Origin of the sequence: Escherichia sp. MOD1-EC5950 (assembly GCF_002965345.1) — a bacterium.
Taxonomy (GTDB): domain Bacteria; phylum Pseudomonadota; class Gammaproteobacteria; order Enterobacterales; family Enterobacteriaceae; genus Escherichia; species Escherichia marmotae.
Map to the genome: position 1 here is coordinate 57,672 of NZ_PTSR01000013.1, position 57,671 is coordinate 115,342.

Annotated in this window: 54 protein-coding genes and 1 tRNA gene (2 of these 55 cut by a window edge); 22 read left to right on the forward strand and 33 right to left on the reverse strand. The window is 51.5% G+C overall.

The features are described from left to right. The 3 genes from galS to folE all read right to left on the reverse strand — a co-directional run. Window positions 1-760 carry the 5' portion of an HTH-type transcriptional regulator GalS gene (gene galS / locus BEA93_RS14195; protein WP_000628623.1) on the reverse strand. It extends 281 nt beyond the left edge of the window, so the window shows 760 of its 1,041 coding nt (coding positions 1-760); it begins with the start codon at window positions 758-760; its stop codon lies off the left edge, out of view. A 141-nt stretch (window positions 761-901) separates the two neighbouring features. Beyond that, window positions 902-2,059 carry a DUF418 domain-containing protein YeiB gene (gene yeiB / locus BEA93_RS14205; RefSeq protein WP_000440941.1) on the reverse strand — a complete coding sequence of 386 codons (1,158 nt, stop codon included), beginning with the start codon at window positions 2,057-2,059 and terminating at the stop codon, window positions 902-904. A gap of 16 nt (window positions 2,060-2,075) precedes the next feature. Continuing rightward, entirely contained in the window at window positions 2,076-2,744 is a 669-nt protein-coding gene (gene folE / locus BEA93_RS14210) for a GTP cyclohydrolase I FolE (RefSeq protein WP_001139613.1), read from the reverse strand. 257 nt (window positions 2,745-3,001) lie between these two features. On the opposite strand from folE, the gene yeiG reads away from it, so the two are divergent. Next, complete coding sequence (yeiG, locus tag BEA93_RS14225) at window positions 3,002-3,838, forward strand: S-formylglutathione hydrolase (RefSeq protein WP_000425472.1); 837 nt, start codon at window positions 3,002-3,004, stop codon at window positions 3,836-3,838. A gap of 31 nt (window positions 3,839-3,869) precedes the next feature. Here the strand turns inward: yeiG and cirA are convergent, their stop codons facing one another. The 3 genes from cirA to yieE form a co-directional block, all read right to left on the reverse strand. Beyond that, complete coding sequence (gene cirA / locus BEA93_RS14230; RefSeq protein WP_000489220.1) at window positions 3,870-5,861, reverse strand: catecholate siderophore receptor CirA; 1,992 nt, start codon at window positions 5,859-5,861, stop codon at window positions 3,870-3,872. Between the two features lie 291 nt (window positions 5,862-6,152). Beyond that, the gene (gene lysP / locus BEA93_RS14240; RefSeq protein ID WP_000253267.1) at window positions 6,153-7,622 is read right to left on the reverse strand and encodes a lysine-specific permease; all 1,470 of its coding nucleotides are present in this window, start codon (window positions 7,620-7,622) and stop codon (window positions 6,153-6,155) included. A gap of 205 nt (window positions 7,623-7,827) precedes the next feature. After that, window positions 7,828-8,709 carry a DNA-binding transcriptional regulator YeiE gene (yieE, locus tag BEA93_RS14250; RefSeq protein ID WP_000548304.1) on the reverse strand — a complete coding sequence of 294 codons (882 nt, stop codon included), beginning with the start codon at window positions 8,707-8,709 and terminating at the stop codon, window positions 7,828-7,830. Window positions 8,710-8,807: 98 nt separating this feature from the next. On the opposite strand from yieE, the gene BEA93_RS14255 reads away from it, so the two are divergent. From BEA93_RS14255 to BEA93_RS14265, 3 genes are all read left to right on the forward strand, one after another. Then, entirely contained in the window at window positions 8,808-9,857 is a 1,050-nt protein-coding gene (locus BEA93_RS14255; protein WP_000182053.1) for a YeiH family protein, read from the forward strand. A gap of 73 nt (window positions 9,858-9,930) precedes the next feature. After that, window positions 9,931-10,788, forward strand: coding sequence for a deoxyribonuclease IV (gene nfo / locus BEA93_RS14260; RefSeq protein ID WP_000873880.1), 858 nt, complete (start codon window positions 9,931-9,933; stop codon window positions 10,786-10,788). Window positions 10,789-10,790: 2 nt separating this feature from the next. Further along, on the forward strand, window positions 10,791-11,879 hold the full coding sequence (locus BEA93_RS14265) for a sugar kinase (RefSeq protein WP_105224900.1): 1,089 nt from the start codon (window positions 10,791-10,793) through the stop codon (window positions 11,877-11,879). A gap of 106 nt (window positions 11,880-11,985) precedes the next feature. Here the strand turns inward: BEA93_RS14265 and BEA93_RS14270 are convergent, their stop codons facing one another. Together BEA93_RS14270 and rihB are read right to left on the reverse strand one after the other, a co-directional pair. Then, window positions 11,986-13,236 (reverse strand): NupC/NupG family nucleoside CNT transporter, encoded by a 1,251-nt coding sequence (locus BEA93_RS14270; protein ID WP_001516712.1) that lies wholly within the window; start codon window positions 13,234-13,236, stop codon window positions 11,986-11,988. Window positions 13,237-13,335: 99 nt separating this feature from the next. After that, a complete protein-coding gene (gene rihB / locus BEA93_RS14275) occupies window positions 13,336-14,277 on the reverse strand; it encodes a ribosylpyrimidine nucleosidase (protein WP_000415437.1) in 942 nt (313 codons plus the stop codon). Between the two features lie 129 nt (window positions 14,278-14,406). Between rihB and BEA93_RS14280 the strand changes: the two genes are divergently transcribed. Next, entirely contained in the window at window positions 14,407-15,105 is a 699-nt protein-coding gene (locus BEA93_RS14280) for a transcriptional regulator YeiL (protein WP_001516714.1), read from the forward strand. Between the two features lie 71 nt (window positions 15,106-15,176). Here the strand turns inward: BEA93_RS14280 and BEA93_RS14285 are convergent, their stop codons facing one another. The 6 genes from BEA93_RS14285 to fruB all read right to left on the reverse strand — a co-directional run bounded on the left by BEA93_RS14285 (window position 15,177) and on the right by fruB (window position 22,587). Continuing rightward, a complete protein-coding gene (locus BEA93_RS14285) occupies window positions 15,177-16,427 on the reverse strand; it encodes a NupC/NupG family nucleoside CNT transporter (protein WP_016248968.1) in 1,251 nt (416 codons plus the stop codon). 92 nt (window positions 16,428-16,519) lie between these two features. Continuing rightward, complete coding sequence (gene psuG, locus BEA93_RS14290; protein WP_001516716.1) at window positions 16,520-17,458, reverse strand: pseudouridine-5'-phosphate glycosidase; 939 nt, start codon at window positions 17,456-17,458, stop codon at window positions 16,520-16,522. After that, window positions 17,446-18,387: a pseudouridine kinase gene (locus tag BEA93_RS14295; protein WP_061090409.1), complete on the reverse strand. Its 942-nt coding sequence runs from the start codon at window positions 18,385-18,387 to the stop codon at window positions 17,446-17,448. The genes psuG and BEA93_RS14295 overlap by 13 nt, the downstream gene beginning before the upstream one ends. 423 nt (window positions 18,388-18,810) lie before the next feature. After that, a complete protein-coding gene (gene fruA, locus BEA93_RS14300; protein ID WP_001516718.1) occupies window positions 18,811-20,502 on the reverse strand; it encodes a PTS fructose transporter subunit IIBC in 1,692 nt (563 codons plus the stop codon). Window positions 20,503-20,518: 16 nt separating this feature from the next. Then, entirely contained in the window at window positions 20,519-21,457 is a 939-nt protein-coding gene (gene fruK / locus BEA93_RS14305) for a 1-phosphofructokinase (RefSeq protein ID WP_001516719.1), read from the reverse strand. Next, window positions 21,457-22,587: a fused PTS fructose transporter subunit IIA/HPr protein gene (gene fruB, locus BEA93_RS14310; protein ID WP_000487268.1), complete on the reverse strand. Its 1,131-nt coding sequence runs from the start codon at window positions 22,585-22,587 to the stop codon at window positions 21,457-21,459. The genes fruK and fruB overlap by 1 nt, the downstream gene beginning before the upstream one ends. A gap of 367 nt (window positions 22,588-22,954) precedes the next feature. On the opposite strand from fruB, the gene setB reads away from it, so the two are divergent. Continuing rightward, a complete protein-coding gene (gene setB / locus BEA93_RS14315) occupies window positions 22,955-24,136 on the forward strand; it encodes a sugar efflux transporter SetB (protein ID WP_105224901.1) in 1,182 nt (393 codons plus the stop codon). Here setB and BEA93_RS14320 read toward each other — a convergent pair. Beyond that, the gene (locus tag BEA93_RS14320) at window positions 24,133-24,387 is read right to left on the reverse strand and encodes a YkgJ family cysteine cluster protein (RefSeq protein WP_105224902.1); all 255 of its coding nucleotides are present in this window, start codon (window positions 24,385-24,387) and stop codon (window positions 24,133-24,135) included. The genes setB and BEA93_RS14320 overlap by 4 nt on opposite strands. A gap of 154 nt (window positions 24,388-24,541) precedes the next feature. Between BEA93_RS14320 and yeiP the strand changes: the two genes are divergently transcribed. From yeiP to yejF, 10 genes are all read left to right on the forward strand, one after another. Then, window positions 24,542-25,114: an elongation factor P-like protein YeiP gene (gene yeiP, locus BEA93_RS14325; RefSeq protein WP_097501094.1), complete on the forward strand. Its 573-nt coding sequence runs from the start codon at window positions 24,542-24,544 to the stop codon at window positions 25,112-25,114. 221 nt (window positions 25,115-25,335) lie between these two features. After that, window positions 25,336-26,802 carry a mannitol dehydrogenase family protein gene (locus BEA93_RS14330; RefSeq protein ID WP_105224903.1) on the forward strand — a complete coding sequence of 489 codons (1,467 nt, stop codon included), beginning with the start codon at window positions 25,336-25,338 and terminating at the stop codon, window positions 26,800-26,802. Between the two features lie 118 nt (window positions 26,803-26,920). Then, complete coding sequence (gene yeiR, locus BEA93_RS14335; protein ID WP_000198840.1) at window positions 26,921-27,907, forward strand: zinc-binding GTPase YeiR; 987 nt, start codon at window positions 26,921-26,923, stop codon at window positions 27,905-27,907. A gap of 38 nt (window positions 27,908-27,945) precedes the next feature. Next, window positions 27,946-28,650 carry a Kdo(2)-lipid A phosphotransferase gene (lpxT, locus tag BEA93_RS14340; RefSeq protein WP_001516724.1) on the forward strand — a complete coding sequence of 235 codons (705 nt, stop codon included), beginning with the start codon at window positions 27,946-27,948 and terminating at the stop codon, window positions 28,648-28,650. 421 nt (window positions 28,651-29,071) lie between these two features. Continuing rightward, window positions 29,072-29,638 (forward strand): bifunctional murein DD-endopeptidase/murein LD-carboxypeptidase, encoded by a 567-nt coding sequence (gene mepS, locus BEA93_RS14345; protein WP_000241011.1) that lies wholly within the window; start codon window positions 29,072-29,074, stop codon window positions 29,636-29,638. A gap of 182 nt (window positions 29,639-29,820) precedes the next feature. Beyond that, window positions 29,821-31,377: a cyclic di-GMP phosphodiesterase gene (locus BEA93_RS14350; RefSeq protein WP_000470617.1), complete on the forward strand. Its 1,557-nt coding sequence runs from the start codon at window positions 29,821-29,823 to the stop codon at window positions 31,375-31,377. An 81-nt stretch (window positions 31,378-31,458) separates the two neighbouring features. After that, complete coding sequence (locus BEA93_RS14355; protein ID WP_105224904.1) at window positions 31,459-33,273, forward strand: extracellular solute-binding protein; 1,815 nt, start codon at window positions 31,459-31,461, stop codon at window positions 33,271-33,273. Next, window positions 33,274-34,368, forward strand: a complete 1,095-nt coding sequence (locus BEA93_RS14360; protein WP_000501591.1) for a microcin C ABC transporter permease YejB — start codon at window positions 33,274-33,276, stop codon at window positions 34,366-34,368. Further along, the gene (locus tag BEA93_RS14365) at window positions 34,368-35,393 is read left to right on the forward strand and encodes an ABC transporter permease (RefSeq protein WP_001135897.1); all 1,026 of its coding nucleotides are present in this window, start codon (window positions 34,368-34,370) and stop codon (window positions 35,391-35,393) included. The genes BEA93_RS14360 and BEA93_RS14365 overlap by 1 nt, the downstream gene beginning before the upstream one ends. A 1-nt stretch (window position 35,394) precedes the next feature. Then, window positions 35,395-36,984 carry a microcin C ABC transporter ATP-binding protein YejF gene (yejF, locus tag BEA93_RS14370; RefSeq protein WP_105224905.1) on the forward strand — a complete coding sequence of 530 codons (1,590 nt, stop codon included), beginning with the start codon at window positions 35,395-35,397 and terminating at the stop codon, window positions 36,982-36,984. 3 nt (window positions 36,985-36,987) lie between these two features. On the opposite strand, the gene BEA93_RS14375 is transcribed toward yejF, so the two are convergent. The 3 genes from BEA93_RS14375 to rsuA form a co-directional block, all read right to left on the reverse strand. Continuing rightward, window positions 36,988-37,332 (reverse strand): YejG family protein, encoded by a 345-nt coding sequence (locus BEA93_RS14375; protein ID WP_000202798.1) that lies wholly within the window; start codon window positions 37,330-37,332, stop codon window positions 36,988-36,990. Between the two features lie 332 nt (window positions 37,333-37,664). Then, window positions 37,665-38,855, reverse strand: coding sequence for a multidrug efflux MFS transporter Bcr (gene bcr / locus BEA93_RS14385; RefSeq protein WP_105224906.1), 1,191 nt, complete (start codon window positions 38,853-38,855; stop codon window positions 37,665-37,667). A gap of 27 nt (window positions 38,856-38,882) precedes the next feature. After that, on the reverse strand, window positions 38,883-39,578 hold the full coding sequence (gene rsuA, locus BEA93_RS14390; protein ID WP_001234858.1) for a 16S rRNA pseudouridine(516) synthase RsuA: 696 nt from the start codon (window positions 39,576-39,578) through the stop codon (window positions 38,883-38,885). A gap of 148 nt (window positions 39,579-39,726) precedes the next feature. Between rsuA and BEA93_RS14400 the strand changes: the two genes are divergently transcribed. Together BEA93_RS14400 and rplY are read left to right on the forward strand one after the other, a co-directional pair. Further along, on the forward strand, window positions 39,727-41,487 hold the full coding sequence (locus BEA93_RS14400; protein WP_000578097.1) for a DEAD/DEAH box helicase: 1,761 nt from the start codon (window positions 39,727-39,729) through the stop codon (window positions 41,485-41,487). Window positions 41,488-41,611: 124 nt separating this feature from the next. Beyond that, window positions 41,612-41,896 (forward strand): 50S ribosomal protein L25, encoded by a 285-nt coding sequence (gene rplY, locus BEA93_RS14405; protein ID WP_000494188.1) that lies wholly within the window; start codon window positions 41,612-41,614, stop codon window positions 41,894-41,896. Between the two features lie 163 nt (window positions 41,897-42,059). On the opposite strand, the gene yejK is transcribed toward rplY, so the two are convergent. Then, window positions 42,060-43,067: a nucleoid-associated protein YejK gene (yejK, locus tag BEA93_RS14410; protein ID WP_000050774.1), complete on the reverse strand. Its 1,008-nt coding sequence runs from the start codon at window positions 43,065-43,067 to the stop codon at window positions 42,060-42,062. A 181-nt stretch (window positions 43,068-43,248) separates the two neighbouring features. On the opposite strand from yejK, the gene BEA93_RS14415 reads away from it, so the two are divergent. From BEA93_RS14415 to narP, 4 genes are all read left to right on the forward strand, one after another. After that, a complete protein-coding gene (locus BEA93_RS14415; protein WP_001135667.1) occupies window positions 43,249-43,476 on the forward strand; it encodes a YejL family protein in 228 nt (75 codons plus the stop codon). Between the two features lie 19 nt (window positions 43,477-43,495). Next, a complete protein-coding gene (gene yejM / locus BEA93_RS14420) occupies window positions 43,496-45,256 on the forward strand; it encodes an LPS biosynthesis-modulating metalloenzyme YejM (protein WP_000256124.1) in 1,761 nt (586 codons plus the stop codon). A gap of 74 nt (window positions 45,257-45,330) precedes the next feature. Continuing rightward, a tRNA-Pro gene (locus BEA93_RS14425) sits at window positions 45,331-45,407 on the forward strand. Window positions 45,408-45,589: 182 nt separating this feature from the next. Further along, window positions 45,590-46,237: a nitrate/nitrite response regulator protein NarP gene (gene narP, locus BEA93_RS14430; protein ID WP_001516729.1), complete on the forward strand. Its 648-nt coding sequence runs from the start codon at window positions 45,590-45,592 to the stop codon at window positions 46,235-46,237. 34 nt (window positions 46,238-46,271) lie between these two features. On the opposite strand, the gene ccmH is transcribed toward narP, so the two are convergent. The 14 genes in view from ccmH to napD are tightly spaced (at most 41 nt apart) and all read right to left on the reverse strand, a layout consistent with a single transcriptional unit that may run on beyond the window. Further along, on the reverse strand, window positions 46,272-47,324 hold the full coding sequence (gene ccmH / locus BEA93_RS14435; protein ID WP_105224907.1) for a cytochrome c-type biogenesis thiol:disulfide oxidoreductase CcmH: 1,053 nt from the start codon (window positions 47,322-47,324) through the stop codon (window positions 46,272-46,274). Then, a complete protein-coding gene (dsbE, locus tag BEA93_RS14440) occupies window positions 47,321-47,878 on the reverse strand; it encodes a thiol:disulfide interchange protein DsbE (protein ID WP_000824445.1) in 558 nt (185 codons plus the stop codon). Before dsbE ends, ccmH begins: the two co-directional genes overlap by 4 nt. Further along, on the reverse strand, window positions 47,875-49,818 hold the full coding sequence (gene ccmF, locus BEA93_RS14445) for a cytochrome c-type biogenesis heme lyase CcmF (protein ID WP_000982437.1): 1,944 nt from the start codon (window positions 49,816-49,818) through the stop codon (window positions 47,875-47,877). Before ccmF ends, dsbE begins: the two co-directional genes overlap by 4 nt. Then, window positions 49,815-50,294, reverse strand: a complete 480-nt coding sequence (ccmE, locus tag BEA93_RS14450) for a cytochrome c maturation protein CcmE (protein ID WP_001026411.1) — start codon at window positions 50,292-50,294, stop codon at window positions 49,815-49,817. Before ccmE ends, ccmF begins: the two co-directional genes overlap by 4 nt. Further along, window positions 50,291-50,500, reverse strand: coding sequence for a heme exporter protein CcmD (ccmD, locus tag BEA93_RS14455; RefSeq protein WP_000186540.1), 210 nt, complete (start codon window positions 50,498-50,500; stop codon window positions 50,291-50,293). Before ccmD ends, ccmE begins: the two co-directional genes overlap by 4 nt. Continuing rightward, window positions 50,497-51,234, reverse strand: coding sequence for a heme exporter protein CcmC (gene ccmC / locus BEA93_RS14460; protein WP_001295447.1), 738 nt, complete (start codon window positions 51,232-51,234; stop codon window positions 50,497-50,499). Before ccmC ends, ccmD begins: the two co-directional genes overlap by 4 nt. 41 nt (window positions 51,235-51,275) lie before the next feature. After that, on the reverse strand, window positions 51,276-51,938 hold the full coding sequence (gene ccmB, locus BEA93_RS14465) for a heme exporter protein CcmB (RefSeq protein WP_000971724.1): 663 nt from the start codon (window positions 51,936-51,938) through the stop codon (window positions 51,276-51,278). Then, window positions 51,935-52,558, reverse strand: coding sequence for a cytochrome c biogenesis heme-transporting ATPase CcmA (gene ccmA / locus BEA93_RS14470; RefSeq protein ID WP_077633357.1), 624 nt, complete (start codon window positions 52,556-52,558; stop codon window positions 51,935-51,937). Before ccmA ends, ccmB begins: the two co-directional genes overlap by 4 nt. Window positions 52,559-52,570: 12 nt before the next feature. Further along, window positions 52,571-53,173 (reverse strand): cytochrome c-type protein NapC, encoded by a 603-nt coding sequence (gene napC / locus BEA93_RS14475; RefSeq protein ID WP_000528371.1) that lies wholly within the window; start codon window positions 53,171-53,173, stop codon window positions 52,571-52,573. 9 nt (window positions 53,174-53,182) lie between these two features. After that, window positions 53,183-53,632 (reverse strand): nitrate reductase cytochrome c-type subunit, encoded by a 450-nt coding sequence (gene napB / locus BEA93_RS14480; RefSeq protein WP_105224908.1) that lies wholly within the window; start codon window positions 53,630-53,632, stop codon window positions 53,183-53,185. Continuing rightward, window positions 53,629-54,492 carry a quinol dehydrogenase ferredoxin subunit NapH gene (gene napH / locus BEA93_RS14485; RefSeq protein ID WP_000013486.1) on the reverse strand — a complete coding sequence of 288 codons (864 nt, stop codon included), beginning with the start codon at window positions 54,490-54,492 and terminating at the stop codon, window positions 53,629-53,631. The genes napB and napH overlap by 4 nt, the downstream gene beginning before the upstream one ends. Continuing rightward, complete coding sequence (gene napG / locus BEA93_RS14490; protein WP_105224909.1) at window positions 54,479-55,174, reverse strand: ferredoxin-type protein NapG; 696 nt, start codon at window positions 55,172-55,174, stop codon at window positions 54,479-54,481. Before napG ends, napH begins: the two co-directional genes overlap by 14 nt. A 6-nt stretch (window positions 55,175-55,180) precedes the next feature. Then, complete coding sequence (gene napA, locus BEA93_RS14495; protein WP_016248974.1) at window positions 55,181-57,667, reverse strand: periplasmic nitrate reductase subunit alpha; 2,487 nt, start codon at window positions 57,665-57,667, stop codon at window positions 55,181-55,183. Next, a protein-coding gene (gene napD, locus BEA93_RS14500) for a chaperone NapD (RefSeq protein ID WP_000557372.1) crosses the window boundary here: on the reverse strand, window positions 57,664-57,671 show its end. 256 nt of this gene lie beyond the right edge of the window; 8 of the gene's 264 nt are visible here — the last part of the coding sequence; the start codon falls outside the window, past its right edge; the stop codon is at window positions 57,664-57,666. Before napD ends, napA begins: the two co-directional genes overlap by 4 nt.

Here is a 57,671-nt window from a genome sequence, read left to right on the forward strand (position 1 = left end):
TCAGTGCGCCAGCGGCCATATTGTCGTTATAGGCGAACACCGCGGTGAGTTGCAGATTACGCCCCAGCAGTTCAACCATCGCAGCTTCGCCGCCGGGCATATCTGGTGTACCGGTGCCGATCCAACTCTCTGGCGGAACAATATCCTGCTCTTTCAGCGCGCTCATCCAACCGGCTTTGCGCATCGCGTCATCTTCAATACCGTGGCTGGAAGAAAGATAACCAATACGCTGATGACCGTTATTCAGTAACATGCGCGTCGCCATTCGGGCACCGCTGATATTATCCAGGCAGACGCAGCGATGGGCGTAACCCGGCACAACGCGATTGATTAACACCATGCCGGGAATGTTGTCCATAAACTGCACCAGTTCGTCGTCACTTAACGCTTTTGAGTGAACGATCAACGCATTACAACGCTGGCGGATTAGCACCTCAATGGCGTGCCGCTCTTTTTCCGCTTCATGATAGCTATTGCCGATTAGCACATATTTCTGGTGTTGCTGGGCGACAAGATCAACGGCTTTCACCAGCGCACCGAAAAAGGCGTCGGAGACATCCATCACTACCACGCCAATAGTCTCGCTCACCTGAGTTGCCAGCGCCTGGGCATTGGCGTTTGGTCGGTAGTCCAACTCGCTCACTGCTTTCATAACCGCTTCACGCGTGTCCGCACTTACCAGAGCGCTGTTATTTAGCACCCGGGAAACCGTTGCCACAGAGACGCCAGCCTGACGCGCTACATCACGAATGGTGATCATATTCACTACCTGTTGTGAGATTGCAGTAAGTTACTGCTTGCTGGCGGCTATTTTGTCAGCACTGAATACAGGACTTCGTGAATCGAGTCACAGCAATGGAAACGGTTACAACCATTTTGTTAATGAATGTGATCCAGATCGTTATCTGGATGTTTTGGATAATGCAGGTCCGGCAGCGCGCAAGGTTAACTGACGCCATAACCATTCTACCGGCCCCTGGCGGAAGTAACGCAACCAGATAACAGAGAAGAGAATATTCGCCAGCCATACTGGAATAACAAACACCAGCAGTTCCAGACGGTCAAACTGCATAAACAAACCGAGGTGGTAAAACAGTGTGGTACAAATCAGCGTTTGCAGCAGGTAGTTGGTCAGCGCCATCCGCCCAACGCAAGCAATCGCCAGCACCAGCTTAAAGCGGCTTAATTGCGGCCAAAAGCCGAACAGTAACGAGGCATAGCCAATCGCCTGAAATGGCGCACTCAGTTCTCGTGGCATCTGGAGTAAGAAGGCGCACCAGCGATATGCCCAGTCCAGCCGCCATTGTAGTGCGATAGCAGGAAGGTTAATCATCACCCCAATAGCCACCAGCACAAAACCGGTACGGCGATAGTGGCGCAGGCTGTACTGCCCTTTCAACCAACCACTACGCATCAATGCCGCGCCAATCAACATCATCCCCGCCAGTTGCCAGCCATACTGCGCTCCCAGGGCCAGCAAACTGTTCCCTACCCCGTCGGCGCGGTTACTGATGGCTTCAACGCCGCCGTGAAGTTTCCAGTATTTTTCATACAAAATGGCGGATGCATCCGGTGTCCAGGCACGGCTGGTCTGGCTATCGGAAATCACCCCCAACAACAGCAAAACACCAAGCCCTATCAGATAAAGCATGACGCCGGTGTTAAACAGGCTTTTTACCGATGGCGCATCGCGCACCAGTCGCCAACTGATTAAGCCCACCAACCCGTAAGCCAGCAGGATATCGCCGTCCCAGAATAATAAACCGTGAATAAAGCCCAGCAAGACCAGCAGTGTTAGACGTGACTGGATCCAACGTCTGCCACGCGGCAGCAACATTTGCAGACCGGCACCAAACAGCAACGCAAAAAGCGTGAGGAATTTCACCTGGCCGATAAGATCGAGAAAAGCCCAGCTCCAGGCATCCTGCGGTGTAATGGTGCCGTACCAGGCGGGATTGAGATAAGCCGCCTTTGGGAGTCCAAAGGCGCTGATGTTGAGAAGCAGGATCCCCAGAATGGCGACGCCGCGAACAAAATCGAGCGTGACGTTGCGCTCCATGGTTCCTGCCTTTTAATCAGTTGTGATGACGCACAGCGCGCAAAAATTCGTGGCGCGTATTCTGACTGGATTTGAACAAACCACCGAGGGAAGTCGTTGTCGTGGCGCTGGTCGCGTCGCGAATACCACGCGCTTTTACGCAGTAATGCACCGCGTCGATAGAGACCGCCACGTTATTGGTGCCCAGCAGCGTTTGTAGCGCAATGAGAATTTGCTGGGTCAGACGTTCCTGTACCTGCGGACGCTGGGCAAAGAACTGCACAATGCGGTTAATTTTCGACAGGCCGATGACCGAATCTTTCGGGATGTAGGCCACCGTCGCTTTGCCATCAATAGTGACAAAATGGTGTTCACAAGTGCTGGTCAGGGTGATATCGCGCACGGTGACCATTTCATCGACCTTCATTTTATTTTCAATGAGGGTGATTTTCGGGAAGTTGGCGTAATCCAGACCGGAGAAAATTTCATCGACATACATTTTGGCGATGCGATGCGGCGTTTCCATCAAACTGTCATCAGCCAGGTCGAGATTCAATAACTGCATGATTTCGGTCATATGACCGGCAATAAGGCTTTTGCGCGTTTCGTTATCCATTTCATGCACGGGCGGGCGTAGCGGTGTTTCAAGTCCTCGCGCAACCAACGCTTCATGAACCAGGGCCGCTTCTTTACTGAGTGATGGCATTTATGATTTCTCCTGCAGGTGTGACGCCTCCGCCCTGCGTGGGGGCAAAGTTATTAAGCTGATTCGCAGCCTGATTATTGTGCGTGAGGTGGCGCACATAATCCAGTATTCACAGCGATAATTATTGTAATTGCCGCTGCCTTTCAGCCGTAGATGTTAAAACATCGTTATGCATATGCGGAAGTGAAAGTTACTCACAACACACTGAATAAACGGTATGATGAAAAAATTGCAAACAACATAACAAGGAGCCACGCATGGAAATGCTCGAAGAGCATCGCTGTTTTGAAGGCTGGCAGCAACGCTGGCGACATGACTCCAGTACCTTAAACTGCCCGATGACGTTCAGTATCTTTCTCCCACCCCCCCGCGATAACGCCCCGCCGCCGGTGCTGTACTGGCTTTCAGGCTTAACCTGTAATGATGAAAACTTCGCCACCAAAGCAGGTGCCCAGCGCGTGGCGGCAGAACTGGGGATTGTACTGGTAATGCCAGACACCAGCCCGCGTGGCGAACATGTTGCCAATGACGACGGCTATGATTTAGGCCAGGGTGCCGGGTTTTATCTTAACGCCACGCAACCGCCGTGGGCGGCACATTACCGGATGTATGATTATCTGCGTGATGAATTACCAGCACTGATTCAGTCGCAATTTAACGTCAGCAATCGCTGCGCCATCAGCGGCCATTCGATGGGAGGTCATGGTGCTCTGATTATGGCGCTGAAAAATCCGGGCAAATATACCAGCGTTTCCGCCTTTGCGCCGATTGTGAATCCGTGCAGCGTTCCGTGGGGAATCAAAGCATTTAGCACCTATCTGGGTGAGGATAAAAATGACTGGGTGGCATGGGACAGTTGTGCGCTGATGTACGCCAGCAATGCGCAGGATGCGATCCCGACGCTGATTGATCAGGGTGATAACGATCAGTTTCTTGCCGACCAGTTACAACCCGCCGTGTTGGCAGAAGCCGCGCGCCAGAAAGCGTGGCCGATGACGCTGCGTATTCAGCCGGGTTATGATCACAGCTATTACTTCATTGCTTCTTTTATAGAGGATCATCTGCGCTTCCATGCGCAGTATTTACTGAAGTGACAGTCCGCCCGGTTCGCCGGGCATCTTCTCATCAGAAGCGATAATCCACCGCCATAAAGTAACGACGTCCGTCTTCGTTATAGCTGTAGTCATCACGGCTGAGATCTTTATCTGTCAGGTTCAGCACGCCCGCGCGCAGTTTGACGTCTTTGGTCACCTGCCATGCCGCACCGGTATTCCAGATCGTATAGCCACCCGGCGTTTTAGCCGTATCGCTATCGGCACGTTTCTGCCCGGTATAATGAGCAGAAACATAGAATGACCAGTCTTCCAGCACCAGTGGTTTCCAGTCCAGCGTACCGTTGGCGGTATGGAACGGCAGATCGGAAAGCGGTTTGTTTTCACCATTGCTGACATCACGACCATCGTTATAGGTGTAGTTGAGTGACAGTTTCCATTCGTCACTGAACGGGATTTTCAACTCGGTTTCCACGCCCTGAATGCGCGCTTTGTTAACGTTGTAGTAGCTGAATACCGGTACACGTCGACCATTAGCCCCGGTTTCAAAACCTACAAAGTTCTGGTAGCCCGGTGCAGCGTTGACGTCGGACGTGCGGCTGATACTGATGCGATCTTTCACATCGTTACGGAAAACAGTCACGCTGGATTCAACGCCTTCCAGCCAGCCTTCTTCCCCCATGTAGTAAAGCCCCAGCTCCCAACTTTCGCTGGTTTCTGGCTTCAGATCCGGGCTACCAACAATCTTACATGCGCCACGGCAGGAATTAGTCGTCCAGTCAGGGCTAAGTTGCAGTAAAGAAGGTGCTTTAAAAGCCGTCGCCCAGCCGCCTTTCACCGTTACGGTATCGGTGGCGTTATAGACCAGATAGGCACGCGGGCTCCAGTGATCGCCGTAGGTTTCGTGATCGTCCATACGCACGCCGGTCGTCAGCGCCAGCGGCTCGAAGATCCGCCATTCGTCTTCCACAAACAGTGCATACTGGCTGGCAGATGTTTTGGTGCTGGTGCCGCCGGTCAGGTTTACCGCATCGCTAAGTTTGTCGTGACGCCATTCACCGCCGACCGTGACAAACTGATTAATCGCCGTCAGCGGTAACGTGTATTTGCCATCAACAGTATTACTTTCTGAGGTAATCGGGCTGCTGTTACCAGGGTTTTTGTTTTCGACTTTCTCGCCATAGTATTTCAGCTCACTGGTGCCATAATCCCAGCGACCATTATGGCTGACAGAGTAGTTCTGGCGTTCCAGGCGGTTTTTGTCCAGCGAGTCGGAATCACGATCCTGACGGTCGAAACCGTAACCAGCGGTAAAATCGTGATTTTGATTCGGCGTCCAGGCAAATTCGACATTGCCATCGCGGCTGGAGAATCCTTCAATGCGCGGCGTTTCTCCGCTATCGGTGGTGGTTGAGTTCTGCGGGTCATCCTTTTCACGTTTCGCCAGGCTGCCGTAGGCTTTCATTCCCAGCACGCCGTCAATTAGTGGCCCACTGGTAAAAAACTGACCGTTGTAGGTGTCGCCGCGATCGCGATGTTCCTGAATGGTGGTATCGACCGTAACGGTTCCTGACCATTTCTGGCCAATTTTTTTGGTGATAATGTTGACCACGCCGCCGAGCGCATCAGAACCATATAACGAGGACATCGGGCCACGTACCACTTCAATACGTTCGATGGAATCAACCGGGATCCAATTCAGATCGAAGTCATTATGACGGAAGACAGCATTGCGGGAGTTCACGCGTTTACCATCGACAAGAATCAGGGTATAGCTGCTGTCCAGACCACGAATGCTGACGCCCTTGCGATTGTCCCCTTCGTTAGTCAGTTGTACGCCTGGCACTTCTTTGAGGACATCTTTCAGGTTCTGTACCGGTTTACGCTGCAAGTCTTCCTGGGTAATGACGCTGATACTGGCAGGTGCGTCTTTGAGGTTTTGTTCAACGGAAGAGGCGGTGACAACCATCGTTTCGCCATCATCATCAACCGCTAACACAGGCCATGCACAAGAAATCGCGGACAAACACAGCCCGACCCGTACGAAGGGGTTCAACCTAAACATTCCATATCTCCATGAGGTAACTACGAAAATAAAATGGGTTATCGCTCACATCTTCTTCACGTCCTCTTGCGCACGGCAGCATCGCAGTGGACTTTTTTTGTATGCAGGTGATCATCCCAGAGCGCCTGAACAGCCTCTGATTTGTCAGCCTTTTTCATTTCGCGTAACAATAATGCAAACGATAACAATTATCAATTCAATTGTTAAATTTTATATACGTATGATTTATATGGGAAATAGAATTGAAAAAGCCCTCTCAGGTGAGAGGGCTTAATAAGGAAGAGATAACGCTTATTTATTGTCGTTCTGTGGGAACTTCATTTCGCTGTAACGCACGAAGTGAGTTCCTTTAATCAACTTGTAACCAAACCAGATGGCCAGGAACAGCGGGATACCGATATACGTTGCCGCTACGCCGCCCCAGTCGATGGTATCTTTCAGGAACGCTTCGTAGTTCTGGCCCAGAGTGATAATCAGGCACAGCACAAAGGCGAAGATCGGTCCCAGCGGGAAGAAGCCCGAACGATACGGCAGGTCGTTAATATCGTGTCCCTGCAATACATAGCCGCGACGGAAACGATAGTGACTGATAGCAATCCCCAGCCAGGCGATAAAGCCGGTCATCCCGGAGGTATTCAGCAGCCACAGATACACCGTCTGGTTACCAAACATGGAGGTCAGGAAGCACAGACCGGCAATCACCGTCGTGGCATATAGCGCATTACGTGGTACACCGCCGCGCGACAGTTTAGAGAAAATACGCGGCGCTTTGCCATCGCACGCCAGGGTGTACAGCATACGGGTAGACGCGTACATACCGGAGTTACCCGCTGACAGTACTGCTGTCAGAATAACCGCGTTCATCACCGCCGCCGCAGAAAGCAGTCCTGCGTGCTGGAACACCAGCGTGAACGGGCTGACGCTGATGTCTTTCACATCATTGCGTAACAGACTTGGATCGGTGTACGGAATGATCAAGCTGATGATCAGGATCGCGAATACATAGAACAGCAGAATTCGCCAGAACACCTGACGTACCGCACGCGGAATATTTTTCCCCGGCTCTTCAGATTCACCCGCCGCAATACCAATCAGTTCGGTTCCCTGGAAGGAGAAGCCGACAATCATCGCCACACCGATCATCGCCGCAAAACCACCGGCAAACGGTGCCTCGCCTATCGTCCAGTTACTCCAGCCAGCAGGCTGTGCACCTTTGAAGATACCGAAAATCATCATCACGCCAACGGCGATAAAGATAATCACGGTCGTAACTTTGATCAGTGAGAACCAGTACTCCGCTTCACCAAAGCCTCTGACCGAAATGTAATTCAGCAGGAAGATAACGCCGAGGAACAGCGCACTCCAGATCCAACCAGGGACATCCGGGAACCACCAGCTCATTACCAACTGCGCGGCCACCAGATCAACAGCGATAGTTACCGCCCAGTTGTACCAGTAGTTCCAGCCCAGCGCGAAGCCAAAGCCCTCTTCTACATAGTTCTGACCGTAAGTCGCAAACGAACCAGAAACTGGCATATACGCCGCCAGTTCGCCAAGACTGGTCATCAGGAAGTAGACCATCAGGCCAATCAAAATATACGAGAGCAGCGCCCCGCCCGGACCTGCCTGAGAAATCGTTGCGCCAGAGGCAACAAAAAGACCCGTACCGATGGAGCCACCAATGGCAATCATCGTCAGGTGACGCGCCTTTAATTCACGGCGTAAGCCCGGCGCTTCTGTGGTTTTAGTTTCGGAAACCATACGAAAATGCTATCCATCATTAAAAATGAGGCGCGATTGTAGCAGACGATTTGCAATCCTTCCGATAGAAATGCGCTTTTATAAGAGACCTTCATGATCGCCCTGGAATTATAAGTAAAGCAGCCAATCTCTTTTCTGGCGAATACCTGACGCTGGCGCTGCGTCACGAAATCGACACAGCGCCAGCATGTTCCTGTACAGCAACTTAACGCGGTAAATTGGCAGGATTGCAGTAGTCCAGAAAGCGCATTAACGCGTTGGAAAGGTGTTTTTGCCGATGATGAATACGCCACAGCGTGCGCATCAGGCGCGGCAGCGGGACAGCAACTTCACGTAAAGAGCCAGCCTGTAATTGCTCTTCAATCACCCGTCGCGACAGGCAGCTAATCCCCAGTCCGTGACGCACAGCATGTTTGATGGCCTCGGAGTTTCCCAACTCCATCGCCATCTCAAACTTCGGCAGATGCGACAGTAACAGATAGTCGACAATCTCCCGCGTACCAGAACCGCGTTCACGCAGGATCCACGGTGCGGCAGCAAGCTGTTCTAAGGTGACCGGACCATGAGCAAGCGGCGAGGTTGGCGAAGCGAAAACCACCAGTTCGTCTTCCAGCCAGGGTTCAGAAATGATTTCAGTGCTGTGGCACGGCCCTTCAATAAAGCCAATATCAACGCGGAAATCCAGCACCGCCTGCATCACGTCCTGGCTGTTACCAACGCTAAGTTCAATCGGCAACTGCGGGTAATCATGGCGATAACGGGCGATAACAGCGGGTAAAATGTAATTGCCGATGGTGCTACTGGCATAGACACGAATCGCGCCGTTGTCTTCGCGAAACAGTTGTTCAATTTCAACAGCCTGTTCCAGCAGCGCCAGCGCGCGCGGATAAAGCAGCCGTCCGTGTTCATTAACAACCAGTCTTTTCCCCACGCGATCAAACAGTTGCACGCCAAGCTGCCCTTCCAGGTCGGTCAAGGCTGCGCTCACTGCTGATTGCGACAACGCCAGCATCACCGACGCCTGGGTGGTGGATCCACTTTTCAATACTTCTGCAAAAACTTCCAACTGTCGGAGGGTGATGTGCATAGTCGCTTACCACTTATAAAGATTAATTATAAATATATAATCAATTTTATTTTTAAACCAGTTAGACGTAACCTTATGCCCGGTTAAAGGAGAGGGTTATGACGAATATCACCTTACAGAAACAACATCGTACACTGTGGCATTTTATTCCGGGGTTAGCCCTGAGTGCAGTTATCACCGGGGTCGCCCTGTGGGGTGGTTCCATTCCCGCCGTTGCGGGTGCCGGGTTTAGTGCCCTCACCCTCGCAATCTTGTTGGGGATGGTTTTAGGCAACACCATCTATCCGCACATCTGGAAAAGCTGTGACGGTGGCGTGCTGTTTGCCAAGCAATATTTATTACGTCTGGGTATCATTCTTTATGGCTTCCGTCTGACGTTCTCGCAAATTGCCGATGTCGGTATCAGTGGGATCATCATTGACGTGCTGACGCTGTCCAGTACCTTCCTGCTGGCTTGCTTCCTGGGGCAGAAAGTGTTTGGCCTGGATAAGCACACCAGTTGGTTGATTGGTGCCGGTAGCAGTATTTGTGGTGCCGCTGCGGTACTGGCAACTGAGCCGGTAGTGAAAGCGGAAGCCAGTAAAGTAACCGTGGCTGTTGCAACCGTTGTTATCTTCGGGACCGTCGCGATTTTCCTCTACCCGGCGATATATCCGCTGATGTCTCAATGGTTTAGCCCGGAAACTTTCGGTATCTACATTGGTTCTACTGTGCACGAAGTGGCGCAGGTGGTGGCGGCAGGTCATGCCATCAGCCCGGATGCAGAAAACGCAGCAGTTATTTCCAAAATGCTGCGCGTGATGATGCTGGCTCCGTTCCTTATTCTGCTGGCTGCACGTGTTAAACAGCTATCTGGGGCGAACAGCGGCGAGAAAAGCAAAATCACCATTCCGTGGTTTGCCATCTTGTTCATCGTAGTTGCCATCTTTAACTCGTTCCACCTGTTACCGCAGAGCGTGGTGAACATGCTGGTAACGCTGGATACCTTCCTGCTGGCAATGGCGATGGCGGCGCTGGGTCTGACCACTCACGTCAGCGCGCTGAAAAAAGCCGGGGCGAAACCTCTGCTGATGGCACTGGTACTGTTTGCCTGGCTGATTGTTGGTGGTGGTGCAATTAACTATGTGATTCAAAGCGTCATCGCATAAACCACTACATCTTGCTCCTGTTAACCCGCTATGATTACCGTTTTCCTCCAGCGGGTTTAACAGGAGTCCTCGCATGAAATACATTGGAGCGCACGTTAGTGCTGCTGGCGGTCTGGCAAATGCCGCAATTCGCGCCGCCGAAATCGACGCAACCGCGTTTGCCTTGTTCACCAAAAATCAACGTCAGTGGCGTGCTGCACCGCTCACGACGCAAACCATCGATGAATTCAAAGCCGCCTGCGAAAAGTATCACTACACGTCGGCGCAAATTCTTCCCCACGACAGTTATCTGATTAACCTTGGCCATCCGGTCGCAGAAGCCCTGGAAAAGTCGCGCGATGCGTTTATAGATGAAATGCAGCGTTGCGAACAACTGGGTCTCTCTTTGCTCAACTTCCACCCCGGTAGTCACCTGATGCAAATTTCAGAAGAGGATTGCCTGGCGCGCATTGCCGAATCCATCAACATTGCGCTGGATAAAACACAAGGTGTGACGGCGGTGATTGAAAATACTGCCGGTCAGGGCAGCAACTTAGGATTTAAGTTCGAACATCTCGCGGCGATTATCGACGGCGTGGAAGATAAATCCCGCGTCGGCGTTTGCATTGATACCTGCCATGCTTTTGCTGCCGGATATGATTTGCGTACCCCTGCCGAATGCGAGAAAACGTTCGCAGATTTTGCCCGTATTGTCGGCTTTAAGTATCTGCGCGGGATGCACCTCAACGATGCGAAAAGCACCTTTGGTAGCCGCGTCGACCGCCATCACAGTCTTGGTGAAGGCAATATTGGCCATGATGCTTTCCGCTGGATCATGCAGGATGATCGCTTCGACGGTATTCCGCTGATCCTCGAAACCATTAACCCGGATATCTGGGCGGAAGAAATCGCCTGGCTGAAAGCGCAACAAACTGAAAAAGCGGTAGCCTGAAAATGAATAACCGGGAGAAGGAGATCCTTGCAATTTTGCGGCGTAACCCGCTGATCCAGCAGAATGAAATTGCTGATATGCTGCAAATCAGCCGTTCGCGCGTAGCGGCGCATATTATGGATTTAATGCGCAAAGGCCTGATTAAAGGCAAAGGTTACATTCTCACCGAGCAGGAATACTGTGTGGTGGTGGGGACAATCAATATGGATATTCGCGGGATGGCGGATATCCGTTATCCGCAAGCGGCCTCTAATCCCGGTACAATTCATTGCTCGGCTGGCGGCGTCGGGCGCAATATCGCCCACAATCTGGCACTACTGGGCCGTGACGTGCATTTACTCTCGGTGATTGGCGATGACTTTTATGGCGAAATGCTCTTAGAAGAGACGCGCCGTGCCGGAGTGAATGTCTCAGGCTGCGTTCGTTTACACGGTCAAAGTACGTCAACGTATCTCGCGATTGCCAATCAAGACGATGAAACCGTGCTGGCGATAAACGATACCCATCTTCTGGAGCAATTGACGCCGCAATTACTGAACGGGTCGCGTGATTTACTTCGCCATGCGGGCGTGGTACTGGCTGATTGTAACCTGACTGCTGAGGCGCTGGAGTGGGTCTTTACCCTTGCCGATGAAATTCCGGTGTTTGTCGATACCGTTTCGGAATTTAAAGCAGGAAAAATCAAACACTGGCTGGCACATATTCACACCCTGAAACCGACTTTGCAGGAACTGGAAATTTTATGGGGACAGGCGATCACCAGCGATGCTGACCGTAATGCCGCAGTGAATGCGTTGCATCAGCAAGGTGTTCAGAAACTGTTTGTTTATTTGCCCGATGAGTCAGTTTATTGCAGCGAAAAGGATGGCGAGCAATTTTTACTGACTGCACCAAAACATACGACGGTAGACAGTTTTGGCGCCGACGATGGTTTTATGGCGGGACTGGTGTATAGCTTTCTGGAAGGAAGCAGTTTTCGCGATAGCGCCCGTTTTGCGATGGCCTGCGCGGCAATTTCGCGCGCCAGCGGCAGCATAAACAACCCTACTCTGTCTGCCGATAACGCGCTTTCATTAGTGCCAATGGTGTAACAATGTTGCCGGATGCGACGCTTGACGCGTCTTATCCGGCCTACAAATCAGGCAATTTCAGCAAGTAAATGTAGGCCTGATAAGCTTGCGCATCAGGCAATGACACTCAAGCTAAACCAATAAAGAACCCGGCAATGGTCGCACTCATCAGGTTGGAGAGCGTCGCCGCCGCCAGCGCCCGTAAACCAAGTTGGGCGATTTCCGGCGCACGATGCGGCGCAACCGCAGAAAATGCCCCAACCACCACGCCGATAGAACCAAAGTTAGCGAAACCGCACAGCGCAAAAGAAATAATCGCTACGGTTTTAGCATCCAGAGTGCCTGCGGTTTGCAAATACGGTGAGAAACTCAGATAAGCGACAAATTCGTTAATCGCCAGTTTCTGCCCAATCAAACTTCCCGCAAGGTTGGCATCACTCCAGTCAACCCCCATCACCCACGCCAGCGGAGCCAGCAGGTAACCTAAAATGGACTCCAGCGAGGCATTTTCAAAACCAAACCAACCGCTAACACCGCCGATAATACCGTTAATCAACGCAATGATGGCGACAAATGCCATCACCACAGTCGCTACACCTGCGGCGATTTTCAGCCCGGTCATTGCCCCTGTAGCAGCGGCTTCAATAATGCTTTTTGGCGGTGTTTCGGTGAAAGAGAGGTTATTAAAGGAAACTTGTGAAGATTCCGTAGCCGGGCTTAACAAGCGAGCAAACAAGATCCCGCCGGGGATCGCCATTAACGATGCCGCCAGCAGATATTCCACTGGCACGCCCAGTGCAGCGTACCCAATCATCGTCGAACCGGCAATTGAGGCCATGCCACTACAAATCGCCGTAAATAATTCATTGCGATTCAGACGATCAATAAATGGCTTCACGATCGCCGGAATTTCGTTTTGCCCGAGGAAAATGGTGGTGACAGCAACAAATGACTCAATCTTGCTGATATGTAAAGCTTTCTGGAATATACCGCCAAGAATACGAATTAAGATCCCCATCACGCCAATGTAGTAAAGAATACTCACCAGTGCAGTAACGAAGATAATTGCCGGTAATACCCTGAAACCAAAGATAAATCCTGCGCCATCAAACAGGGTGTCCATTTTCGGCCCAACCAGAGAACCGAAGATGAAGGCACTACCCGCATCGCTGTACGCCATCACTTTATGGACACCAAAAGCGACCTTTTCTGCAACCCAACGTCCAGGCGGAAGCCAAAGCATAATACCGCCAATCACAACCTGTAATACCAGCGCCGCGCCGACGGTTCTCAGGCTGATCTTCTTCTTATTCACCGACAGCAAAAACGCAATCGTCAGCAATACCACCATTCCCAGAACACTTCTCATGACATCCATAGTTATTATCTCTTCATGTCATTTTGGGCGACGGCTTTCTGCCCATTATAAATAGCCGGGCTTGCACCTTGCGATACAGGCCCGACTTGCTATCAACACTTAATGGGTTTTGATGTAGCCGCGAACGCATTCTTCGACTAATCCCCAGAACCAGTCGGTATCAATTGTGATGCCGACTTTGGTATTAGCGGGCTTGCCGAGAACACCCAGTTCGTCGCAGACGGTACGCCCGTAACAAGGGCCGCTGTTGACGTCTACTTCGACATACATTTCCTGGGTTTTAATGCCATCAGGGTTAATCAGATAGCCAATGCAGGTGGCGTCATGCACCGGGCCACCAGCCAGACCATAATTTTCGAACTGAGTTTTGAGGGTGAAATTCATGATGTCACTGAACAGTTCACCGGCAGGGCCACCTGCCCTTTCCATCCGCGCAATCACATCCGGGGTGCAAACGGTCTGGTTAGTGAGATCGAGGCCCATCATCACCAACGGAACGCCGGAGGTGAACACTACGCGTGCGGCTTCCGGATCAGCAAAGATGTTGAACTCGGCAGACGGCGTAAAGTTACCTGTACCGTAAGCGCCGCCCATTAGCACAATTTCACGGATTTTCGGCAGAATTGCAGGCTGCATCCGCATTGCCACCGCGATGTTTGAAAGTGGACCAACCGGCACCAGAGTGATATCGCCATCGCTTGCCATCAGGGTATCGATGATGTATTTCACCGCATGGGTGCTTTCAGCTTTACGGGTCAGCGGCTCGAATACCGGGCCATCCAGTCCGGTTTCACCGTGAATATTATCGGCAACGATTTGTTTGCGCATAATCGGCTGCGGCATCCCCGCATAAACCGGAACATTAATCTCCAGTTTCTGACAAACATTCAGACCATTAATTAATGTCTTATTGAGGGTTTGATTACCGGCCACAATGGTAATACCTAATAAATCAATCGCCGGATGTTTCGCTGCCATCATTATTGCAATAGCGTCATCATGACCCGGATCACAATCCAGGATAATTTTTCTTTTTTCCATTGTTTATTCCCTCTGTTTCAAGTTGCGTTATTTTTTCTACAGCAAAGAAAATTCAATCGGGCCGATAATTGAATCTTAACAACAGCGTACGTATGCTAAATATGAGAAATCTCATAGCGGGTAAACATCGTGAAAGAAATCCACAATAATGATCTTAAGCAGCAATTAATTGACGAATCCGCATTTAAGGTGTGCTTTGCAACGGATGTTTCAGTGGACACGCGGCTGTTTCATTTTTTAGCGCGTGACTACATTGTGCAGGAAGGACAACAGCCGTCATGGCTGTTTTACCTGACGCGAGGCCGCGCCAGACTCTACGCCACGCTTGCTAATGGTCGGGTGTCGCTGATCGATTTCTTTGCCGCACCCTGTTTTATTGGCGAGATTGAGTTAATCGATAAAGACCATAAACCGCGCGCGGTGCAGGCTATTGAAGAGTGTTGGTGTATTGCGCTTCCCATGAAAAATTACCGTCCGCTGTTATTAAACGACACACTATTTTTACGAAAACTCTGCGTCAGCTTAAGCCATAAAAATTATCGCAATATTGTTTCTTTAACGCAGAATCAATCATTTCCGTTAGTGAATCGCCTGGCCGCATTTATATTACTCTCGCAGGAAGGTGATCTTTATCACGAAAAGCATACCCAGGCGGCAGAGTATCTGGGTGTTTCTTATCGACACCTGTTATATGTTCTCGCACAATTCATTCACGATGGTTTATTAATTAAAAATAAGAAAGGATATTTAATTAAAAACAGAAAGCAGTTGTTAGAGCTGGCGCGGGAGATGGACCCGGAGAATAAACTCTCCGGGATGATGCAGTAAAAATTATTTGAATGCTGCGTGATTGCCGGATGCGACGCTTGATGCGTATTATCCGGCCTACGAATCGAGCATTACGCCAGACCAATAAAGAACCCGGCAATTGTCGCACTCATCAGGTTGGAGAGCGTCGCGGCTGCCAGCGCCCGTAAACCAAGCTGAGCGATTTCGGGCGCACGTTTTGGCGAAATAGCCGAGAACGCCCCAACGACAACACCGATAGAGCCGAAGTTAGCAAAACCACAAAGCGCAAAGGAGATAATCGCCACGGTCTTCACGTCCAGCGTGCCGCCCGTTTGCAGATAGGGCGAGAAACTCAGGTAAGCGACAAATTCATTAATCGCCAGTTTCTGCCCAATCAAACTCCCCGCAAGGTTGGCATCACTCCAGTCAACCCCCATGATCCACGCCAGCGGTGCCAGCACATAGCCAAAAATACTTTCCAGAGAGGCATTGGCAAAACCAAACCAGCCGCCAATACCGCCGATAATGCCATTGATCAGCGCAATAATTGCGACAAATGCCATTACTACCGTCGCCACACCTGCGGCGATTTTCAACCCGGTCATCGCACCGTTCGCCGCCGCTTCGATAAAGCTTTTTGGCGGCGTCTCGCTGAATGACAGGTTTTCAAATGTCACCTGCGAAGATTCCGTCGCCGGGCTAAGAATACGCGCAAACAAGATCCCGCCAGGGATAGCCATCAGCGATGCTGCTAACAGATAGTCAATCGGCACGCCCATCCCGGCATAACCAATCATCATCGAACCGGCAATAGATGCCATGCCGCTACAAATTGCGGTAAACAACTCGTTGCGATTCATGCGATCAATAAACGGTTTAACGATCGCCGGGATCTCATTTTGCCCGAGGAAAATAGTGGTAACCGCAACAAAAGATTCGATTTTGCTGATGTTGAGGGCTTTCTGAAAAATACTGCCAAGAATGCGGATCAGCAGTCCCATCACACCAATGTAGTACAGCAAACTGATGAGTGCGGTAACGAAAATAATCGCCGGAAGTACGCGAAAGGCGAAAATAAAGCCTGCGCCATCAAACAGGACATCCATTTTCGGCCCCACCAGCGAGCCAAAAATGAAGGCGCTGCCGGCGTCACTGTAGGACATGACTTTATGTACGCCTAACGCCGCCTGCTCTACCGCCCATTTTCCCGGCGGAAAATAGAGCATAACGCCGCCAATGGCGATTTGCAGCAGCAGCGCGGCACCTACGGTGCGTAAACTGATGCTTTTTTTATTCACTGACAACAAAAACGCGATTGCCAGCAATACCACCATCCCCACAACACTTCTCATTATATCCATAATGATTTCCCTTCATGCCAGTAAACCCGGCGTCAACGCCAGGTTTCGGTATGTATGATAAGTACGGGCGACGGCTTTCTGCCCGTCAGAAATTAACCCACGAGACGTTGATATTCTTTGGCAATTTCGCTCGCCAGAATGGCATTGTTAAACACCAACTGGATGTTAGATTTCAGGCTATCGCCGCCGGTCAGTTCAGCAACTCGCGCCAGCAGGAACGGCGTACTCTCTTTACCGATTACACCTTGCTCTTCAGCTTCGGCAACGGCCTGATCAATTGCAGCGTTAATACTTTCTTCCGGCATCGCAAACTGTTCCGGGATCGGGTTCGCCACCACCAGGCCACCGTTCAAACCACTTTGCCATTTCACCGCCATCGCACGGGCAATTTCGCTGGCGCTGTCGAGACGGATGCTGACCTCAAACGGACTGGTGCGGCAGAAAAATGCCGGTAATGCTTTGGTCTGATAACCAATTAACGGCACACCGAAGGTTTCTAAATATTCGGTGGTTAAACCTAAATCGAGAATAGATTTCGCTCCGGCACAAACCACGGTAACATTGGTATGCGCCAATTCCTGTAAATCGGCAGAAATATCGAATGTCTGTTCCGCGCCACGATGTACCCCACCAATACCGCCGGTGGCAAATACCTTAATTCCGGCAAGCGCCGCAATAATCATGGTTGAAGCAACAGTAGTAGCGCCATTTTTTCCGGCCGCAACAACAAAAGGTAAATCGCGACGGCTAACTTTGGTTACGTTATGTCCTTCACGCCCCAGTAATTCAATTTCTTCTTTGCTTAAGCCTACTTTCATCACACCGCCAATAATAGCGATAGTGGCTGGTACGGCTCCCTGTTGACGAATAGTTTCTTCTACTTCAATTGCAGTCTGGGCATTTTGTGGAAACGGCATACCGTGAGAAATAATGGTCGACTCCAGCGCCACAACCGGTTTTTTGTTTTTTAAAGCATCCTGCACTTCCGGGGAAATCTGTAATAACTCCGGGGAAATTTTTAATTCAGACATTCTGCGTTCTCCACTAACGATATAACGTTGGCAACCGATAAATCAGGGTTATTGGTGTATTCACAGGAGAGCGCCATTGACGAACATCCCTGTGCAAAACGAACGGATTCGGCAAACGGCATCCCGTCTACCCAGCACGAAGCAAGTCCCGCCATCATGGCATCGCCCGCTCCGGTAACATTGACGACATTGGTTTTAATCGGCGCAGACCAGCCGCTTTCACCGCGGATTTCGCTGTAATAAACACCGTCACCGCCCATGCTCAGAACCAGTCGGTTCAGGCCATTTTGATGGAACCAGGCGGCAACTTTCGCCACATCTTCACGCCCCGAAAGGGCAATACCGCTCAGGGTTTCCGCTTCCAGACGGTTTGGCTTCAGTGTATGGATCTGCTTTAACCGTTCGCGTACTTTGACGCATTTCCATGCTGAAACAGGATCGACAAATACAGGTGCGTCGGCGGCGTTATCCAGGAGCCAGATCAGCGCCTCTTCACTGATATTACAGTCTGCGACAATGACCTTTGCCCCTTGAATAAAATCACGGTGCTGTGAGAGGAACTCCGCTGAAATACAGTTGCTAATATTCATATCATTTATAGCAACCAGCATTTCGCCGGTATTATCGAGTAGAGATAAATAACTTGAGGTATTTTCCCCTGGCACAATAAGGCATTTATCGACATAAACACCGGACTGATTAGTTTGTGTCAGGAGCGATTGACCATAAAAATCACTTCCTACGGCGCTCAGTAGCCAGGATTTTTTCCCCAGCAACGCCAGGTTTTGTGAAATATTGCGCCCTACGCCACCGGGGGTAAATTTTATTTTCCCAGGATTTGAATCCGCATAATTTAATGATCCATGTGAATATCCGGCGACATCAATATTAGCCGAACCTATAATTACGACATATTCCTTTTCGCGCATAGCACGTCCTCTGGTAAAAAATTACCAACCCTGTCAATCCACAAGAATATAGGTACTGCAAAGACCGTTTAAACATATGTTCATATTTAAACATGTGCTCATAGTATGCTTGTTTTACTTAAAGTAAATTACTGCCAGAGGGGCAAAATGAGCAGATTTGAGCAGGCTCACAAAACTCTATTATTGGCGGTTTTAGAAAAAGCGAAGAAATTGTGAAGTAATGCACAGAACTGAAACAATAAAAAAGGGCAGAAATTAATCTGCCCTTGAGAAAATGACGTTGCTGTTTGATGAGAGGTTCAGGTTTCTATTTGAAGTAAAAACCATTTAAATTCATAGAATTAATTTCAAACACTTTTCACTTATCTTGCGGTCATCAACGGATACAGGGCAGAAAATTCCTGCCCTGCAGTTCACGTTTTATTATGCTGTTTTCGCTACAGCGTCCACTTCCGGACGTTTCAGGAAAGCATAGGCCAAACCTGCCACCAGCGTACCGGCAATGATTGCCACCAGGTATCCCAGAACCGGCGTAATTGCGCCAGGGATCAGCAGAACAAACAGACCACCGTGCGGTGCCATCAGTTTCGCACCAATCGCCATAGAGATTGCACCAGTCAGCGCCCCACCAACGATACAGCACGGCAGTACTCGCATCGGATCGCGGGCGGCAAACGGAATTGCACCTTCAGAAATAAAGCACAGTCCCAGAACCAGAGCCGCTTTACCGCCTTCCTGCTGCGCTTTGTCGAATTTGCGACGTGCCACCATCGTAGCCAGCCCCATTGCCAGCGGTGGCACCATACCTGCCGCCATAATCGCCGCCATCGGGCCATAGGTTTGAGTACTCAGCAGACCCACACCAAACGCGTACGCCGCTTTGTTTACCGGACCGCCCATGTCAGTACACATCATTCCACCGAGGATTGCACCCAGCAGAACCGCATTCGCAGTCCCCATAGTTTGCAGCCAGTGGGTCAGGCCTTCGAGGATGCCAGCAACCGGTTTACCGATCAGGTAGATCATCGCCAGACCCACCACCAGACTGGAAACTAGCGGAATGATCAGAATCGGTTTTAGCGCCTCCATACTCTGTGGCAGTTTCAGTTGCGTACTGATTAACTTCGCAATGTAACCGGCCAGGAAACCCGCAATAATACCGCCAATGAAGCCAGAACCGGTGCTGACCGCCAGCATACCGCCAATCAGACCCGGAGTAAGCCCCGGACGATCGGCAATAGAGAAGGCAATATAACCCGCCAGTACCGGAACCATCAGCGCAAAAGCTGAACCGCCGCCAATCTGCATCAGCGCCGCAGCAAGCGTCCCTTGCTCTTTAAATGCTTCAATACCAAAAGCAAAAGAAAGCGCGATACACAGACCGCCAGCAACCACCATCGGCAACATGTAAGAAACGCCCGTCAACAGGTGACGATACGCGCCTGCACTCTCTTTCTTAGCTTCAGAGCTTGCCGTTTGGGCTTTACCTGCTGGCTCGTAAGGCGTCGCTTCAGCAACCGCTTTATCCAGCTCCTGCGCCGTTTTCTTCAGCGCCAGTCCGGTAGAAGTGCGGTACATGGGTTTACCGGCAAATTTTGCCAGATCGACTTCAATGTCTGCCGCCACAATCACCAAATCCGCTGCCGCCACTTCTTCAGGCGTGATGGCATTCCCCGCACCAACAGAGCCACGGGTTTCAACTTTCACCCACCAACCGCGTTTTTTCGCTTCAGTTTCAATAGCTTCAGCCGCCATAAAGGTGTGTGCCACGCCGGTTGGGCAAGCAGTAACCGCAACCACGCGTTTCGGGCCGCTGGCTGCAACCGGTGCTGTAGCAGCTACCGGCGCAGTGTAAGGTTTCGCATGGCCTTTGGCTTCGCTCAGGAACAGCTCCGGATGCGCGACGGCCCGGGAAATATCGCCCAGCCAGACATTTTTACCGTTCAGCGCGCTATCGTTCGGGATGGAATCACCAAGAACAATCGCCATTTCAGCGTCGTTAGGATTATCGATGATTTCCAGTTTTGCTTTTCGCGCCGCCGCGCCCAGCAGGGTCTTCGCCATATAGGCGCGTGCCTGACCGAGATTAGCGTCAATAATCAGCAGCGTTTTCATTATGCCTCTCCTGCTGTCAGTTAAAAGGTTGTAAGTCGACGCGCGCCATCATTGCGGCCAACTGCGGACGATCGGTAATACCTACATTACTTTGACTTACCGCCAGGGCTGCAACAGCCGTCGCCAGACGCAGTGTGTGTTCACTGGATTCACGCATTAGCAAGCCATAAATCAGGCCACCAACCATAGAATCCCCTGCGCCAACGGTGCTTACGACATCGACTGCCGGTGGTTTGGCGATCCATTCGCCGGAGGCATTAACCCAAAGCGCGCCTTCGGCACCCAGTGAAATTACAACATGCGCGATACCTTGTTCACGTAGCGCATGTGCAGCTTCAATGACATCTTTCATTTCAGGCAGTTTACGACCCGCCCAGATTTCCAACTCACGGCGGTTAGGTTTCACCAGCCATGGTGCCGCTTTCAAACCAGCCACTAACGCTTCACGGCTACTATCAAAGATAATGCAAGGACACTGACTACGCAGGCGAGTCATCCAGTCGGTGAATGCTTCCGGGCTGACACCTGACGGTAAACTACCGCTGACACAGACCATATCGAACTGACCAAGCCAGCTTAAAGAATCCGTCACAAAGCGTTCCCAGTCGGCTGGAGTAACTTCGAAACCAGAGAAGTTGAGATCGGTGACTTCACCGTCTTTTTCTGTCAGCTTGACGTTAATGCGGGTACGCCCCTGGACAACCTGGAAACGGTTGGCAATGCCCAGCTCGCTGAACAGTTGCTGAAAACCGTCCTGATTGTCTTTGCCGAGGAAACCGCCAACGGTGACATCAATCCCCAGGTCTTTTAAAACTTTGGCCACGTTGATGCCTTTACCCGCTGCATGCAGACCGGTGGTTTTCACCAGGTTCACTTCGCCGCGTTCAATTTCCGGGCAGAAACCGACAAGGTCATAGGCCGGATTGAGGGTGATCGTAGCAACACGTCTGCTCATTACGCGCCCTCCCCAAGACCGGCGGCGATGGCGTCGCCAATGGCTTTCAGCGCCTGTTCAGCATCTGCTCCCTGGGCGGTAAAGCGTAGGCGATGACCTTTCTTAACGCCAAGTGCTACAACTTTCATTAGACTACGTCCATTTGCCGGTTTGCCGGTGCCATCAAGGTTTGTCACGGTAATATCACTGTTAAATTGTTTAATGGTATTGACCAGCATGGTGCCTGGGCGGGCATGCAGGCCGTGTTCATTGCGCACCACAAACTCTGCGCTTAACACGTCGTCGGTCGGCACATCATCGCTGGTCAGCAGCGCCAGCAACGTTGCTGCATCAGCTTTCAACAGACGTTCAGCCTTATTGTCGATCAGCAGGTCGCTCAGACGCTTAAGTACCGCGACTGGCTGATCGTCATTCATCGCCACACTCACCAGCATGGCTGCCGTTTCGCCTTCAACATCAAAAGCATTTGCCGCACGGCTTACCGCAATAGCGCTGCGCAGGTTGCCTTCGGCACTATCGTTCAGCCAGATCCCCTGCCCGAGGTTCAACGGCTGTTCATTGATGGCTTTGGTAACAAAAGCGGTATCAACCGCGCCCGCTTCTTTCAGACGAGCAGCATTCAGCGCCTGAAGAGTCAGCAAATCGCTGGCGACGATATCCAGCGTCAGCATTTCGTTATCAAGCTTCAACTGTTCACTCTGCTTTTCGCCCATCAGCAGTGCGCGCAGTTCTTCTGCAGTGGTGGCTGATTTCAGTTGTTCAGCAACGGAATCATCGCTCAGGACGTGCGTCAGTTGACGCAACAGCCCCAGATGTTCATCCGAGCTGGCGGCAATACCGATAGCAACATACGCCACCTGACCTTCGCCCCATGTCACGCCTTCCGGGAACTGAAACACCTGAACGCCGGTTTTCAGTACCTGATCGCGGGTGTCGGTGGTGCCGTGTGGAATAGCAATACCATTGCCGAGGAACGTTGAGGTTTGCTGTTCGCGCGCCAGCATGCCATTGACGTAACCTTCAGCGACATTACCGGCCTGCACCAGCGCCGCAGCGACCTGGCGAATCGCCTCTTCTTTGTCTCCGGCCTTTTCGCCCGGATGGATGTCCTGTACGGATAACTGGAACATAGTTCTCCTCTCTTGCTGAATTGAAACGATTCAGCTTCTATGAGAAAAAAAGCGCTAACCTGGCTTAGGGTTAAAGACAAGATCGCGCTGAAACGTTTCAAGAAAGCATAATACTTCTGTTTCAGCACGCAAGGGATGGCGCTAAATTATGTACAAAAGTTTGATGTGCTGCACATTTTTTTGCCGATAATCTGAATCGCTGATGGCGAAATTTGTTATCAACATGATCATTTCAGCAGCGTCAGCAAAGGTTCAACAAGAGTGAAATAGCATTTTGATTATTCATGGCGAGTTTGATTTCACTGACTGTTTATTTTCTGACAAGCGGCGTAAACTCCGCGTCTTCATCTTTCAGTGATCGACCAGCATGCATAATTCCCCCGCAGTCTCCAGCGCGAAATCGTTTGACCTGACATCAACGGCATTCTTAATTGTTGCCTTTCTCACCGGCATTGCAGGCGCTCTGCAAACCCCAACGCTCAGTATTTTTCTTACCGATGAGGTACACGCCCGCCCGGCAATGGTGGGATTCTTCTTTACTGGCAGCGCCGTCATCGGGATTCTGGTCAGCCAGTTTCTCGCCGGGCGCTCCGATAAGCGCGGCGATCGTAAATCACTGATTGTCTTTTGCTGCCTGTTAGGCGTGCTGGCCTGCACCCTTTTCGCCTGGAATCGCAACTACTTCATCCTGTTGTTTGTCGGCGTTTTTCTTAGCAGCTTTGGCTCTACCGCCAACCCGCAGATGTTTGCTCTTGCCCGTGAACATGCCGATAAAACCGGGCGTGAAGCAGTGATGTTCAGCTCTTTTTGGCGCGCCCAGGTTTCACTGGCATGGGTCATCGGCCCGCCGCTGGCTTATGCCTTAGCGATGGGTTTCAGCTTTACGGTGATGTATCTCAGCGCGGCGGTAGCGTTTATTGTTTGCGGCGTGATGGTGTGGCTGTTTTTACCGTCGATGCAAAAAGAGGTTCCGCTGGCGACCGGCACGGTTGAAGCACCGCGGCGTAACCGTCGCGATACGCTATTGCTGTTTGTCATTTGTACGTTGATGTGGGGTTCAAATAGCCTGTACATCATCAACATGCCGCTATTTATTATTAACGAACTACATCTTCCAGAAAAACTGGCGGGTGTGATGATGGGGACCGCCGCCGGGCTGGAAATCCCGACGATGTTAATTGCCGGTTATTTTGCCAAACGTCTGGGTAAGCGGTTCTTGATGCGCGTAGCAGCCGTGGGTGGCATCTGTTTTTACGCAGGTATGCTGATGGCACATTCACCTGTCATTCTATTGGGCTTACAGATGCTGAATGCTATTTTTATCGGTATTCTTGGCGGTATTGGGATGCTCTATTTTCAGGATCTGATGCCCGGCCAGGCGGGTTCAGCAACCACGCTCTATACCAATACATCACGTGTGGGCTGGATTATCGCCGGTTCAGTAGCCGGAATAGTCGCAGAGATCTGGAATTATCATGCAGTGTTCTGGTTTGCGATGGTGATGATTATCGCCACCCTGTTCTGCTTACTGCGGATTAAAGATGTTTAAGGCGCGGTCAGTATTTCCAGCTCGATAAGCCAGGTCATTGCCTGCTGACGCGTGTTGCCGCACATTTCTGCACTGGCTTGTAAGCCTGCGCAGACTCTCGGGCGCAGTGGCGAGGTAAAAATTTTACAGCGTTGCTGTTCATCGAGCTGAATGCAGGGTGTATTGGCGGGCTTGCCATCTGGCATACCCGGAATAGGGCTGGAGATTGAGGGGGCGGTACAACACGCCCCGCAACCCGGACGGCATTCCATACATTGTTCTCTTCAGGTTAACCACCGGATTGATGAGCGCGCACAGTACCACCTTTTTTGCACCAGCAAAAGTGCGAATACCTCTTGCCTGAAATGGCCGTCGCGAGTAGTTTGTCGCGATATTTTTGACATTTTCGACTACAGGAATTTTTCGATGCCAAGAGCGAACGAAATTAAAAAAGGTATGGTTCTGAATTACAACGGCAAATTGCTGCTGGTTAAGGATATTGATATTCAGTCCCCCACTGCCCGCGGTGCCGCTACGCTGTACAAAATGCGCTTTTCTGATGTCCGTACCGGGCTGAAAGTAGAAGAGCGTTTCAAAGGTGATGATATCGTTGACACCGTGACGCTGACCCGCCGCTATGTTGACTTCTCCTACATTGATGGCAACGAATATGTCTTTATGGATAAAGAGGACTATACCCCGTATACCTTCACGAAAGATCAGATTGAAGAAGAACTGCTGTTTATGCCGGAAGGCGGTATGCCTGACATGCAGGTTTTGACCTGGGACGGCCAACTGCTGGCACTTGAACTGCCGCAGACCGTTGATCTGGAAATCGTTGAAACCGCACCAGGCATTAAAGGTGCTTCTGCCAGCGCACGTAACAAACCGGCAACATTAAGCACCGGTCTGGTGATTCAGGTGCCAGAATACTTAAGCCCGGGCGAAAAAATCCGTATCCATATCGAAGAACGCCGTTACATGGGGCGTGCTGACTAACTTCAGCCACATTCAAAAAGGGACTGCTCAGGCTGTCCCTTTTTTAATTTATTATACCAATCTGCTATTTTGTGCTTACTGAACGCCTTCCGCCCGTAAAATTTACTCGTTGATTGATCGCCCTCACACTTCATTGCATTAACAATCCAGACCAATTTCAATTGCTGTCATATAACTTTACACTGCCATTGTTAATTAATCGTTACAGAGACGTGACCTCTATGAATACTATTGCCTCCGTTACGCTCCCCCATCACGTACACACTCCATGCTACGATCGCCAGCAATTGAAATCCCGTATCGTTCATTTTGGCTTTGGAGCCTTTCACCGCGCACATCAGGCATTATTAACCGATCGTGTGCTGAATGAGCAGGGTGGCGACTGGGGAATTTGTGAAATCAGCCTGTTCAGCGGTGAGCAATTGATGAGCCAGCTTCGCGCACAAGACCATTTATACACTGTGTTAGAGAAAGGTGCAGACGGCAATCAGGCGATTATTGTCGGTGCCGTTCACGAATGCCTGAATGCAAAACTGGATTCATTAGCAGCGATTATTGAGAAATTTTGCGAACCGCAGGTGGCGATAGTTTCCCTGACGATTACCGAAAAGGGGTATTGCATCGACCCGGCCACCGGCACGCTCGACACCAGCAATTCGCGCATTATTCACGATCTACAAACGCCGGAAGAACCTCATTCCGCACCAGGCATTCTTGTCGAAGCACTGAAACGCCGCCGTGAACGCGGCCTTGCGCCATTTACCGTGCTCTCCTGCGACAATATTCCCGACAATGGCCATGTGGTGAAAAATGCGGTGTTGGGAATGGCAGAAAAACGCTCACCAGAACTCACCGAATGGATAAAAGAACACGTCAGCTTTCCGGGAACGATGGTTGATCGCATTGTTCCGGCAGCAACTGACGAATCGCTGGCAGAAATTAGCCAGCATCTGGCCGTGAATGATCCCTGTGCGATTAGCTGCGAACCGTTTATCCAGTGGGTAGTGGAAGATCACTTCGTTGCAGGACGTCCAGCCTGGGAAGTCGCAGGTGTACAACTGGTGGATGATGTTTTGCCCTGGGAGGAGATGAAACTGCGCATGCTTAATGGCAGCCACTCTTTTCTCGCTTATCTGGGTTATCTCGCAGGGTTTGCCCATATCAGTGATTGCATGCATGACCGCGCATTTCGCCATGCCGCCAGAACGTTAATGCTGGATGAGCAAGCGCCGACGCTACGGATTAAAAATGTCGATTTGACGCAATATGCGGATAAGTTAATTGAACGTTTTGCCAATCCCGCACTGAAACATAAAACCTGGCAAATCGCGATGGATGGCAGTCAGAAATTACCGCAACGCATGCTGGCGAGCATTCGCATTCATCTGGCGCGCGAAACAAACTGGCCGTTACTGGCGTTAGGAGTCGCAGGCTGGATGCGCTATGTGAGCGGCGTTGATGATGCCGGAAATGCCATTGATGTTCGCGATCCGCTCAGCGATAAAATTCGCGATCTGGTTGCGGAAAGTAGCAGTGAACAACGCGTTAGCGCCCTGCTTTCTCTGCGTGAAGTTTTCGGTGATGACCTGCCCAATAACCCGCATTTTGTGCAGACAATCAAAAATGCCTGGCAACAAATAGCGCAGTTTGGAGCGCATCAGGCACTGTTAAATACCCTCAAAATTTAACGATTTCTGCGGTTAAGGTGGACGGAGGCATGCTTCGTCCGCTCCTTCTCTTCTCTTTTCCAGCTTTTTTAGCCAGGATTAACGCACAGTTAACTAATCTGATTATTGCGGAGCCGTTGTGACCAGGACCAACCTCATCACCGGTTTTCTCGGCAGCGGGAAAACGACGTCAATTCTTCATCTATTAGCCCACAAAGATCCGCAAGAAAAATGGGCGGTGCTGGTTAATGAATTTGGTGAAGTCGGGATAGATGGTGCTTTGCTCGCTGACAGCGGTGCATTACTAAAAGAGATCCCCGGCGGCTGCATGTGCTGCGTTAATGGCTTACCGATGCAGGTGGGGCTGAATACCTTACTGCGCCAGGGAAAACCAGACCGCTTGCTGATAGAGCCTACAGGGCTGGGCCATCCAAAACAGATCCTCGATCTGTTAACCGCTCCGGTTTATGAACCGTGGATCGATCTGCGCGCCACGTTATGTATTCTCGACCCTCGCCTGCTGCTGGATGAAAAAAGCGTCAATAATGAAAATTTCCGTGACCAGTTGGCTGCCGCAGACATTATTGTCGCCAATAAATCCGACCGAGCGACGTCCGAAAGCGAGCAAGCGTTGCAACGCTGGTGGCAACAAAATGGTGGCGATCGGCAATTAATTCACAGCGAACATGGGCAAATTGATGGTCATCTTCTGGATTTACCCCGTCGCAATTTAATCAAATTACCCGCCAGCGCCGCCCATTCACATCAGCATACCGTGAAAAAAGGGTTAGCCGCGTTAAGTCTGCCAGAGCATCAACGCTGGCGTCGCAGTCTCAACAGCGGACAAGGGCATCAGGCCTGCGGTTGGATATTCGATGCTGATACGGTGTTCGACACCGTTGGCATTCTGGAATGGGCGCGGCTTGCACCAGTGGAACGCGTGAAAGGCGTGATGCGTATTCCTGAAGGACTGGTGCGAATCAACCGTCAGGGCGATGACTTGCACATTGAAACGCAAAACGTGGCACCACCGGACAGTCGCGTTGAGCTGATTTCCAGCAGCGAAACTGACTGGAATGCCTTACAGAGCGCGCTGTTGAAGCTTCGTTTAGTGACCAACGCGTAAGGTTGCTTGCGTTTTTCAGTAAGATGATTAGAGAAAATATGATTAAAAATTTGCCGCAAATAGCGTTGTTAAACGTTGTCGGCCTCGCGCTGTTTCTTTCCTGGTACATTCCCGTCAATCATGGATTCTGGTTGCCGATTGACGCGGATATTTTCTATTTTTTTAATCAGAAACTGGTCGAAAGCAAGGCTTTTTTATGGCTGGTCGCATTGACCAATAATCGCGCTTTTGACGGCTGTTCACTGCTGGCAATGGGACTGCTGATGCTGAGTTTCTGGCTGAAAGAAAACGCCTCCGGCAGACGCCATATCATGATTATCGGTCTCGTCATGCTGTTAACCGCAGTGGTATTAAACCAGTTGGGCCAGGCATTAATTCCGGTAAAGCGAGCCAGCCCGACATTAACATTTGCGAATATTAACCGCGTCAGCGAACTGTTATCTGTGCCAACAAAAGATGCCTCGCGAGATAGTTTTCCTGGCGATCATGGCATGATGTTGCTTATTTTTTCTGCATTCATGTGGCGTTATTTCGGAAAAGTCGCAGGCGTCATCGCCCTTATTATTTTTGTGGTATTTGCATTTCCCAGAGTGATGATTGGCGCACACTGGTTTACCGATATCATTGTCGGTTCCCTGACTGTGATATTGATTGGTTTGCCCTGGTGGTTGATGACGCCATTAAGTGATCGATTAATCACCTTCTTTGACAAATCATTGCCAGGAAAAAGAAAACATTCCTAAAACAAATAACTCACAGTAATTAACATCATCAGGTTTATTTTCATAGACCGGATAATCCTGATGATGCACTGCATTGCTTTCGTTCATCGAGTAAAATAGTCATTCTCTAACGAAATGAATGGATTGCATGCTTTTTGCTCAATCGTTCTTTAATTGACCAATCCCGGTTATTAACTTTCTGTATCACTTTTTCTTATAAAAAATCATGTAAAACCCCTCGCCAAGACCGCGCCAATCGGGTAATCTCGAACTCGTTTTGCCTCGGCGGTAAATTATCCTCACAGCATATAATTTTGTGCGTTAGTCCACAGATTTGGCCTTAGGGAATTGTTTCAACATGCCCAGGTAATTAGTCTCGTCTCGCTTGGCATTTTTTTATAACGATATTTGTCGTTAAGGACTTCAAGGGAAAACAAACAACATGGTCAAATCTCAACCGATTTTGAGATATATCTTGCGCGGCATTCCCGCGATTGCAGTAGCGGTTCTGCTTTCTGCATGTAGTGCAAACAACACCGCAAAGAATATGCATCCTGAGACACGTGCAGTGGGTAGTGAAACATCATCACTGCAAGCTTCTCAGGATGAATTTGAAAACCTGGTTCGTAATGTCGACGTAAAATCGCGAATTATGGATCAGTATGCTGACTGGAAAGGCGTGCGTTATCGTCTGGGCGGCAGCACCAAAAAAGGTATCGATTGTTCTGGTTTCGTACAGCGTACATTCCGCGAACAATTTGGCTTAGAACTCCCTCGTTCAACTTATGAACAACAGGAAATGGGCAAGTCAGTTTCCCGCAGTAATTTGCGTACAGGTGACTTAGTTCTGTTCCGTGCCGGTTCAACGGGACGCCATGTCGGTATTTATATCGGCAATAATCAGTTCGTTCATGCTTCCACCAGCAGTGGTGTTATTATTTCCAGCATGAATGAGCCGTACTGGAAAAAGCGTTACAACGAAGCACGTCGGGTTCTTAGTCGCAGCTAATAAACCGTTTGGATGCAATCCCTTGGCTATCCTGACGAGTTAACTGAAGGCACTGCTTAAGCAGTGCTTTTTTATTTTCATCCATTATAGAAAATGATGTTTCCATGCCTTGATCCAGGCTATAGTCCCGTCATTCTCTTCTACTTCAGCGTTATCGTAATCTCAGGAATATTAACGGAACTATGTTCATACGCGCTCCCTCTTCCGGACGTAAGATCCTGCTTACCTGCATTATTGCGGGCGTGATGATCGCGATACTTGTCAGTTGCCTTCAGTTTTTAGTGGCCTGGCATAAACATGAAGTCAAATACGACACCTTGATTACCGACGTACAAAAATATCTCGACACCTATTTCACCGAGCTGAAGTCCACTACTGATCACCTCCAGCCACTCACCTTAGATACCTGTCAGCAAGCCAACCCTGAACTGACTGCACGTGCGGCATTCAGTATGAATGTACGAACGTTTGTGCTGGTAAAGGATAAAAAGAGTTTCTGTTCTTCTGCGACTGGTGAGATGGATATTCCGCTCAATGAACTGATTCCGGCGCTCGACATTAGTAAAAATATTGATATGGCAATGTTGCCTGGCACACCGATGGTGCCCAACAAACCCACGATCGTCATCTGGTATCGCAATCCTTTATTAAAAAATAGCGGCGTTTTTGCAGCATTGAACCTGAACCTGACGCCGTATCTTCTCTATAGCTCTCACCAGCAAGATTTCGATGGTATAGCACTCATTATTGGTAATACTGCGATATCGACCTTTACGCCGCATTTGATGAACGTCCGCGAGTTAACCGGCACGCCGGTACGTGAAACCAAAATCGCAGGCATTCCGCTGACTGTTCGACTTTATGCTAACGACTGGACATGGAGTGATGTGTGGTACGCGTTTTTACTGGGTGGAATGAGTGGAACTGTCGTTGGCCTGCTCTGCTATTACCTGATGAGCGTGCGTATGCGCCCTGGCAGAGAGATTATGATGGCCATCAAGCGTGAGCAGTTTTACGTGGTGTATCAACCGGTGGTTGATACACAAACGCTGCGGGTAACGGGTCTGGAAGTGTTACTGCGCTGGCGTCATCCGGTAGTGGGTGAAATCCCCCCGGATGCCTTCATTCATTATGCCGAATCGCAAAAGATGATTGTGCCACTGACCCAGCACCTGTTTGAGCTGATTGCTCGTGACGCGGCAGAATTACACAACGTACTGCCGGTGGGCGTAAAGTTTGGTATTAACATTGCGCCGGACCATTTGCACAACGAGAGCTTTAAAGCCGATATACATCGACTGCTTGCCTCCCTGCCCGCTCACCATTTCCAGATTGTGCTGGAAATTACCGAGCGCGATATGCTGAAAGAACATGAAGCGTCACAACTCTTCGCATGGCTGCATTCTGTCGGCGTGGAAATTGCCATTGATGACTTCGGCACCGGACACAGCGCGCTTATCTATTTGGAACGTTTCACGCTCGATTACCTGAAAATTGACCGCGGTTTCATCAATGCCATAGGTACGGAAACGGTCACCTCACCAGTGCTTGACGCGGTGCTGACGCTGGCGAAGCGTCTCAATATGCTGACAGTTGCTGAAGGGGTTGAAACGCCGGAACAGGCACGCTGGTTACGCGAACGTGGTGTTAATTTCCTGCAAGGTTACTGGATTAGTCGCCCTCTGCCGTTGGATGATTTTATCCGCTGGTTGGAGAAACCGCATACGCCGCAGTGGTAAGGAGTGCTTGTGTCCCTTATTATTCATAGAGAAAGCATGCCGGATTGCGGCTAATGATGAGTAAAAGGAAATCCATTGCAGATGATTGTGCGCATACTGCTGGTGTTTATCACCCTGTTCACCTTCGGTGTGCAGGCGCAGGCTATTAAGGAAAGCTATGCCTTTGCAGTACTGGGAGAACCCAGATATGCCTTTAATTTCAACAATTTTGATTATGTTAATCCTGCCGCGCCAAAAGGCGGGCAGATAACGTTATCCTCCATTGGCACCTTCGATAATTTCAACCGCTATGCACTACGCGGAAACCCCGGTGCACGTACCGAGCAGTTGTACGACACACTATTTACCACCTCCGATGACGAGCCGGGCAGTTATTACCCGCTAATTGCCGAAAGCGCGCGCTATGCCGACGATTATTCCTGGGTTGAAGTTGCTATTAATCCGCGCGCCCGTTTTCATGATGGTTCGCCCATTACTGCCCGCGATGTTGAGTTCACTTTTCAAAAGTTTATGACTGAAGGCGTGCCGCAATTTCGCCTGGTATACAAAGGCACCACAGTTAAAGCCATTGCGCCGTTAACCGTGCGCATCGAATTAGCTAAACCCGGCAAAGAAGATATGCTTAGCCTGTTTTCACTGCCGGTATTTCCAGAAAAATACTGGAAGGGTCACAAACTGAGCGACCCGCTTGCTACGCCTCCACTTGCCAGTGGTCCGTATCGCATTACGGCCTGGAAAATGGGGCAAAATATTGTCTATTCCCGCGTGAAAGATTACTGGGCGGCAAACTTACCGGTAAACCGTGGACGCTGGAATTTCGACACCATTCGCTACGATTATTACCTTGACGATAACGTCGCTTTTGAAGCATTTAAAGCTGGTGCCTTTGATTTGCGCATGGAAAACGACGCCAAAAACTGGGCCACGCGCTATACCGGTAAAAATTTCGACAAAAAATACATTATCAAAGATGAGCAAAAGAACGAATCAGCCCAGGATACACGCTGGCTGGCGTTTAATATTCAGCGCCCGGTCTTCAACGATCGCCGGGTTAGGGAAGCCATCACCCTCGCCTTCGACTTTGAATGGATGAACAAGGCCTTGTTTTACAATGCCTGGAGTCGCACTAACAGCTATTTTCAGAATACCGAATACGCTGCCAGAAATTACCCCGACGCTGCGGAACTGGTGCTGTTGGCACCAATGAAAAAAGATCTACCGCCAGAAGTGTTCACACAAATCTACCAGCCGCCAGAATCCAAAGGCGATGGCTACGACCGTGGTAATCTGTTAAAAGCCGACAAACTTCTCAACGAAGCAGGCTGGGTACTGAAGGGTCAGCAACGCGTTAACGCTACGACGGGTCAGCTTCTCAGCTTTGAATTATTGCTTCCAGCCAGCAGTAATAGCCAGTGGGTATTGCCGTTCCAGCACAGCCTGCAACGGCTTGGTATCAACATGGACATTCGCAAGGTGGATAACTCACAAATCACCAACCGAATGCGCAGCCGCGACTATGACATGATGCCACGCGTGTGGCGGGCGATGCCGTGGCCCAGCTCCGATTTACAGATTTCCTGGTCATCGGAATATATCAACTCTACTTATAATGCTCCCGGCGTACAAAGTCCGGTCATCGACTCGCTGATCAACCAAATTATTGCCGCCCAGGGAAATAAAGAAAAATTACTGCCGTTGGGGCGCGCCCTGGATCGCGTATTAACGTGGAATTATTACATGTTGCCGATGTGGTACATGGCGGAAGACCGTCTCGCCTGGTGGGATAAATTCTCCCGCCCGGCAGTGCGTCCCGTTTATAGTCTCGGTATTGATACCTGGTGGTATGACGTCAATAAAGCGGCCAAACTGCCGTCAGCCAGACAACAGGGAGAGTAGATGGGCGCTTACCTGATTCGCCGTCTGTTGCTGGTGATCCCAACGTTATGGGCGATTATCACCATCAACTTTTTTATCGTGCAAATTGCGCCTGGCGGTCCGGTCGACCAGGCCATCGCCGCCATTGAGTTTGGTAATGCCGGAGTATTACCAGGTGCAGGCGGCGAAGGCGTGCGTGCCAGCCATGCACAAACGGGCGTCGGCAACATCAGCGACAGCAACTACCGCGGTGGACGCGGATTGGATCCAGAAGTGATCGCAGAGATCACCCATCGCTACGGTTTCGATAAACCGATCCACGAACGTTACTTCAAAATGCTCCGGGACTACATTTGTTTTGATTTTGGCGACAGCCTGTTTCGTAGCGCCTCAGTGCTGACATTGATTAAAGACAGTCTGCCGGTTTCCATCACCCTCGGATTGTGGAGCACGTTGATTATCTATCTGGTGTCAATTCCGCTGGGTATTCGCAAAGCCGTTTATAACGGTAGTCGCTTTGATGTCTGGAGTAGCGCATTTATTATCATCGGCTACGCTATTCCGGCCTTTTTGTTTGCAATCCTGCTGATTGTCTTCTTCGCGGGCGGCAGTTATTTCGACCTGTTCCCTCTGCGCGGCCTGGTTTCCGCTAATTTTGATTCACTACCGTGGTATCAGAAAATCACCGATTATCTGTGGCACATCACGCTACCCGTGCTGGCGACGGTGATTGGCGGCTTTGCGGCGCTCACCATGCTGACAAAAAACGCCTTTCTTGATGAAGTGCGCAAGCAATATGTGGTTACCGCGCGCGCGAAAGGAGTGAGTGAGAAAAACATTCTCTGGAAACATGTGTTCCGCAACGCCATGCTGCTGGTGATTGCCGGTTTTCCAGCGACTTTCATCAGCATGTTTTTCACCGGTTCGCTGTTGATTGAGGTGATGTTTTCACTCAATGGCCTCGGTTTGCTGGGCTATGAAGCGACCGTCTCGCGCGATTATCCGGTGATGTTTGGCACCTTGTATATTTTCACCCTGATTGGCCTGCTCCTGAATATCGTCAGTGATATCAGCTATACACTGGTCGATCCTCGTATTGATTTTGAGGGACGCTAATGCCGCAACTCAGCCCCGTCAATCAGGCCCGTTGGGCGCGTTTTCGTCATAATCGTCGCGGCTACTGGTCGTTATGGATTTTCCTCTTCTTATTCAGTTTGAGTTTGTGTTCTGAACTGATCGCCAACGATAAACCGTTGCTGGTACGTTATGACGGTAGCTGGTATTTCCCGTTGCTGAAAAACTACAGTGAAAGTGATTTTGGCGGCCCGCTGGCAAGCCAGGCGGATTATCAGGATCCGTGGCTAAAACAACGGCTGGAGGATAAAGGCTGGGTACTGTGGGCACCGATTCGCTTTGGTGCTACCAGTATCAATTTTGCGACCGATAAGCCCTTCCCCTCCCCACCCTCACCGCAAAACTGGCTGGGGACGGATGCCAACGGCGGCGATGTGCTGGCGCGTATTCTGTATGGCACACGGATCTCGGTTCTGTTTGGTCTGATGCTGACACTCTGTTCCAGTGTGATGGGCGTGCTGGCGGGGGCGCTGCAAGGTTATTACGGCGGAAAAGTGGATCTCTGGGGGCAGCGCTTCATTGAAGTGTGGTCGGGGATGCCGACGCTGTTTCTGATAATTCTGCTTTCCAGTGTCGTTCAACCTAACTTCTGGTGGCTGCTGGCGATTACCGTCTTGTTTGGCTGGATGAGTCTGGTGGGCGTAGTGCGTGCGGAATTTTTGCGTACCCGTAATTTCGACTACATCCGCGCAGCGCAGGCGCTTGGCGTCAACGATCGCAGTATTATCCTGCGTCATATGTTGCCAAATGCAATGGTCGCTACCCTCACCTTTTTACCGTTTATTTTATGTAGCTCGATCACCACCCTGACCTCGCTCGATTTCCTCGGCTTCGGCTTGCCACTCGGTTCACCATCGCTCGGAGAACTGCTGTTACAAGGGAAAAATAACCTTCAGGCACCGTGGCTTGGGATCACCGCCTTCTTGTCGGTGGCGATATTATTGTCATTGCTGATCTTTATTGGTGAAGCAGTCCGCGACGCATTTGATCCTAATAAGGCGGTGTAGCATGACGCAAACTCTGTTAGCGATTGAAAATTTGTCGGTGGGTTTTCGCCATCAGCAAACCGTTCGCACCGTAGTGAATGATGTTTCGCTACGCATTGAAGCTGGCGAAACGCTGGCGCTGGTGGGTGAGTCTGGCTCCGGCAAGAGCGTTACTGCGCTGTCGATTTTACGTCTTCTCCCTTCCCCGCCTGTTGAATATCTCTCTGGCGATATTCGTTTTCATGGCGAATCGCTGCTTCATGCCAGCGAGCAAACGTTGCGTGGTGTGCGGGGAAATAAGATTGCCATGATTTTCCAGGAGCCGATGGTATCGTTAAACCCATTGCATACTCTGGAAAAACAGCTTTATGAAGTGCTTTCACTGCATCGCGGGATGCGTCGGGAAGCGGCGCGTGGTGAAATCCTTAATTGCCTCGATCGCGTCGGTATCCGCCAGGCAGCAAAACGGCTGACAGACTACCCGCATCAGCTCTCCGGCGGCGAACGTCAGCGGGTGATGATTGCAATGGCGCTACTCACTCGACCGGAATTATTGATTGCTGATGAACCGACTACCGCGCTGGACGTCTCTGTCCAGGCGCAGATTTTGCAATTATTACGCGAACTGCAACATGAACTGAATATGGGCATGTTATTTATTACTCATAACCTCAGCATTGTCAGAAAACTGGCCCACCGCGTGGCAGTGATGCAAAACGGTCGCTGTGTGGAGGAAAATCGCGCCACTGCGCTCTTTGCCTCCCCCGTTCATCCTTACACGCAAAAACTACTCAACAGCGAACCGTCAGGCAATCCAGTGCCGTTGCCAGAGTCAGCCTCAACGTTGCTTGATGTTGAACAGCTTCAGGTCGCTTTCCCCATTCGTAAGGGACTCCTGAAACGCGTCGTCGATCATAACGTGGTGGTGAAAAGCGTCAGTTTTACGCTTCGGGCGGGTGAAACGCTGGGTTTAGTGGGCGAGTCCGGCTCCGGCAAAAGCACCACAGGACTGGCGTTGCTACGATTAATTGACTCTCAGGGCAGCATCGTTTTTGACGGTCAGCCATTGCAAAATCTAACTCGTCGCCAGCTATTGCCCATTCGCCATCGCATTCAGGTGGTATTTCAGGATCCAAACTCCTCACTCAACCCACGACTCAACGTGTTGCAGATTATTGAGGAGGGGTTACGTGTGCATCAACCCACCCTTTCAGCCACGCAACGCGAAGAGCAAGTGAAAGCCGTAATGCAGGAAGTGGGGTTAGATCCTGAAACGCGCCACCGTTATCCGGCGGAGTTCTCGGGAGGTCAACGACAACGTATTGCGATTGCCCGAGCATTGATTCTGAAACCTTCGCTGATCATTCTTGATGAACCAACATCATCGCTCGACAAAACGGTACAGGCGCAAATATTGGCGCTATTAAAATCATTGCAACAAAAGCACCAACTAGCCTATTTGTTTATCAGCCATGATTTGCATGTTGTTCGCGCATTATGTCATCAGGTTATCGTGCTGCGACAGGGAGAAGTAGTGGAGCAAGGACCGTGCGCGCGCGTGTTTGCCGCACCGCAACAGGAGTATACGCGTCAGCTACTGGCGTTGAGCTGATGCTTAAAAAGGATTGTAGTTTGAGAAAGGTTCGGCAATTGCCACACCAAAATTTTTCAGTCGACAGGTGGCGGCAAACTCATCCTGCCGATTAACAAACAGACATGGCTCACCTTCACACTCCAGTACCGAGCACGGAACTTCAATATCGCTTAATGCCTGGCTGAGTTTGTACATCACCGACCATGCGTTATCGCCATCCGGGCTAAGCAATTTAAGCGCCACCAGGCTGTTGTCACCGCACGGTCCATTTTGCGGAATCGGTTCAACTTTTGAACCTGCGAAACCAGCAGACCAACGATAGTTCTGCGGCAGTCGATGGACGATTGAGAGTTGTAATGAAGTCACTTATTTTCCCCGGAAGTACATTTAATTCACAATTTATTTACATTAATTTTAACACATCATCAACAACCCGTCTTTAAACAGATCGTAAAGATTGATGCCTCGCCTGCGTGGCCTCTATGGCTCTGATTTAAATAATATCTGCGGGCGTGGTCACGTTTGCGGGGCTATATGTACCCGTTTCTGAGATCTAACTCAACCTTTTTAACTACAATGATGTGACTTTTTACATAAATTGATTTTACATAAAACAAACAAATGACGGGGGATTGATAGATTTGTGGTTGATATGCATCAACAAAGGAAGCCTTTTAGCTTCCCTGTTGAGCAATAGTTCACCGTTTTTTGGGTCTGCTGGCGTACAAACAGAAGAGAATTGAACTGGTTGCACAGAATGCGATTGACCAAATCATCGGCCATGCGGAATTAAAGGTCGCCAGCGAAAGCAGCGCGCCAACAATTGCGCCAATGCCAAAACGAAAAGTTCCTGCAAGCGACGACGCGGTTCCCGCCATATGAGGGAACTCATCCAGAATTACCGCCATCGCGTTAGAAGACACCATCGATACGCAGCCAACAAACGCCGCCACACCCACTACCAGCGACCAGAATCCTAGCCCCAGTAATGCGCTGATGACCATCCACGCCGCCATAATAAATTGAATCCACAGCCCCGAGCGGAACATATTCAGCGCGCCAATGCGGCGAACAAAGCGACTGTTAAAAATGGTCATCACAAACAGGAAAACAATGTTTAACGCAAAGTAATAACCGAAGTTTTCCGGTGCGACATGGTTAATTTCAATGTAGACAAACGGTCCGGCGCTTAAGAACGAGAACATCCCGGCAAAGCTAAAACCGCTGGCCAACATATAACTCAGGACACGCTTATGGCGGAACAACGCGGCAAAGTTACCAATGGTGGTACGGATGTGAAACGGCTGGCGACGCTCCGGCGGCAAGGTTTCTTTGATCAGGAAGAAGATCATTGCCGAAGCCAGAATCGCCGCTACAGCGAGGATCCAAAAAATATAATGCCAGCTCAACCACACCAGCACCCAGCCGCCAACAATCGGTGCCATCAGCGGCGCGATGGTGGGCACCAGCATAACGAACGACATCATCCGCGAGAACTCTTCTTTCGGGTAAATATCGCGCATCAGGGCATTGATAACCACGCTGGCCGCTGCCGCCGCCAGACCGTGAAAGAAACGCATCACAATCAACTGATCGATGGTTTGCGCCAGCGCGCACGCCACCGCCGCCGCGGCAAACACCAATGTACCACCGAGGACAACCGGCTTGCGCCCGAAGCTATCCGCCATCGGCCCGTAGATTAACTGCCCCAACGCAAACCCCAGAATATAAGTACTCAGAGTCATCTGCGTACTGCCCGCAGGCACACCAAACTGGGCAGAAATCACCGGCAGCGCAGGCAGATACATATCAATCGACAGCGGCATCAACATGGCCAGCAGGCCAAGGATAAAGACAATAGCAAACGACGAATGCTGTCGGGTGGTCACAACTGGCTCCTGAAAGTCATTAAAGTGTTAAACGACGCTGGCAATTTCTTCTTCAGTTAACGGACGATATTCACCGGGTGCTAAATCTGCATCCAGCGTAATGCCGCCAATACGTTCACGGTGCAGTTCAACCACGTGGTTACCCACAGCGGCAAACATACGTTTCACCTGATGATAACGCCCTTCACTAATGGTCAAACGAACCTGCGTTGGGGTAATCACTTCCAGCACCGCAGGCTTAGTGAGATCTTTTTCGTTATGCAGTTGTACACCTTTAGCAAATTGCTCTGCCGTGTCGTCCGCTACGGGTGATTCCAGCGTCACCAAGTACGTTTTCTCGCAATGATGACGTGGAGAAGTAATGCGGTGCGACCACTGACCATCGTCGGTCATCAGCACCAGACCGGTAGTATCGATATCCAGCCGCCCTGCCGCATGCAGTTTCCATGCTACAGGTTCATCAAGAAAATAGAGCACCGTTGGGTGATCCGGGTCATCCGTGGAACAAACATAGCCCTGAGGCTTATTGAGCATGAAGTAACGTGGGCCATGTTGCTGTACCAACGGGTTACCATCGTAAGCCACACTGTGTTCAGGAAGCAGTTTAAACGCTGCATTGCGGACGATTTCGCCATCGACGGTGACACGAGTGCCGCGGATTTCACGCCCGGCAATAGCACGGCTAACGCCGAGTTGCTGTGCGATAAATTTATCAAGTCGCATGTGTGTGATTTTGCCTGTAAAAACGGAGGTCGGGCATTGACCCGAAAATCTGAACTGTTGTCTGCCCAGTATAGCGGTCTAATAACTTCCCTCAAGGGAAAAAGATCCGTGGCATACTATTAGCAGAATAATCTACCTACGCGAGACCATGATTTTTACACTCCGTCCATATCAGCAAGAAGCCGTGGATGCCACGCTCAACCATTTTCGTCGTCATAAAACTCCTGCCGTTATCGTACTCCCTACCGGTGCGGGTAAAAGTCTGGTGATAGCGGAACTGGCACGGCTGGCGCGTGGTCGCGTGCTGGTGCTGGCACACGTCAAAGAACTGGTAGCGCAAAACCATGCAAAATATCAGGCGCTGGGGCTGGAAGCGGATATTTTTGCTGCCGGACTAAAGCGCAAAGAGAGCCACGGTAAAGTAGTATTTGGCAGCGTACAGTCGGTCGCCCGCAATCTCGACGCCTTTCAGAGTGAATTTTCACTGTTGATTGTCGATGAATGCCATCGTATTGGCGACGACGAAGAGAGCCAGTATCAGCAAATCCTTACTCACCTGACAAAAGTGAATCCCCACTTACGCCTGCTGGGGCTGACTGCCACGCCCTTTCGGCTGGGGAAAGGCTGGATCTATCAGTTTCATTATCACGGCATGGTGCGCGGCGACGAGAAAGCCCTTTTCCGGGACTGCATTTATGAGTTACCGCTGCGCTATATGATTAAACACGGTTATCTGACACCACCGGAACGCCTGGATATGCCGGTAGTGCAATATGATTTCAGCCGCTTACAGGCACAGAGCAACGGGCTGTTCAGCGAAGCTGATCTCAACCGCGAGCTGAAAAAACAGCAACGCATTACGCCACACATTATTAGCCAGATTATGGAGTTCGCCGCAACGCGCAAAGGGGTGATGATTTTCGCCGCGACGGTCGAACACGCAAAAGAGATCGTTGGTCTACTGCCCGCCGAAGATGCCGCGCTTATTACCGGTGACACGCCCGGCGCTGAACGTGATGTATTAATTGAAGATTTTAAAGCCCAGCGTTTTCGCTACCTGGTCAACGTTGCGGTACTGACCACCGGATTTGACGCGCCACATGTCGATCTTATCGCCATTCTGCGCCCTACCGAATCGGTAAGTCTTTACCAACAAATTGTCGGGCGTGGTCTGCGTCTGGCTCCGGGTAAGACCGATTGCTTAATTCTTGATTATGCAGGTAACCCTCACGATCTCTACGCCCCGGAAGTAGGTACGCCGAAAGGCAAAAGTGACAACGTCCCGGTGCAGGTTTTCTGCCCTGCCTGCGGCTTTGCCAACACGTTTTGGGGCAAAACAACCGCCGACGGCACATTGATTGAACACTTTGGTCGCCGTTGTCAGGGATGGTTCGAAGATGACGACGGGCATCGCGAACAGTGTGATTTTCGCTTCCGCTTTAAAAACTGCCCCCAGTGCAATGCAGAAAATGACATTGCCGCGCGCCGCTGCCGCGAGTGCGACACCATTCTGGTTGATCCGGATGATATGTTAAAAGCGGCGCTACGGTTGAAAGATGCTCTGGTGCTACGCTGTAGCGGCATGTCTTTACAGCATGGGCACGACGAAAAAGGCGAATGGCTGAAAATCACCTATTACGATGAAGATGGTGCTGATGTGAGTGAGCGCTTCCGTCTGCAAACACCCGCCCAGCGAACCGCCTTCGAGCAGCTTTTTATCCGCCCGCATACGCGCACACCGGGCATCCCTCTGCGCTGGATAACCGCCGCCGATATCCTCGCCCAGCAAGCGTTGCTGCGCCACCCGGATTTTGTCGTTGCACGAATGAAAGGCCAGTACTGGCAGGTTCGTGAAAAAGTGTTCGATTACGAAGGCCGTTTTCGTCGGGCGCACGAATTACGCGGTTAATGGTAGTTTTGATTGATGTGAAAGGCGTTTGAGTATAGAATCTCGCCCGCTTTTGCATACGCAAAGCAGATCACTTACCTGTTGCTGGGTCGCCTGTAGCAGGAATCAATTAAGAGAGAAAGAAATGTTTACTATCAACGCAGAAGTACGTAAAGAGCAGGGTAAGGGTGCGAGCCGCCGCCTGCGTGCCGCTAACAAATTCCCGGCAATCATCTACGGTGGCAACGAAGCGCCGCTGGCAATTGAGCTGGATCACGACAAAGTCATGAACATGCAAGTTAAAGCTGAATTTTACAGCGAAGTTCTGACCATCGTTGTTGACGGTAAAGAAATCAAAGTTAAAGCTCAGGATGTACAGCGTCACCCGTACAAACCGAAGCTGCAGCACATCGACTTCGTTCGCGCTTAATTGCTGAATAAGTTGTAAGAAACCCCGCTCCGGCGGGGTTTTTTGTATCTGCAGATTATGCCTGATGCGACACTGCTCGTCTTATAAGGCCTACGGTATGGTTGTTTTTTGTCGGCCAGATAAAGCGCTCACACCGTATCTGGCATTCATAACACCAAACCGATTAATTGCTGCCAGAAGTCCGGCGCTGCAATTGATCGCGCAGATTCGGCGGTGTGCCCTTAATGGTCAGTGTATCGGTCGCCGGATCCCAAAAAATCCGTTCACCTAACAGCATCGCATCAAAGTTAATGGTCAAGCCACCGCCGCTACCGGCAAACTTCGTCAACTGACGCAGTGTGCTGCGGTCTGCCGGGAAGCTCTCTTCCAGTTCATACCCTTTTTCAGCCGCAAATTCCGTGAAGCTCACTTCGCTGACGCCCGCCAGCTCTTTTGACAGCGATTCCAGCTCGATTTCTTCGCCCGCCTGCAATTGCTCATTACAGTAGCTATAAACCTGCTGGCGAACATTTTGCCGTTCTGCTTTATCCAGTTGCGCTTCGGCAGTGAAATCATCAACCGCCTGCAACAAACCGCGGTTTTGCGCTTTCGCATTCAACCCTTCGCTGGCACCGAGGAAGTCCATAAAGAAATCAGCCACTTTGCGCCCTACTCGTCCTTTCAGGAAAGTCAGATAACGGGTCGATTCTGGGTTAGTTTCCCACTCGGTCAAATCGATACGCGCCACAATATCCGCATGATTGATATCAAGATAATGGGTCGGGTTGATGTCGAGGTTTTCGTTAACGCGCATACTGCTTAAATTGTTCAGCACGCAAATCAGCAGATACTCCACAGCCAGATAACGGTAGTGGCAAAACAGCACAAAACCGCCGTCAGCAAAGGGGTATTTCGCCAGCTCGTCACGCAGGCGACCGGTTGCCGCGCGGCTAAATGCCAGAAAATCTTCTTCGCCCTGGCGCTGCAAACGTAACGCCTGCGCCAGTTCACTCTCTTCGTTGAACAAGCCGTAGGCTTTATTTTTAGCGCTATAGACCCGATGCAGTTCTGCCACCATCTCAACGACGGTTTCCGTCGGCTCCAGCAATGAATCGCGCAACACCAGCTCAAGGTTCTGCTCATCACGCTTGATAAGCTGGTGCAGAGCAATCTGGTTGATATCCAGACTCATGATAAACTCTCCTTTAAGACCGGGCGGTATTCAATCACCGCCGGTAAAGCGACGCAATAAAAGATGGCAGCCATTTTACAGAAGGCAGCGTAACGCGAATGATTTAAAGTATAAAAAAGCAGAAAAAAAACCGTTGCTACGGTAATATGTTGCCCTTTCATCAACTAACTGATTTCGATTTATGCCACAAATTTCCCGCTACAGTGATGAACAGGTTGAACAATTGCTCGCAGAGCTGCTCAACGTACTGGAAAAACATAAGGCTCCGACCGACCTTTCCCTGATGGTGTTAGGCAACATGGTCACTAACCTTATCAATACCAGCATTGCCCCGGCTCAACGCCAGGCGATTGCCAACTCTTTTGCCCGCGCCTTGCAGTCCTCGATCAACGAAGACAAAGCGCACTAAGGGAAACAGATAACAGGTTATGGTAACTCATCATCAGCGCTACCGTGAAAAAGTCTCCCAAATGGTCAGTTGGGGGCACTGGTTTGCACTGTTCAATATTCTGCTTTCACTCGTCATAGGCAGCCGTTACCTGTTTATCGCTGACTGGCCGACAACACTTGCTGGTCGTATTTATTCCTACGTAAGCATTATCGGCCATTTCAGCTTCCTGGTGTTCGCCACCTACTTGCTGATCCTCTTCCCGCTGACCTTTATCATCGGCTCCCAGAGGCTGATGAGGTTTTTATCCGTCATTCTGGCAACGGCGGGAATGACGCTGTTACTGATCGACAGCGAAGTCTTTACTCGTTTCCATCTCCATCTTAATCCCATCGTCTGGCAGTTGGTTATCAACCCGGACGAGAATGAGATGGCGCGCGACTGGCAACTGATGTTCATCAGCGTGCCGGTTATTTTATTGCTTGAACTGGTGTTCGCGACGTGGAGTTGGCAAAAGCTGCGCAGCCTGACACGTCGTCGGCGCTTCGCCCGTCCGCTGGCCGCATTCTTATTTATCGCCTTTATCGCCTCGCACGTGGTGTATATCTGGGCCGATGCCAATTTCTATCGCCCAATCACCATGCAGCGCGCCAATCTGCCGCTTTCGTATCCGATGACGGCGCGACGTTTTCTTGAGAAGCATGGCCTGCTTGATGCACAGGAGTATCAACGCCGTCTTATTGAGCAAGGCAATCCGGACGCCGTTTCCGTACAGTATCCGTTAAGCGAACTGCGCTACCGCGATATGGGCACCGGACAGAACGTCTTGCTGATTACTGTCGATGGCCTGAACTATTCACGCTATGAGAAACAGATGCCTGCACTGGCGGGTTTTGCCGAGCAAAATATTTCATTCACACGCCATATGAGTTCGGGCAACACCACCGACAACGGCATCTTTGGCCTGTTCTATGGCATCTCGCCAAGTTATATGGATGGCATTCTGTCGACCCGCACGCCTGCGGCGTTAATTACCGCGCTTAACCAGCAAGGCTATCAGCTTGGGTTATTCTCATCCGATGGCTTTACCAGCCCGTTGTATCGCCAGGCATTGTTGTCAGACTTCTCAATGCCAAGCGTTCGCACGCAATCCGATGCTCAGACCGCCACGCAGTGGATCAACTGGCTGAGCCGCTACGCGCAAGAAGATAATCGCTGGTTCTCATGGGTATCTTTCAATGGCACCAACATTGACGATAGCAACCAGCAAGCATTTACCCATAAATATAGCCGGGCAGCAGGCAATGTTGATGAGCAGATCAACCGCGTGTTAAATGCGCTGCGTGATTCTGGCAAGCTGGACAATACGGTGGTGATTATTACTGCCGGTCGGGGTATTCCACTGAGCGAAGAGGAAGAAACCTTTGACTGGTCCCACGGTCATCTTCAGGTGCCGTTAGTGATCCACTGGCCGGGCACACCGGCGCAGCGTATTAATACCCTGACCGATCATACCGATCTAATGACCACGTTGATGCAACGCCTGCTGCACGTCAGTACGCCTGCCAGCGAATATTCGCAAGGTCAGGATTTGTTCAATCCTGAACGCCGTCATTATTGGGTTACCGCAGCGGATAACGATACGCTGGCAATCACCACGCCAAAAATGACGCTGGTGCTGAACAATAATGGTAAATACCGCACTTACAACTTACATGGTGAAAGAGTGAAAGACGAAAAACCACAGTTAAGTTTGTTATTGCAGGTGCTGACAGACGAGAAGCGTTTCATCGCTAACTGATTAATTATAAATCAGTTAGCAAAATATCTTACTTGCAATCGGTGTGGAAAACGGTAGTATTAGCAGCCACGAGTCGGCACGTAGCGCAGCCTGGTAGCGCACCGTCATGGGGTGTCGGGGGTCGGAGGTTCAAATCCTCTCGTGCCGACCAAAAATCCCTTAAGAACCAGCCTGTTATGGCTGGTTTTTTTATATCTACACGTTGTCCCGCAACCCACACTTGCAGTTTTACTACATGCCCATACATAAAATGGGGTAACATTCACGCGCCTGGTAGCGTTTCCAACGCTACGCTCAAACATAATGATTCTAATAAAACCTCAGGAGACTACTATGCCTGAAGCAACGCCTTTTCAGGTGCTGATTGTGGATGATCATCCACTTATGCGACGCGGTGTTCGTCAGTTACTGGAACTTGATCCTGGCTTTGAAGTGGTCGCTGAAGCGGGCGACGGCGCAAGTGCTATCGATCTGGCGAATCGACTGGATATCGACGTGATCTTGTTGGATCTGAATATGAAAGGTATGAGTGGCCTGGATACCCTCAATGCCTTGCGCAGGGATGGCGTTACCGCGCAAATTATTATTCTGACCGTTTCAGATGCCTCCAGTGATGTGTTTGCGTTGATAGACGCAGGCGCTGACGGTTATCTGTTGAAAGATAGCGACCCGGAAGTACTGCTGGAAGCGATTCGCGCCGGGGCAAAAGGCAGCAAAGTCTTTAGCGAACGCGTCAATCAGTACTTACGCGAACGTGAAATGTTTGGCGCAGAGGAAGATCCCTTCAGTGTGTTGACGGAGCGTGAACTGGATGTTCTGCACGAACTGGCGCAGGGGCTGTCTAATAAGCAGATTGCCTCAGTGTTGAATATTTCCGAGCAAACAGTGAAAGTACACATTCGCAATCTGCTGCGTAAACTCAATGTCCGCTCACGCGTGGCAGCAACTATTTTGTTCCTGCAACAACGCGGGGCACAATAAAAAAAGCCCGATGGCGTCACCATCGGGCCTCTTCTTATTTACTTTGTTGCGGCGACAAATGCTGCATCGCCTGCGCGATACTGCGTTCAATCACCGCTCGACGGGTATCGTTGGCGGGTAAGAGCTTCAACATCATCTCCCACGCAGCAACGGCTTCGCCAAATCGCTGCTGTTCAAAGGCGTTAAACGCATACATGCTCAACACACGAATGTTGCTGTGGTCGCTTCTCACCAGTTGGCGTAGCAACTCTCCACCCAGGCGGTTGTCGTTGGGATCAGAAGAACGCGTCAGTGCTTCAGCATAACCCAGCGCCGCATCACTATTTTTCGGGTCGAGGCGATACGCGTTAGCATACGCATCGGTCGCAATACTGGCATTACCCAGCGCCATCCCAATGCGACCCAGCATAATCCAGCCTTCAATATCTCCCGGATTTTTTTGCAGTTGAGTACGCATCCCCAGCGCGAGGCGCGACATCTCTTCTTCATTCAACGGTTCAGCTTTCGGATCCAGCGCCCTGTCCAGCAGTGCCGGAGCCTGCACCATGGCCTGCTGCCAGGCTTTTACCTGCTGATAATTGCCGGTCTGGTAGTAACTGACGCCAGCCACAACTAACGCCACCACAATACCCGGCAGATAAACAACATATCCGGCACGCTTACCTTCCGGCATGCTTTGTTCGGGAAACTCCTCCTGCGCCACATGCACCCGACGCCGCGAACGGGAGTAAATCACCCAACCGCCAATGCCAATAGCCACCACCGGTAGCACCCACAGCAGCACGGTCAGCGGCGTTAACGGCGGATCGTAAGTAACGAAGTTGCCGTAACGCGCCACCATATAATCAACAATCTCTTTCTTACTCTTGCCTTCCTGCATCAGTTCGTACACTTTCTGTCGCAGGTCGGTGGCAATCATCGAGTTGGAATCGGCAATGCTGTTGTTCTGGCATTTCGGGCAGCGCAGTTCTTCAGTGAGCTGACGGAACTGTTGTTCCTGTGCTTCATCCTTAAACTGCAACACGTCGATGGTCGCCAGTGCCGAGCTGGAGATCATCAGCATCAGCACGCTCAATAAAAACCTCATTGTGCGGCCTCCTTACTGTATTTCTCCCATAGCGGCTTGATCTCTTCTTGCCAGACGCGGGGATTGAGATCGCCCGCATGGCGATAGCGAATGATGCCGTTGCCGTCGATGAGGAACGTTTCTGGCGCGCCATAGACACCGAGATCCAGCCCTAACATGCCGTCGCCGTCAAACAGACTTAACGCGTAAGGATTACCCAACTCTTTCAGCCAGCTAATCGCTTTCTGCCTGTCGTCTTTATAGTTCATACCGACCACGCGGATACCCTGCGCAGAAAGCTGATTCAGGTATTGATGTTCCGCACGGCAGGTCGGGCACCAGGTCGCCCAGACGTTCAGCAGCACCGGCTTGCCCTGAGTCAGCACGTCCGCCTGATAAAACTGACCTGGATTATCCAGTGATTCAAGGCGAAACTTCGGCACTGGCTTGCCAATAAGCGCCGATTCCAGATTGGTCGGATCATCTCCTTCAGCATTACGTGCCAATTGCCACAGCAACGCTGCAGCAATCGCCAGGAAGATAATCAAAGGAATTAACAATACTTTGCGCTTCATACAGCCTCCGGCGCAGTTTTTTGCGGGTTCACGCGCTTGCGATAACGAGGATCAAACAGGCACAGTAGCCCCCCCAACGCCATCATCAGTCCGCCCGCCCAGATCCAGCGAACAAACGGTTTGTAGTAAAGACGTACAGCCCACGCACCGTTTTCCAGCTCTTCACCGAGCGCCGCGTACAGGTCACGGGTGATGCCGCCGTCAATTGCCGCTTCGGTCATCATCGAACCAGCGGTGTTGTAATAACGTTTTTCTGCATACAACACCGTTTCCGGTTTGCCGTCACGCGTCACGCCGATTGTCGCCACGCCGCCACGCCAGTTCGGACCGCTAACGTCTTTTACGTCGCGGAATGTGAAACGATACTCATGAATATCGACGCTATCGCCAGACTTCATGCGTACGTCACGCTCAACGCTATAGTTCTGACTGAAGGCGATACCAACAATTGTCACTGCAAGCCCCAGGTGAGCCGCCACCATTCCCCAGTAGCTGAAGGTTGTTTTGGTGCCACGCGAAATACGCTGCGCCGCTTCGGCAATCGCCAGCACACCAATCCAGCAGGCCATTGCCAGACCGAGTACCGTCATCGCCACGACTTTGCTTTCGAACAGCCACGGTAACAGCAACGACAACGCCAGCGTGCTAATAAAGGCGATAATCAACAAATTGCGGATTTTACGCGGACGATCGCGCCCCCAGCGCACCAGCGGGCCAACGCCAAGCAACAACGCAAACGGCACCATCAGCCAGGTAAACATGGTGTTGAAGAACGGTTCGCCAATCGAAATGCTGCCCAGCCCGAGTTGCTTATGCACCAGCGGCAGCAGCGTCCCCAGCAGTACCACCAGCATCGCGGCGACCAGCAAAACGTTGTTCGCTAACAACAGAGATTCCCGCGACCACAGCGCATTGTTTACGCGTGAGCGAACTTTGTGTCCACGCGCGGCAAACAGCAGCAGCGAACCGCCAATCACCAGCACCATAAAGGCGAGGATAAACATGCCGCGCGCCGGGTCAGACGCAAATGCATGTACCGATACCAGCACGCCGGAGCGCACAAGGAAAGTTCCCAGCAGACACAACGAGAAGGCACTGATTGCCAGCAATAATGTCCACGCTTTGAAGCTGGCACGTTGTTCAGTCACCGCCAGCGAGTGCATCAGCGCAGTACCCACCAGCCACGGCATAAACGAGGCGTTTTCTACTGGATCCCAGAACCACCAGCCGCCCCAACCAAGTTCGTAATAAGCCCACGCAGAACCAAGTACGATGCCAAGCGTCAGGAAGATCCACGCCGCCAGCGTCCAGGGACGGGTAAAACGTGCGTAGGTGCTGTCCAGACGTCCGCTCAATAAAGATGCAATGGCAAAAGCAAACGCCACCGAGAAACCGACGTAACCCATATAGAGCAGAGGCGGATGGAAGATCAGCCCTGGATCCTGCAACAGCGGGTTAAGATCACGCCCTTCAATCGGGAAGTTCGGCAGCGTGCGGGAGAACGGGTTAGAGGTAAAGAGAATGAACAGCAAAAAGCCGACGCTGACCATTCCCATTATCGCCAGTACGCGGGCAACGATATCCAGCGGAATACGCTGGCTAAAAATCGCTACCGCAAAGGTCCAGCCGCTCATCAGCAGCACCCACAGCAGCAGCGAGCCTTCATGCGCGCCCCAGGTGGCCGCCACGCGATACCACACCGGAAGCTGGGTATTAGAGTTGCTGGCTACGTAGGTGACGGTGAAGTCGTTCACCACGAACGCATTGACCAGCACCAGAAATGCGCCAGCCACAGACATAAACAGCAACCAGGCAAACAAGCGAGAAGAGGCCATCATGCGCGCATCTCCACGCGCCACGCCCCACAAAGGATAGACGGACAGCAGCAGCGCAATCCCTAATGCCAGGCACAGCAGTCCGTTACCAATTTCCGGCATCATGATGCTGGATCCTTATAAACACTGGCCGGGCGACGGTGATTAGCTTCCATCGCTTTCTCGACTTCTGGCGGTGTGTAGTTTTCATCGTGTTTCGCCAGTACTTCTTTCGCGAGGATATGATTGCCTTTTTCCAGTTCGCCCTGCACCACAACGCCCTGCCCTTCACGGAACAGGTCCGGCAGAATGCCTTCGTAAGAGACATCCACTGAGCCTTCAGCATCGTAAATGGTGAAGGTCACTTTCAGCGAGTCAGGATCGCGCTGCACGCTACCCGGCATCACCATCCCGCCGACGCGCAGACGCTGACCGACTTCCGGCATCTGCTGGGTTTCACGCTTGCCGTAGAGAATTTCCCCCGGCGTATAGAAAAGATCGATATTCGAGCGCAGCGCATACAGCACCAGACCGATAGTCAGCGCCAGCCCCGCCAGCACGGCACAGGCAATCCACAAGCGGTTTTTACGGCGAATATTCATGCAGCCTCCTGCTGTTGCGCAGCACGTAAACGCGCCTCACGCGCCCGTTGTTGCGCCACGCCACGCAGAATTGCGCGATGCTGCATCACCGAGTGCACGACCAACACCACCAGCGGAATAACAGTCATCACTACCGCCAGCCAGACAAAAAAGGCGTAACCGCCCATTGCGAAAAATTCATTCCAGGAAGCAAATGCAGGGGTCATTTACGGCCTCTTTTCAGTATCAGTTCACTCACCCACGGACGGCGTTTTTCCATCAGCAAAATCAAATTACGCATCCGCATCAGCGTCAGCGTGGCAGACAGCAGCAGGAAACCAAAAATCGACCAGCGCAGCGGCGAACGCATCGCCGGATCGATACTTTGCTGCATCCGCGTTGATCCCTGATGCAGGGTGTTCCACCACTCCACGGAGTAATGAATAATCGGCAGGTTTACTACACCAATCAGCACCAGGATCCCCGCCGCACGCCCCGCCAGACGGCGATCGTCGAAAGCGTGCCACAGCGCAATCACACCAACATACAGAAACAGCAACACCAGTTCAGAGGTCAGACGTGCGTCCCATACCCACCAGGTCCCCCACATCGGTTTTCCCCATGCGGAACCGGTAACCAGGGCAATAAAGGTAAACACGGCACCAATGGGAGCCATCGCCGCCACCGCCAGATTGGCCATTTTCATCTGCCAGACAAGGCCGATAAACGCCGCCACCGCCATTGAGGCATAAATGCCCATCGACCAGATCGCCGCAGGCACATGTAGATAGATAATGCGATAGCTATTTCCCTGCTGATAATCAGCCGGAGCGAAGCCGAATCCCCAGATCCAGCCAACGGTAAGCACGACCACACTGGCGATTGCCAGCCACGGTATAAACCAGCCACAGATTTGGTACAGCCGTGGTGGGATCGCCAGTTGATGCAGTGTTTTCCACATAGTTTCGATACCAGACTCGAACAAAAATCAGTAATCCAGCGTTATTGAATGCTGATTCGTAACGCTGCCGCCGTCGCAAAAGGACTTAATGTCGCGGTGCCTGCCAGCAACGCGCCTAAAATTGCCAGATACCCGTCAACGGGCAAATGCATCGAAGCCGCGTCCATCGCGGCGGTAGCAAAGATGAGTAATGGGATGGTCAGCGGTAACACCAGTATGCTGAGCAGCACGCCACCGCGCTTAAGTCCCACTGTCAGCGCCACGCCCGGAGCACCGAGAAATCCCAGCGTTGGAGTTCCCAACAGCAGCGTCAGCGCCATCACTTGCCAGCCATAAACGTCCATTCCCAGTAGCAATGCCACCAGTGGCGAGAGGATAAGTAACGGTAAACCGGTTACCATCCAGTGCGCCATCACCTTCGCCAGCACAACGGCGGGCAAGGGTAACGGCAACAACATCAGTTGTTCAAGACTGCCGTCCTGCAAATCGTCACGGAACAGTCGCTCCAGCGCCAGTAAGGAAGAAAGCAGCGCTGCCACCCAAATAATGCCCGGTGCAATACGTGCCAGCAGTTGCGGCTCCGGACCGATACTGAGCGGAAAAAGGGTAATAACAATCAGGAAAAACCACAGCGGGTTGGCGATTTCGGCGCTATGGCGAAACGCTACGCGCAGCTCAAGACGGAAAATGCGCCAGAACATCATACGCCCCTCGTTTTCGTCAGAGATATGCGGCGGATTTTACTTTCGGCAACGTTGAGCGGTTGGTGAGTAGTAAGAATCACAATCCCCCCCTGCTCCGTATGCTGTGCCATACGCTGGGTCAGATGATCGACGCCGTTAACGTCAATCGCGGTAAACGGTTCGTCGAGGATCCACAAGGTGGCACGGGTCAGCCACAGACGCGCCAGCGCAACGCGGCGTTGTTGCCCGGCAGAGAGTTGATTCACGGGAATATCTTCGAATCCGGCAAGCCCGGCCTGCGCCAGAGCGTCCAGACAGTGTGCGGTATCACCATCGCGATGATAAAAGTGCAGATTTTCTAACGCCGTCAGCCGGGTTTTGATCCCCGGCTGATGGCCTATCCATAACAGGTTTTGATGGTAGCTATCGCGTACCTGATGCAAGGGCTGCCCTTGCCAGAGAACTTCACCCGCATCAGGGCGAGACAACCCCGTCAGCAAACGGAGAAGCGTTGTCTTCCCCGCGCCGTTGCTGCCGGTGATTTGTACCCACTCTCCTGCATTCAGCGTAAATGACAAACCACTAAATAAAGTGCGTTCATCCCGCTCGCAGAGTAATTCTCTGGCTTCAAGCATACCCACGCAATAACCCTGTTAAAAACCTGGTTCGACTTCACGCATATCAGGCAGCTTGTGCGCTATCCCTTTATGGCAGTCAATACAGGTTTGCCCGTCTTTCACCGCCTGAGCGTGCATCTTCGCGGCAACACCTTTCTGGGCGGTTGTATCCATATACTCGAAGTTGTGACAGTTACGACACTCCTGCGAGTTATTGTCCTTCATCCGCCGCCACTCATTCTGTGCCATAGTCAGGCGATGAGCTTCAAACTTTTGCGGCGTGTCAATAACGCCAAAAATTTTACCATACAGCTCTTTACTTGCTTTGAGCTTGCGTATCATTTTCGGCACAAACTCGTGCGGAACGTGACAATCCGGACAGGTCGCACGCACGCCACTACGGTTGTTGTAATGCACGGAATCCATGTATTCCTGATACACCGTATTGCGCATTTCGTGGCAGCTAATGCAGAACTCTTCGGTATTGGCTTTTTCCATTCCGGTGTTAAAGCCGCCCCAGAAGACAATACCGCCAACAAAACCGATCAACAGCAGCGTACCCAGCGCCAGACGACTGGGAGTACGCCACCATTTCCACAGGCGCTTAATCAGGCCAGGCTTACGGTCAGAATTTCCCATAATAACCTCTTATTTCCCGTAACCTTTTGATGGGGTGAAGGTATTCCCCACGATTGGCGCGGTATCGGCCTGCGGCACGTGACATTGCAGACAGAAGTAACGACGCGGAGCCACTTCCGCACCTACCTTGCCATCGCTGTCCATAAAGTGAGTTGGACTGATGCGCGGCGCGCCAGTGGTGCGATAGCTCTCGACACCGTGGCACTGTAAGCAGCGGTTGGTATTGGTCGTTACCTGATAACCTTCAACGCAATGCGGGATCATCGGCGGCTGATTCACATAGTTCAGCGGCATCCGATCCTGCTCTTTTGGCATCCGAATGGCCCCTTCCTGCGTCCCGGATACTTCCGGCGACTGGCTAAAATCGACGCCATTAGCCGCCCAAACCGCGCCGCTCACCACCAGGGCCAGCATCGCCGTCCATTGACACAGCGCTTTCTTCAGGTCATGGCTTTTCATGATTTCGCTCCCGAACTCCATCGTGTAGTTATTGTAAATACATCCTCAGAACAGACATCCACGCAGCGACCGCACGTCATGCAATCGCGGCTGGTGACCTGCACCGGGCTTTGTTCATCCAGCACCGGGGCACGTAGTACATGCGGTTCCGGGCAAACATGAAAACAATCCATACAGCGGTTACATTTCTGCCGATCGGTAGCCGCAACGGTAACAATACCTTTGCTACCCAACACGCCATACAGCGCACCGACCGGGCAAATGTGACCGCACCAGCCGTGTTCAACGACCAGTAGATCAAATAAAAACAGCGCGAGAATAAGCAGCGCGCCGCTGCCGAATCCCATTACCAGGCTGCGCCCCATCAGGGAAACAGGGTTAATCCATTCCCAGATGAGTGTGCCGGTTAAGGCCGATCCCACCAGTATGACGACCAGCAGCACGTAGCGAATGTGCCGCGGGATCGTCGCAGACTGATTGAGGTCAAATCGCCTGCGTAACCAGTTTGCTAAATCGGTAATCGGGTTCAGCGGACAGACCCAACTGCAAAATAATCGCTTTCCTGCCAGGGCGTAGAGCACAGTGATAATCACTGCGCCGGTCAACGCCACTGTGGCAGGTAGATGACCGCTGGCAAGGCTTTGCAGCGTCATCAGCGGATCGGTCAGCGGAATGGTGTCGAGTAACAAGCTACTGCTATAGTTGCCGTGCAAGATCCACACACCAAACCACGGGCCGCTCAAAAACATTCCCAGTACGAAGAACTGACAAAGGCGACGCAACACCAGCCAACGGTGACTACGCCACCAGCCTTTTTTCGCCAGCGCCTCGCGCCCGGCGTCACGTTTACGATTTGCCATCGTTCGCCTCCAGCCAGCCGAAGCGGTAATGGTGACCTAACTCCCCTTTCGCCAGTGACAGCGGTAACACCTTGATTGCCGGTTGCTCCAGTACGCACACTTTTTCGCACTTACCGCAGCCGGTGCAGGCATCGCTGTGAACCGTTGGCAGAAAACGGGCGTGTTTACCGGTACGCGTGTTGCGCTCCAGTTCCAGGGTAATCGCCTCATCAATTTTCGGGCATTCGCGATAACAGACATCGCAGCGCAGCCCCTGAAAGTTGAGGCAGTTCTCCTGATCCACCAGCACTGCCAGCCCCATCCGCGCGTCGTCGATCGATTCGATTTCACGATCCAGCGCACCACTCGGGCACACTTTGGCACACGGTACGTCCTCACACATTTCGCAAGGAATATCGCGCGCCACAAAGTACGGCGTGCCCGCCGACAGGCCAGAGGCCAACGTCGCCAGCTTTAAGGTGTCGTAAGGGCAAGCCTGAACACACTGCCCGCAACGCACACAGGCACTGGCAAAGGCGTTCTCGTTTATGGCTCCGGGCGGGCGCAACCGCACGCCAGATGCACGTGCGGTTTGCTGTTGTAACCCCAGCGCCACACCCACGGCAGCCAGCCCGCCTGCTGTGCGAACGACATCGCGCAGAAAGCGGCGGCGACCATTTTGAGGTTTCGCTGACCGGGACATAATGGCTTACACCTTCTCCAGTTTGACCGCGCACTTCTTAAAGTCCGTCTCTTTCGAGAGCGGATCGGTCGCGTCCAGCGTCAGTTTGTTAACCAACTGTGCGGCGTCGAAGAACGGCATATACACCAGGCCCTTCGGCGGACGGTTACGACCGCGCGTTTCGACAATCGAGATCACTTCGCCACGACGAGAAACCACTTTCACTTTGTCACCACGACGCAGGTCACGCGCTTTCGCATCCAGCGGGTGAATAAACAGGACCGCTTCCGGGAAGGCACGGTGCAGTTCTGGTACACGGCGAGTCATACTGCCGGTATGCCAGTGCTCCAGTACGCGCCCGGTAGAGAGCCACAGATCGTATTCTTCATCCGGAGCTTCCGCCGCCGGTTCAAACGGCAGTGCGAAGATCACCGCTTTGCCATCCGGTTTACCGTAGAACTTGTAGCCTTCGCCCGCTTTCACATACGGGTCGTTGCCTTCACTGTAACGCCACTGCGTTTCTTTACCGTTAACTACCGGCCAGCGCAGGCCGCGTGCTTTGTGGTAGTCATCGAACGGAGCCAGATCGTGACCGTGACCGCGGCCAAACCATGCGTACTCTTCGAACAGCCCTTTTTGCAGATAGAAGCCCAGCTCGCGGGATTCATCATTAAGTTGATCTTCTGCCAGTTCGGATACCGGGAATTTGCTCACTTCCGGGGTGGCATACAGTACCTCGTACAGCGTTTTGCCACGCAGCTCCGGTTTCTTCGCCAGCAGCTCTTCCGGCCACACTTCTTCAGTTTTGAAGCGGCGGGAGAACTGGACTAACTGCCAGAGATCCGATTTTGCTTCGCCCGGTGCCTGTACCTGTTGACGCCAGAACTGAGTACGGCGTTCTGCGTTACCGTAAGCCCCCTCTTTCTCTACCCACATTGCTGTCGGCAGAATCAAGTCCGCGGCCAGCGCACTGACTGTCGGATATGGATCGGAAACGATGATAAAGTTGCGCGGATCGCGCCAGCCCGGCATACGCTCTTCATTAATGTTCGGCCCGGCCTGCATGTTATTGGTACACATGGTCCAGTAAACATTCAGCGTGCCGTCTTTCAGCGCACGGTCTTGTGCTACCGCGTGCAGACCGATTTTTGCCGGAATGGTGCCGCTCGGGATATTCCACTTCTTCTCGCAGATATCACGGTGTTTCTCGTTGGTCACCACCATGTCCGCTGGCAGACGGTGAGCAAAGGTGCCCACTTCACGCGCAGTACCACACGCGGAAGGCTGACCCGTGAGGGAGAACGGACCGCAACCCGGCTGGGAAATTTTGCCGGTCAGCAGATGCAGGTTGTAGACCAGGTTGTTGGCCCACACGCCGCGGGTATGCTGGTTGAAACCCATCGTCCAGTAGGAGATGACTTTCTTGTTCGGATCGGCATACAGTTGCGCCAGTTGTTCCAACTGATCTTTTGGCACGCCGGTCATTTCAGCGGTTTTTTCCAGCGTATATTCGGCAACAAAGGCTTTGTAATCTTCAAAGCTCATCGGCTCGGAAGCATCGGAACCCGGATTTTTCGCCGCTTTTTCCAGCGGATGGGTTGGACGTAAACCGTAGCCGATGTCCGTCGCCCCTTTACGCAGATTGACGTGTTTGCTGAAGAAGTCCTGATTTATCGCATTGTTTTGAATGATATAGTTGGCGATATAGTTCAGGATCACCAGGTCAGATTGCGGCGTAAAGATGATGCCGTTATCCGCCAGTTCAAAGCTACGATGCTGGTAAGTAGAAAGCACCGCCACGGTGACGTTCTGGTTAGAGAGACGACGGTTGGTAATGCGCGACCAGAGGATCGGGTGCATCTCCGCCATGTTCGCGCCCCACAGCACAAACGCGTCAGCCTGTTCGATGTCGTCATAGCAGCCCATCGGCTCATCCATACCAAAGGTACGCATAAAGCCAACGACCGCCGACGCCATACAGTGGCGTGCGTTCGGGTCGATGTTGTTAGAACGGAAGCCCGCTTTGAACAACTTGGACGCGGCATAACCTTCCCAGATAGTCCACTGACCAGAACCGAACATACCGATCGACTCTGGCCCTTTTTCTTTCAGGGCGGTTTTGAATTTCTCTTCCATCACATCAAAGGCTTGATCCCAGGTAATTGGGGTGAACTCGCCTTCTTTGTCATATTTACCGTTTTTCATACGCAGAAGCGGCTGCGTCAAACGGTCTTTACCGTACATAATTTTGGGCAGGAAATAGCCCTTAATGCAGTTCAGACCACGGTTAACCGGTGCGTCCGGGTCACCCTGACAGGCCACCACACGCCCCTGTTGCGTTCCGACCAGAACGCCACAACCAGTACCGCAAAAACGGCATGGCGCTTTATCCCATTTAATGGCTTCCTGCTGACCAACAACGGCGCGGGCAACGCCCGGCACGCTGAGACCGGCAGCCGCCGCAGCGGCCGCAACGGCGTTAGCTTTCATAAAGCTACGACGACTGAGTTTCATGGTG

Bases quoted from the DNA above. Each gene is read 5' to 3' on its own strand.
- yeiB (WP_000440941.1), bottom strand. From the start codon at position 2,059: ATGGAGCGCAACGTCACGCTCGATTTTGTTCGCGGCGTCGCCATTCTG.
- folE (WP_001139613.1), bottom strand. From the start codon at position 2,744: ATGCCATCACTCAGTAAAGAAGCGGCCCTGGTTCATGAAGCGTTGGTT.
- yeiG (WP_000425472.1), top strand. From the start codon at position 3,002: ATGGAAATGCTCGAAGAGCATCGCTGTTTTGAAGGCTGGCAGCAACGC.
- cirA (WP_000489220.1), bottom strand. From the start codon at position 5,861: ATGTTTAGGTTGAACCCCTTCGTACGGGTCGGGCTGTGTTTGTCCGCG.
- lysP (WP_000253267.1), bottom strand. From the start codon at position 7,622: ATGGTTTCCGAAACTAAAACCACAGAAGCGCCGGGCTTACGCCGTGAA.
- yieE (WP_000548304.1), bottom strand. From the start codon at position 8,709: ATGCACATCACCCTCCGACAGTTGGAAGTTTTTGCAGAAGTATTGAAA.
- BEA93_RS14255 (WP_000182053.1), top strand. From the start codon at position 8,808: ATGACGAATATCACCTTACAGAAACAACATCGTACACTGTGGCATTTT.
- nfo (WP_000873880.1), top strand. From the start codon at position 9,931: ATGAAATACATTGGAGCGCACGTTAGTGCTGCTGGCGGTCTGGCAAAT.
- BEA93_RS14265 (WP_105224900.1), top strand. From the start codon at position 10,791: ATGAATAACCGGGAGAAGGAGATCCTTGCAATTTTGCGGCGTAACCCG.
- BEA93_RS14270 (WP_001516712.1), bottom strand. From the start codon at position 13,236: ATGGATGTCATGAGAAGTGTTCTGGGAATGGTGGTATTGCTGACGATT.
- rihB (WP_000415437.1), bottom strand. From the start codon at position 14,277: ATGGAAAAAAGAAAAATTATCCTGGATTGTGATCCGGGTCATGATGAC.
- BEA93_RS14285 (WP_016248968.1), bottom strand. From the start codon at position 16,427: ATGGATATAATGAGAAGTGTTGTGGGGATGGTGGTATTGCTGGCAATC.
- psuG (WP_001516716.1), bottom strand. From the start codon at position 17,458: ATGTCTGAATTAAAAATTTCCCCGGAGTTATTACAGATTTCCCCGGAA.
- BEA93_RS14295 (WP_061090409.1), bottom strand. From the start codon at position 18,387: ATGCGCGAAAAGGAATATGTCGTAATTATAGGTTCGGCTAATATTGAT.
- fruA (WP_001516718.1), bottom strand. From the start codon at position 20,502: ATGAAAACGCTGCTGATTATTGACGCTAATCTCGGTCAGGCACGCGCC.
- fruK (WP_001516719.1), bottom strand. From the start codon at position 21,457: ATGAGCAGACGTGTTGCTACGATCACCCTCAATCCGGCCTATGACCTT.
- fruB (WP_000487268.1), bottom strand. From the start codon at position 22,587: ATGTTCCAGTTATCCGTACAGGACATCCATCCGGGCGAAAAGGCCGGA.
- setB (WP_105224901.1), top strand. From the start codon at position 22,955: ATGCATAATTCCCCCGCAGTCTCCAGCGCGAAATCGTTTGACCTGACA.
- BEA93_RS14320 (WP_105224902.1), bottom strand. From the start codon at position 24,387: ATGGAATGCCGTCCGGGTTGCGGGGCGTGTTGTACCGCCCCCTCAATC.
- yeiP (WP_097501094.1), top strand. From the start codon at position 24,542: ATGCCAAGAGCGAACGAAATTAAAAAAGGTATGGTTCTGAATTACAAC.
- BEA93_RS14330 (WP_105224903.1), top strand. From the start codon at position 25,336: ATGAATACTATTGCCTCCGTTACGCTCCCCCATCACGTACACACTCCA.
- lpxT (WP_001516724.1), top strand. From the start codon at position 27,946: ATGATTAAAAATTTGCCGCAAATAGCGTTGTTAAACGTTGTCGGCCTC.
- mepS (WP_000241011.1), top strand. From the start codon at position 29,072: ATGGTCAAATCTCAACCGATTTTGAGATATATCTTGCGCGGCATTCCC.
- BEA93_RS14350 (WP_000470617.1), top strand. From the start codon at position 29,821: ATGTTCATACGCGCTCCCTCTTCCGGACGTAAGATCCTGCTTACCTGC.
- BEA93_RS14355 (WP_105224904.1), top strand. From the start codon at position 31,459: ATGATTGTGCGCATACTGCTGGTGTTTATCACCCTGTTCACCTTCGGT.
- BEA93_RS14360 (WP_000501591.1), top strand. From the start codon at position 33,274: ATGGGCGCTTACCTGATTCGCCGTCTGTTGCTGGTGATCCCAACGTTA.
- BEA93_RS14365 (WP_001135897.1), top strand. From the start codon at position 34,368: ATGCCGCAACTCAGCCCCGTCAATCAGGCCCGTTGGGCGCGTTTTCGT.
- yejF (WP_105224905.1), top strand. From the start codon at position 35,395: ATGACGCAAACTCTGTTAGCGATTGAAAATTTGTCGGTGGGTTTTCGC.
- rsuA (WP_001234858.1), bottom strand. From the start codon at position 39,578: ATGCGACTTGATAAATTTATCGCACAGCAACTCGGCGTTAGCCGTGCT.
- BEA93_RS14400 (WP_000578097.1), top strand. From the start codon at position 39,727: ATGATTTTTACACTCCGTCCATATCAGCAAGAAGCCGTGGATGCCACG.
- rplY (WP_000494188.1), top strand. From the start codon at position 41,612: ATGTTTACTATCAACGCAGAAGTACGTAAAGAGCAGGGTAAGGGTGCG.
- yejK (WP_000050774.1), bottom strand. From the start codon at position 43,067: ATGAGTCTGGATATCAACCAGATTGCTCTGCACCAGCTTATCAAGCGT.
- BEA93_RS14415 (WP_001135667.1), top strand. From the start codon at position 43,249: ATGCCACAAATTTCCCGCTACAGTGATGAACAGGTTGAACAATTGCTC.
- yejM (WP_000256124.1), top strand. From the start codon at position 43,496: ATGGTAACTCATCATCAGCGCTACCGTGAAAAAGTCTCCCAAATGGTC.
- narP (WP_001516729.1), top strand. From the start codon at position 45,590: ATGCCTGAAGCAACGCCTTTTCAGGTGCTGATTGTGGATGATCATCCA.
- ccmH (WP_105224907.1), bottom strand. From the start codon at position 47,324: ATGAGGTTTTTATTGAGCGTGCTGATGCTGATGATCTCCAGCTCGGCA.
- dsbE (WP_000824445.1), bottom strand. From the start codon at position 47,878: ATGAAGCGCAAAGTATTGTTAATTCCTTTGATTATCTTCCTGGCGATT.
- ccmF (WP_000982437.1), bottom strand. From the start codon at position 49,818: ATGATGCCGGAAATTGGTAACGGACTGCTGTGCCTGGCATTAGGGATT.
- ccmE (WP_001026411.1), bottom strand. From the start codon at position 50,294: ATGAATATTCGCCGTAAAAACCGCTTGTGGATTGCCTGTGCCGTGCTG.
- ccmD (WP_000186540.1), bottom strand. From the start codon at position 50,500: ATGACCCCTGCATTTGCTTCCTGGAATGAATTTTTCGCAATGGGCGGT.
- ccmC (WP_001295447.1), bottom strand. From the start codon at position 51,234: ATGTGGAAAACACTGCATCAACTGGCGATCCCACCACGGCTGTACCAA.
- ccmB (WP_000971724.1), bottom strand. From the start codon at position 51,938: ATGATGTTCTGGCGCATTTTCCGTCTTGAGCTGCGCGTAGCGTTTCGC.
- napC (WP_000528371.1), bottom strand. From the start codon at position 53,173: ATGGGAAATTCTGACCGTAAGCCTGGCCTGATTAAGCGCCTGTGGAAA.
- napB (WP_105224908.1), bottom strand. From the start codon at position 53,632: ATGAAAAGCCATGACCTGAAGAAAGCGCTGTGTCAATGGACGGCGATG.
- napH (WP_000013486.1), bottom strand. From the start codon at position 54,492: ATGGCAAATCGTAAACGTGACGCCGGGCGCGAGGCGCTGGCGAAAAAA.
- napG (WP_105224909.1), bottom strand. From the start codon at position 55,174: ATGTCCCGGTCAGCGAAACCTCAAAATGGTCGCCGCCGCTTTCTGCGC.
- napA (WP_016248974.1), bottom strand. From the start codon at position 57,667: ATGAAACTCAGTCGTCGTAGCTTTATGAAAGCTAACGCCGTTGCGGCC.